The organism is Streptomyces sp. NPDC127114 (assembly GCF_042677525.1).
GTDB lineage: Bacteria > Actinomycetota > Actinomycetes > Streptomycetales > Streptomycetaceae > Streptomyces.
Genome location: NZ_JBHXTJ010000008.1, coordinates 1 through 56362 on the forward strand (window position 1 = coordinate 1; position 56362 = coordinate 56362).

At 73.0% G+C, this 56362-nt stretch carries 49 protein-coding genes and 3 tRNA genes (1 of these 52 cut by a window edge); 25 read left to right on the top strand and 27 right to left on the bottom strand.

Going from position 1 to position 56362, the window contains the following annotated elements; all coding sequences use genetic code 11:
• The 4 genes from ACFVGS_RS10600 to ACFVGS_RS10615 form a co-directional block, all read right to left on the bottom strand.
• A partial coding sequence (locus ACFVGS_RS10600) for an ABC transporter ATP-binding protein (RefSeq protein WP_385692199.1) occupies positions 1-1412 on the bottom strand: 1412 nt, incomplete at its 3' end.
• Positions 1412-3145: an ABC transporter ATP-binding protein gene (locus ACFVGS_RS10605; protein WP_384415644.1), complete on the bottom strand. Its 1734-nt coding sequence runs from the start codon at positions 3143-3145 to the stop codon at positions 1412-1414. The genes ACFVGS_RS10600 and ACFVGS_RS10605, both read right to left, overlap by 1 nt.
• A gap of 99 nt (positions 3146-3244) precedes the next feature.
• Positions 3245-4684, bottom strand: a complete 1440-nt coding sequence (locus ACFVGS_RS10610; RefSeq protein WP_384415646.1) for an FGGY family carbohydrate kinase — start codon at positions 4682-4684, stop codon at positions 3245-3247.
• A 21-nt stretch (positions 4685-4705) separates the two neighbouring features.
• Positions 4706-4990, bottom strand: coding sequence for a YtxH domain-containing protein (locus ACFVGS_RS10615; protein ID WP_384415649.1), 285 nt, complete (start codon positions 4988-4990; stop codon positions 4706-4708).
• A gap of 135 nt (positions 4991-5125) precedes the next feature.
• On the opposite strand from ACFVGS_RS10615, the gene ACFVGS_RS10620 reads away from it, so the two are divergent.
• The 5 genes from ACFVGS_RS10620 (at position 5126) to ACFVGS_RS10640 (ending at position 9393) form a co-directional block, all read left to right on the top strand.
• Positions 5126-5198: transfer RNA gene (locus ACFVGS_RS10620), tRNA-Asn, on the top strand.
• Between the two features lie 5 nt (positions 5199-5203).
• Positions 5204-5279 (top strand) — tRNA-Asn (locus ACFVGS_RS10625).
• Between the two features lie 163 nt (positions 5280-5442).
• Positions 5443-5519: transfer RNA gene (locus ACFVGS_RS10630), tRNA-Ile, on the top strand.
• Between the two features lie 971 nt (positions 5520-6490).
• On the top strand, positions 6491-6700 hold the full coding sequence (locus ACFVGS_RS10635; protein WP_384415652.1) for a hypothetical protein: 210 nt from the start codon (positions 6491-6493) through the stop codon (positions 6698-6700).
• A gap of 896 nt (positions 6701-7596) precedes the next feature.
• Positions 7597-9393 carry an LGFP repeat-containing protein gene (locus ACFVGS_RS10640; protein WP_384415655.1) on the top strand — a complete coding sequence of 599 codons (1797 nt, stop codon included), beginning with the start codon at positions 7597-7599 and terminating at the stop codon, positions 9391-9393.
• A gap of 457 nt (positions 9394-9850) precedes the next feature.
• Here the strand turns inward: ACFVGS_RS10640 and ACFVGS_RS10645 are convergent, their stop codons facing one another.
• The 3 genes from ACFVGS_RS10645 to ACFVGS_RS10655 all read right to left on the bottom strand — a co-directional run bounded on the left by ACFVGS_RS10645 (position 9851) and on the right by ACFVGS_RS10655 (position 12613).
• The gene (locus ACFVGS_RS10645) at positions 9851-11077 is read right to left on the bottom strand and encodes a DUF6236 family protein (protein WP_385692202.1); all 1227 of its coding nucleotides are present in this window, start codon (positions 11075-11077) and stop codon (positions 9851-9853) included.
• 97 nt (positions 11078-11174) lie between these two features.
• Positions 11175-11780 carry an HAD family hydrolase gene (locus ACFVGS_RS10650; protein ID WP_385692204.1) on the bottom strand — a complete coding sequence of 202 codons (606 nt, stop codon included), beginning with the start codon at positions 11778-11780 and terminating at the stop codon, positions 11175-11177.
• Positions 11781-11953: 173 nt separating this feature from the next.
• On the bottom strand, positions 11954-12613 hold the full coding sequence (locus ACFVGS_RS10655) for a response regulator transcription factor (protein WP_384415664.1): 660 nt from the start codon (positions 12611-12613) through the stop codon (positions 11954-11956).
• A 332-nt stretch (positions 12614-12945) separates the two neighbouring features.
• On the opposite strand from ACFVGS_RS10655, the gene ACFVGS_RS10660 reads away from it, so the two are divergent.
• From ACFVGS_RS10660 to ACFVGS_RS10680, 5 genes are all read left to right on the top strand, one after another.
• Complete coding sequence (locus ACFVGS_RS10660) at positions 12946-13269, top strand: hypothetical protein (RefSeq protein ID WP_384415668.1); 324 nt, start codon at positions 12946-12948, stop codon at positions 13267-13269.
• Between the two features lie 87 nt (positions 13270-13356).
• Positions 13357-13629, top strand: a complete 273-nt coding sequence (locus tag ACFVGS_RS10665; RefSeq protein ID WP_384415671.1) for a hypothetical protein — start codon at positions 13357-13359, stop codon at positions 13627-13629.
• Positions 13616-14488 (top strand): ABC transporter ATP-binding protein, encoded by an 873-nt coding sequence (locus ACFVGS_RS10670; RefSeq protein WP_385692206.1) that lies wholly within the window; start codon positions 13616-13618, stop codon positions 14486-14488. Before ACFVGS_RS10665 ends, ACFVGS_RS10670 begins: the two co-directional genes overlap by 14 nt.
• On the top strand, positions 14485-16083 hold the full coding sequence (locus ACFVGS_RS10675; protein WP_385692208.1) for a hypothetical protein: 1599 nt from the start codon (positions 14485-14487) through the stop codon (positions 16081-16083). The genes ACFVGS_RS10670 and ACFVGS_RS10675 overlap by 4 nt, the downstream gene beginning before the upstream one ends.
• Positions 16083-16586, top strand: a complete 504-nt coding sequence (locus ACFVGS_RS10680) for a hypothetical protein (RefSeq protein WP_385692210.1) — start codon at positions 16083-16085, stop codon at positions 16584-16586. Before ACFVGS_RS10675 ends, ACFVGS_RS10680 begins: the two co-directional genes overlap by 1 nt.
• A gap of 13 nt (positions 16587-16599) precedes the next feature.
• Here the strand turns inward: ACFVGS_RS10680 and ACFVGS_RS10685 are convergent, their stop codons facing one another.
• The 3 genes from ACFVGS_RS10685 to ACFVGS_RS10695 all read right to left on the bottom strand — a co-directional run bounded on the left by ACFVGS_RS10685 (position 16600) and on the right by ACFVGS_RS10695 (position 19859).
• Positions 16600-16962 (bottom strand): hypothetical protein, encoded by a 363-nt coding sequence (locus ACFVGS_RS10685; RefSeq protein WP_385692212.1) that lies wholly within the window; start codon positions 16960-16962, stop codon positions 16600-16602.
• Positions 16963-17096: 134 nt separating this feature from the next.
• Positions 17097-19151: a phosphocholine-specific phospholipase C gene (locus ACFVGS_RS10690; RefSeq protein ID WP_385692214.1), complete on the bottom strand. Its 2055-nt coding sequence runs from the start codon at positions 19149-19151 to the stop codon at positions 17097-17099.
• Between the two features lie 291 nt (positions 19152-19442).
• Entirely contained in the window at positions 19443-19859 is a 417-nt protein-coding gene (locus tag ACFVGS_RS10695) for an organic hydroperoxide resistance protein (protein ID WP_385692216.1), read from the bottom strand.
• A gap of 124 nt (positions 19860-19983) precedes the next feature.
• Here ACFVGS_RS10695 and ACFVGS_RS10700 point away from each other — a divergent pair, with 124 nt between their 5' ends.
• Positions 19984-20460, top strand: a complete 477-nt coding sequence (locus ACFVGS_RS10700; RefSeq protein ID WP_385692218.1) for a MarR family winged helix-turn-helix transcriptional regulator — start codon at positions 19984-19986, stop codon at positions 20458-20460.
• Between the two features lie 165 nt (positions 20461-20625).
• On the opposite strand, the gene ACFVGS_RS10705 is transcribed toward ACFVGS_RS10700, so the two are convergent.
• Positions 20626-21747: a nucleotide disphospho-sugar-binding domain-containing protein gene (locus tag ACFVGS_RS10705; protein WP_385692220.1), complete on the bottom strand. Its 1122-nt coding sequence runs from the start codon at positions 21745-21747 to the stop codon at positions 20626-20628.
• Between the two features lie 229 nt (positions 21748-21976).
• On the opposite strand from ACFVGS_RS10705, the gene ACFVGS_RS10710 reads away from it, so the two are divergent.
• The 3 genes from ACFVGS_RS10710 to ACFVGS_RS10720 all read left to right on the top strand — a co-directional run bounded on the left by ACFVGS_RS10710 (position 21977) and on the right by ACFVGS_RS10720 (position 24063).
• Positions 21977-22435 (top strand): GNAT family N-acetyltransferase, encoded by a 459-nt coding sequence (locus tag ACFVGS_RS10710; protein ID WP_384415698.1) that lies wholly within the window; start codon positions 21977-21979, stop codon positions 22433-22435.
• Positions 22432-23694, top strand: a complete 1263-nt coding sequence (locus ACFVGS_RS10715; RefSeq protein ID WP_384415701.1) for an MFS transporter — start codon at positions 22432-22434, stop codon at positions 23692-23694. The genes ACFVGS_RS10710 and ACFVGS_RS10715 overlap by 4 nt, the downstream gene beginning before the upstream one ends.
• Before the next feature lie 192 nt (positions 23695-23886).
• Positions 23887-24063, top strand: a complete 177-nt coding sequence (locus ACFVGS_RS10720) for a hypothetical protein (protein WP_385435744.1) — start codon at positions 23887-23889, stop codon at positions 24061-24063.
• 39 nt (positions 24064-24102) lie between these two features.
• Here ACFVGS_RS10720 and ACFVGS_RS10725 read toward each other — a convergent pair whose 3' ends face one another.
• The 6 genes from ACFVGS_RS10725 to ACFVGS_RS10750 form a co-directional block, all read right to left on the bottom strand.
• Positions 24103-25446 (bottom strand): carboxyl transferase domain-containing protein, encoded by a 1344-nt coding sequence (locus ACFVGS_RS10725; protein WP_385435743.1) that lies wholly within the window; start codon positions 25444-25446, stop codon positions 24103-24105.
• On the bottom strand, positions 25439-26905 hold the full coding sequence (locus tag ACFVGS_RS10730) for an acyl-CoA synthetase (protein ID WP_384415704.1): 1467 nt from the start codon (positions 26903-26905) through the stop codon (positions 25439-25441). The genes ACFVGS_RS10725 and ACFVGS_RS10730 overlap by 8 nt, the downstream gene beginning before the upstream one ends.
• Before the next feature lie 20 nt (positions 26906-26925).
• Entirely contained in the window at positions 26926-28173 is a 1248-nt protein-coding gene (locus tag ACFVGS_RS10735) for a nitrate/nitrite transporter (RefSeq protein WP_385692404.1), read from the bottom strand.
• 82 nt (positions 28174-28255) lie between these two features.
• Complete coding sequence (locus ACFVGS_RS10740; protein ID WP_384415720.1) at positions 28256-29788, bottom strand: GAF domain-containing protein; 1533 nt, start codon at positions 29786-29788, stop codon at positions 28256-28258.
• A gap of 44 nt (positions 29789-29832) precedes the next feature.
• Positions 29833-30891, bottom strand: coding sequence for a rod shape-determining protein (locus tag ACFVGS_RS10745; protein WP_384415707.1), 1059 nt, complete (start codon positions 30889-30891; stop codon positions 29833-29835).
• Positions 30892-31271: 380 nt separating this feature from the next.
• A complete protein-coding gene (locus tag ACFVGS_RS10750) occupies positions 31272-31931 on the bottom strand; it encodes a hypothetical protein (protein WP_384415710.1) in 660 nt (219 codons plus the stop codon).
• Between the two features lie 122 nt (positions 31932-32053).
• Between ACFVGS_RS10750 and ACFVGS_RS10755 the strand changes: the two genes are divergently transcribed.
• The gene (locus ACFVGS_RS10755; protein WP_385692224.1) at positions 32054-32935 is read left to right on the top strand and encodes a hypothetical protein; all 882 of its coding nucleotides are present in this window, start codon (positions 32054-32056) and stop codon (positions 32933-32935) included.
• Positions 32936-32954: 19 nt separating this feature from the next.
• Here ACFVGS_RS10755 and ACFVGS_RS10760 read toward each other — a convergent pair whose 3' ends face one another.
• Positions 32955-33401 carry a MarR family winged helix-turn-helix transcriptional regulator gene (locus tag ACFVGS_RS10760; protein ID WP_384417454.1) on the bottom strand — a complete coding sequence of 149 codons (447 nt, stop codon included), beginning with the start codon at positions 33399-33401 and terminating at the stop codon, positions 32955-32957.
• A 90-nt stretch (positions 33402-33491) separates the two neighbouring features.
• On the opposite strand from ACFVGS_RS10760, the gene ACFVGS_RS10765 reads away from it, so the two are divergent.
• The 3 genes from ACFVGS_RS10765 (at position 33492) to ACFVGS_RS10775 (ending at position 36009) form a co-directional block, all read left to right on the top strand.
• Positions 33492-34511 (top strand): NADP-dependent oxidoreductase, encoded by a 1020-nt coding sequence (locus tag ACFVGS_RS10765; protein ID WP_384417451.1) that lies wholly within the window; start codon positions 33492-33494, stop codon positions 34509-34511.
• 64 nt (positions 34512-34575) lie between these two features.
• On the top strand, positions 34576-34998 hold the full coding sequence (locus tag ACFVGS_RS10770) for an organic hydroperoxide resistance protein (RefSeq protein WP_384417448.1): 423 nt from the start codon (positions 34576-34578) through the stop codon (positions 34996-34998).
• Between the two features lie 123 nt (positions 34999-35121).
• Positions 35122-36009, top strand: coding sequence for an EI24 domain-containing protein (locus tag ACFVGS_RS10775; RefSeq protein ID WP_385692227.1), 888 nt, complete (start codon positions 35122-35124; stop codon positions 36007-36009).
• Here ACFVGS_RS10775 and ACFVGS_RS10780 read toward each other — a convergent pair.
• Both ACFVGS_RS10780 and ACFVGS_RS10785 read right to left on the bottom strand, forming a co-directional pair.
• A complete protein-coding gene (locus ACFVGS_RS10780) occupies positions 35972-36682 on the bottom strand; it encodes a response regulator (protein WP_384417442.1) in 711 nt (236 codons plus the stop codon). The two genes, ACFVGS_RS10775 and ACFVGS_RS10780, sit on opposite strands and share 38 nt — an antisense overlap.
• Positions 36679-38040, bottom strand: a complete 1362-nt coding sequence (locus ACFVGS_RS10785) for a sensor histidine kinase (protein ID WP_384417439.1) — start codon at positions 38038-38040, stop codon at positions 36679-36681. Before ACFVGS_RS10785 ends, ACFVGS_RS10780 begins: the two co-directional genes overlap by 4 nt.
• A 209-nt stretch (positions 38041-38249) precedes the next feature.
• On the opposite strand from ACFVGS_RS10785, the gene ACFVGS_RS10790 reads away from it, so the two are divergent.
• Both ACFVGS_RS10790 and ACFVGS_RS10795 read left to right on the top strand, forming a co-directional pair.
• A complete protein-coding gene (locus ACFVGS_RS10790) occupies positions 38250-39053 on the top strand; it encodes an ABC transporter ATP-binding protein (protein WP_385692229.1) in 804 nt (267 codons plus the stop codon).
• Positions 39050-41500, top strand: a complete 2451-nt coding sequence (locus tag ACFVGS_RS10795) for an FtsX-like permease family protein (RefSeq protein ID WP_384417434.1) — start codon at positions 39050-39052, stop codon at positions 41498-41500. The genes ACFVGS_RS10790 and ACFVGS_RS10795 overlap by 4 nt, the downstream gene beginning before the upstream one ends.
• A 214-nt stretch (positions 41501-41714) precedes the next feature.
• Here ACFVGS_RS10795 and ACFVGS_RS10800 read toward each other — a convergent pair whose 3' ends face one another.
• Entirely contained in the window at positions 41715-42674 is a 960-nt protein-coding gene (locus tag ACFVGS_RS10800; protein ID WP_384417431.1) for a LysR substrate-binding domain-containing protein, read from the bottom strand.
• Between the two features lie 145 nt (positions 42675-42819).
• Here ACFVGS_RS10800 and ACFVGS_RS10805 point away from each other — a divergent pair, with 145 nt between their 5' ends.
• Positions 42820-45012, top strand: a complete 2193-nt coding sequence (locus tag ACFVGS_RS10805) for a M4 family metallopeptidase (protein WP_385692232.1) — start codon at positions 42820-42822, stop codon at positions 45010-45012.
• A 108-nt stretch (positions 45013-45120) separates the two neighbouring features.
• Here the strand turns inward: ACFVGS_RS10805 and ACFVGS_RS10810 are convergent, their stop codons facing one another.
• Together ACFVGS_RS10810 and ACFVGS_RS10815 are read right to left on the bottom strand one after the other, a co-directional pair.
• Positions 45121-45834, bottom strand: coding sequence for a carbon-nitrogen hydrolase family protein (locus tag ACFVGS_RS10810; protein ID WP_385692234.1), 714 nt, complete (start codon positions 45832-45834; stop codon positions 45121-45123).
• 32 nt (positions 45835-45866) lie between these two features.
• The gene (locus ACFVGS_RS10815; protein ID WP_385692236.1) at positions 45867-46784 is read right to left on the bottom strand and encodes a LysR family transcriptional regulator; all 918 of its coding nucleotides are present in this window, start codon (positions 46782-46784) and stop codon (positions 45867-45869) included.
• Positions 46785-46843: 59 nt separating this feature from the next.
• On the opposite strand from ACFVGS_RS10815, the gene ACFVGS_RS10820 reads away from it, so the two are divergent.
• Positions 46844-47728, top strand: a complete 885-nt coding sequence (locus ACFVGS_RS10820) for an NAD(P)-dependent oxidoreductase (protein ID WP_385692238.1) — start codon at positions 46844-46846, stop codon at positions 47726-47728.
• 236 nt (positions 47729-47964) lie between these two features.
• The gene (locus ACFVGS_RS10825; protein WP_384417416.1) at positions 47965-49176 is read left to right on the top strand and encodes a serine hydrolase domain-containing protein; all 1212 of its coding nucleotides are present in this window, start codon (positions 47965-47967) and stop codon (positions 49174-49176) included.
• Here the strand turns inward: ACFVGS_RS10825 and ACFVGS_RS10830 are convergent.
• Complete coding sequence (locus ACFVGS_RS10830) at positions 49163-50422, bottom strand: pyroglutamyl peptidase (RefSeq protein ID WP_385692240.1); 1260 nt, start codon at positions 50420-50422, stop codon at positions 49163-49165. The genes ACFVGS_RS10825 and ACFVGS_RS10830 overlap by 14 nt on opposite strands.
• Before the next feature lie 87 nt (positions 50423-50509).
• Positions 50510-51088 (bottom strand): TetR/AcrR family transcriptional regulator, encoded by a 579-nt coding sequence (locus ACFVGS_RS10835; RefSeq protein ID WP_384417410.1) that lies wholly within the window; start codon positions 51086-51088, stop codon positions 50510-50512.
• 154 nt (positions 51089-51242) lie between these two features.
• On the opposite strand from ACFVGS_RS10835, the gene ACFVGS_RS10840 reads away from it, so the two are divergent.
• Positions 51243-53690, top strand: coding sequence for a beta-glucosidase (locus tag ACFVGS_RS10840; RefSeq protein WP_385692242.1), 2448 nt, complete (start codon positions 51243-51245; stop codon positions 53688-53690).
• 74 nt (positions 53691-53764) lie between these two features.
• Here the strand turns inward: ACFVGS_RS10840 and ACFVGS_RS10845 are convergent, their stop codons facing one another.
• Positions 53765-54640, bottom strand: coding sequence for an SGNH/GDSL hydrolase family protein (locus ACFVGS_RS10845; RefSeq protein WP_385692244.1), 876 nt, complete (start codon positions 54638-54640; stop codon positions 53765-53767).
• Between the two features lie 262 nt (positions 54641-54902).
• Here ACFVGS_RS10845 and ACFVGS_RS10850 point away from each other — a divergent pair, with 262 nt between their 5' ends.
• Complete coding sequence (locus tag ACFVGS_RS10850) at positions 54903-55397, top strand: DUF3145 domain-containing protein (protein ID WP_384417401.1); 495 nt, start codon at positions 54903-54905, stop codon at positions 55395-55397.
• 199 nt (positions 55398-55596) lie between these two features.
• On the opposite strand, the gene fabF is transcribed toward ACFVGS_RS10850, so the two are convergent.
• Positions 55597-56362: the 3' portion of a beta-ketoacyl-ACP synthase II gene (fabF, locus tag ACFVGS_RS10855; protein WP_384417399.1), read on the bottom strand. It continues 497 nt past the right edge of the window; 766 of the gene's 1263 nt are visible here — the last part of the coding sequence; the start codon falls outside the window, past its right edge; its stop codon occupies positions 55597-55599.

The window sequence follows — 56362 nt, forward strand, 5'->3', positions numbered from 1 at the left end:
GTGCGCAGGTCCTCGCGGGTCATCTTGGCGATGTCGACGCCGTCGAGGGTGATGCGGCCGCCGGTGACCTCGTAGAACCGCATGAGGAGGTTGACGAGGGTGGTCTTGCCGGCGCCGGTCGGGCCGACGATCGCGACGGTGTGGCCCGGCTCGACCGCGAGCGACAGGTCCTCGATCAGCGGCTTGTCCTCCTCGTACCGGAAGGAGACGCCCTCCAGCGCCACCCGGCCCTTCAGCTCGGTCGGCCTCTCGCTCACCGGCGCGTCCGGCTCCTGCTCCTCCGCGTCGAGCAGCTCGAAGATCCGCTCGGCGGAGGCGACGCCCGACTGCACCAGGTTCGCCATCGACGCGACCTGCGTCAGCGGCATCGAGAACTGCCGCGAGTACTGGATGAAGGCCTGCACGTCACCGATGGACAGGCTGCCGCTCGCCACCCGCAGACCACCGACCACGGCCACGAGCACGTAGTTCAGGTTCGACACGAACAGCATCACCGGCTGCATGACGCCGCTGTTGAACTGGGCCTTGAAACCGGCCTCGTACAGCGCCTCGTTCTGCTCGTGGAAGTCCTGCGCGGACTCCCGCTGCCGCCCGAAGACCTTCACCAGCGTGTGGCCGGTGTACATCTCCTCGATGTGCGCGTTCAGCTTGCCCGTGGACTTCCACTGCTGCACGAAGTGCGGCTGCGAGCGCTTGCCGATCCGCGTCGCCACGACCACCGACAGAGGTACCGTGACCAGCGCCACCAGGGCGAGCAGCGGCGAGATCCAGAACATCATCGCGAGCACGCCGACGATCGTGAGCAGCGAGTTGATCAGCTGGCCCATCGACTGCTGGAGGGTCTGCGAGATGTTGTCGATGTCGTTCGTCGCCCGCGACAGCACCTCGCCGCGCTTGGCCTTGTCGAAGTACGACAGCGGCAGCCGCGCGAGCTTCGCCTGGACCTCCTCGCGCATCCGGTAGACCGTCCGGTTGATCACCTTGATCGACATGCGGGTCGAGACCAGCATCAGCAGGCCCGCGAGCACGTACACGCCGAGCGCCAGGCCGAGCACCTCGCCGACCGCCGAGAAGTCGATGCCCTTGCCCGGGGTGAAGTCCACCCCGGACAGCATGTCCGCCATCCCGCCGTCGCCCTTGGCGCGCAGCCCTTCCAGGGCCTGCTCCTTGGTGGTGCCCTCCGGCAGCCGCCGGCCGACCACGCCCGCGAAGACCAGGTCGGTGGCCTTGCCCAGGATCTTCGGCCCGACCACCGAGGCCGCCACCGACAGCACGCCGGCGACCAGCATCACCCACAGCGCGCCGCGCTCCGGCGCCAGCTGCTTCAGCAGCCGCTTGCCCGAGCCCTTGAAATCCATCGACCTCGAGTCCGGCCCGCCGCCGGCCATCATCCGTCCGCCAGGACCGGCCATCAGGCAGCCTCCGCCTCGGTCAGCTGGGAGAGCACGATCTCCCGGTACGTCTCGTTGTCCGCCATCAGCTCGTGGTGCCGGCCGGTGCCGACGACCCGGCCCTCGTCGAGGACCACGATCCGGTCGGCGTCCCTGATCGTCGACACCCGCTGGGCGACGATGACCACCGTCGCGTCGGCCGTCTCCTCCGCGAGCGCGGCCCGCAGCAGGGCGTCCGTCTCGTAGTCGAGGGCGGAGAAGGAGTCGTCGAAGAGGTAGATCTCCGGCTTCTGCACCAGCGTGCGGGCGATCGCGAGACGCTGCCGCTGACCACCGGACACGTTCGTGCCGCCCTGGGCGACGGGCGCGTTGAGCCCGCCCTCCAGCTTGCTGACGAAGTCCTTGGCCTGGGCCACCTCCAGGGCGTGCCACAGCTCCTCGTCGGTCGCGTCCGGCTTCCCGTACCGCAGGTTCGTCGCGACCGTCCCGGAGAACAGGTACGGCTTCTGCGGCACGAGTCCGACCGTCCGCGCGATCAGCTCCGTGTCGAGCTTCCGCACGTCCACGCCGTCGACCAGGACCTCTCCGCCGGTCACGTCGAACAGCCGCGGCACCAGGCCGAGCAGTGTCGACTTGCCGGAGCCCGTCGAACCGATGATCGCGGTGGTCTCGCCCGGCCGGGCGACCAGCTCGACGTCCCGCAGCACCGACTCCTCCGCGCCCGGGTACCGGAAGTCCGCGCTCCTGACCTCCAGATGCCCGCGCCGCTCCAGGGTGCGCACCGGCTCGGCCGGCGGCACCACGCTGGAGTCGGTGGCGAGCACCTCCTCGATGCGCTCGGCGCACACCTCGGCCCGCGGCACCATCATGAACATGAAGGTGGCCATCATCACGGCCATCACGATCTGCATCAGATACGCGAGGAAGGCCGTGAGCGCGCCGATCTCCATGGCGCCGCTGTCGATGCGGTGCGCGCCGAACCAGACGACGGCGATCGACGACACGTTCACGACCGTCATCACGGTCGGGAACATCAGCGCCATCAGCCGCCCGGTGGACATCGAGACGTCCGTCAGCTCGGTGTTCGACCCCTTGAACCGCTCGCGCTCGTAGCCGTCGCGCACGAAGGCGCGGATCACCCGGTTGCCGGTGATCTGCTCGCGCAGCACCCGGTTCACCGTGTCGAGCCGCTCCTGCATGGTCCGGAACAGCGGCCGCATCTTCCGCACGATCAGCGAGACCGCGATGCCGAGCACCGGCACCACCGCGATCAGCACCGCCGACAGCGGCACGTCCTGGCCCAGCGCCATCACGATGCCGCCGACGCACATGATCGGCGCGGAGACCATCAGGGTGAACGCCATCAGGGTCAGCATCTGCACCTGCTGCACGTCGTTGGTCGTGCGGGTGATCAGCGACGGCGCGCCGAACTGCCCGACCTCCCGGGCGGAGAAGGACTGCACCCGGTCGAAGACCGCGGCCCGCACGTCCCGCCCGAGAGCGGCGGCGGTCCGCGCGCCGTAGTACACGGCCCCGATGTTGCACACGACCTGGAGCAGGGACACGCCGATCATCAGCGCGCCGAACCGCAGGATGTAGCCGGTGTCCCCGTTCACGACACCGTTGTCGATGATGTCGGCGTTCAGGGTGGGCAGGTAGAGGGTGGCGCTGGTCTGCAGGAGCTGCAGCAGCACCAGCAGGGCGATGGGTCTGCTGTACGGCCGGAGGAAGGTTCGGAGGAGTCTTATGAGCACGGGTTCTACTATCGCCCGCGCCCCCGAGGCGTTACGACTCGTTTTGACGCGGGGCGGCGAGCCCTGGCGAAGTCTTTACGAAACGGGTCCGGATCGGAATCAGGCGCTGAACGCGCCCGGGTGGATCTGCTCCCGCGTCGCCGTGTACTGCTGCCGTACGGCCTGCCCGACGGCGAGCTCCTCGCCGGCCTCGAAGACCTGGGCCGCGGCGCCCTGCCAGGCCGGCGGGGCCGCCGGGGACAGGGTGCCCCGGGAGACCCCGAGGGCCCACGCGGCCTGCCGGGCGGCACCGAGCGCCGCGTAGTCGGCCGGCTGGGGCACGACGACCTGGGCACCGAACAGCGCGGGCGCCATGGCCTGTACGGCGGGCAGCCCGGCGGCCGCGCCGAGCAGGAACACCCGGCGCACCTCGACGCCCCGTCCGCGCAGCACGTCCATGGCGTCGGCGAGCGAGCACAGCATGCCCTCGAAGGAGGCCCGGGCCAGGTGCTCGGGCTTCATCGACTCGCGGCGCAGTCCGGCGAGGGTGCCGGCGGTGTGCGGCAGATGCGGCGTCCGCTCGCCCTCCAGATAGGGCAGCAGCACGAGGCCGGAGGCGCCGGGCGTCGAGGTGAGCGCGAGCGCGGACAGCTCGTCCAGCGACTCGGCCCCCAGCATCTCGGCGGTCCCGCGCAGCGCCCGTACGGCGTTCGACGTGTGCACGACCGGCAGGTGCATGCCGGTGGCGTCGGCGAAGGAGGTGATCATGCCGTGCGGGTCGGCCAGGGCCTCGTGGTGGACGGCCATGACGGATCCCGAGGCGCCCAGGGAGACGACGGCGTCCCCGACGCCGAGCCCGAGGCCGAGGGCGGCGGCCATCGTCTCGCCGGTACCGGCGGAGATCAGCAGCCCCTCGGGCGTGGTGCCGGCGGCCTCGGCGGGCCCCAGCACCTCGGGAAGCGCGGCCTGGTGCCCGAGCGCGAGCTCGACCAGGTCGGGCCGGTAGGCCCCGTCGCGCGCGGACCAGTACCCGGTGCCGGAGGCGGCGCCGCGGTCGGTGGTGCGGCGCGCGGGACGGCCGAGGAGCTGCCAGACCAGCCAGTCGTGCGGCTGGAGGACCGCGGCGACGCGCTGGGCGTGCTCGGGCTCGTTGCGGGCGAGCCAGCGCAGCTTGGCGACGGCGAGACCGGCGGCCGGCACGGTTCCGACGGCCTCGGTCCAGGCCTGCCGCCCGCCAAGACCCTCGACGAGGTCGGCGGCGGCGACCTGTGCCCGCTTGTCGTTCCCGACCATCGCGGGCCGGACGAGCCCGCCCTGCGCGTCGAGGGGCACGAGCCCGTGCCCCTGCGCGGAGACACCGATCGCCTGCACGCCTTCGAGCAGCCCGCCGGTCGCGGCCTCACCGAGGGACAGCAGCCAGGCCTGGGGGTCGACGTCCGCGGCCTTGGGCTCCAGGGGATGCGGGGCATGCCCCTGACGCAGCACGGCGCCCGTCTCGCTGTCGCAGACGACGATGCGCGTGGAGTCGGAAGAACTGTCCAGACCGGCGACTATCCCCATGGCACATGATTCTGCCGTACGTCAGGTGTTGCTGGTGCCCCAGTCATCGTCCTCGTACTGCGCGGCCTGGCCGTTGTGACTCACCCGCGCCCGGATCTTCTGCGCCTGCTCACCGGCGGCGTGGAACGCCTTCCCGGCCGCCTGCCGCCCGGTCTGCGCGGCGGACTCGGCCGCGTTGCGCACCGCCGGGTTCTCGGCGACCTGCTTGGCCGACTTCTTCATCCGCTCGTACGCCTCTCGCCCGGCCCGTGTCCCGATCACGAAACCGAGGCCCAGTCCGGCGACGAACACCAGCTTGTACCGCACGCTGCGATCCTTCCTGGAGCGCCCTGGGGATACCGATTGGCGGAGCACCCCCCTGCTTGCGCTAATCTATGTCTCGCAGCGAGCGCCCGCCCCCCGGCAAGGCCGGAGGTGGGACCGTTCGTCGCAACGCAGCAATCCCCTGTAGCTCAATTGGCAGAGCAGCCGGCTGTTAACCGGCAGGTTACTGGTTCGAGTCCAGTCGGGGGAGCGCGATCCCCTGTAGCTCAATTGGCAGAGCATTCGGCTGTTAACCGGAGGGTTGCTGGTTCGAGTCCAGCCGGGGGAGCCACCAGGAGAAGGACCCTTCGGGGTCCTTTTTCGTTCCCCGGGGAACCACCTGCCCGGCCCCGGAGTCCTCTAGATCGAGCATGGCCGCCCATCCGGAGCAGGAGATCGTATGAGCGGCTATGCTGCGGCAGACGGCGCGCACACTTGTACGTGCCGTGGTGTTCGGGGCGGTAGCTCAGCCGGTTAGAGCAGCGGACTCATAATCCGTCGGCCGTGGGTTCGAGTCCCACCCGCCCCACCACTGCGAGGCACGGCAGAATCGATCTGACCAGGCATTTCGCCTGGGCAGGTGGATTCTGCCGCGCTCGCGTACAGTCACCGGTCCCGGGTTTCCCCATGTTTGGACAGAGTGTTTGGACGAGGGTGGACCGACACGCCCAAGTCACCCGGATGCGCCCCGGCGGGCCTGCGGTCGGTCGTACGGAGCGCACCAGGGCTGTGGCCGGGCCGTGCATGACTTTCCCGGTTCGGGGTGTGGTCCTTGCGGCCCGCATCGGCGGCCGTTGAAGCGTCCGCATGACCAAAGCGCGTGATGGCTCAGCCTCCGCCATCGGTTCGCCCTCTGTGCCGGTGCCGCCGCATGGCCGACAACGGCCACGGGTTCCGCAGGATGTGCCCCCTCGACGTCGTGACGCTCGTCCCGCCCGGCAACTGGCTGCTCCGTGCCGGGAGGTCCTGAGCGGCCTGCTCGGCTTCCGGATCGCGGGTGCCTGCGCGCTCTTCGCGGACGCCCTGCCGGCCGCGACAACCAGGAACCGCAGCGCGCACTCCACGACGTTCCGCAGAACGCCTTCGGGTTCCTCGCCGGCACGGCGGGAGCCGTCGTCGCGGTGGCGTCCAAGACCCAGTCGGCGACCATGGCAGTGCCCTTTGTGGTTCTCCTCGCGCTCGCCCGCGTCCCGCTGGGTCGGCGGCGGGCCGGATGGCGGGGCCGGGCCACACCGCGCTGGCCGCGGTGGTGATCATCGGCGCGGACGTGGGCGAGATCGCGGCGCAGCTCGGGCAGTTCCGGAGGATCAACCCACGGAGATGGTCGTCGTCGGCCTCCTTGCTCACAGCGACGATGCCCGTGGGGCCGCCGGCGACCTGGGGCTTCCGGCGGACTTCGCGTACGAGGGCAGGAGCTGGTGAGCGGAGAACCCTCCCCAGACCGATCCGCGGTGGGCCGAGTACGGGGAACGGATGACGTAATCCTTCCTTGTCACCCCTCCGATGGTGACTGCCCCAGTCGCGTACGACGCCCTCGACGACTTCGGTACGGCCCGCCCGGACCATCTCGGCTCCCATCCCGCCGAGGCCGGGCTGCCTCCGGGTGGGCATGAGTCCCGCCTCGCCCTGTTCAGCGCGCTGATGCGCGACACCGGCGGCGGGATGGTGGCGCTGGTCACCGTCCTGGGTGCCGTGGTGGCGTCGCACGGGTGACCACCGGCGCCGTGCGTTCGTGACGACGCTGCTGTGTGCGGCGGCGCTGACCTGGACGCAGTTCCTGACGGCGGTCTACGCCGTCCTGGCCAGCGGGCTCACTGTGGTCATGGTCGTCGCGGTGCCGGCGGCCGGGGCGGGAAGCGAGGCCTGTGCGCTGCTCGGCCGTGGTGGAGGGGGCGACGGGCTCGCACCGGAGCGCGGCGCCCCGGTAGCGGGCCCTCTCGTGGTCTGGAGACGTGGCTGGGCGCGCGGCGGGGCGATCTCCGTGATACGCCGCGTCTTGGCCCACGCCACGTGCCCCCGCAGGTGGCGGCCCAAAGCGCGCCAGGTCGCGAGCGAGTAGCCCAGACGTACGCCGAGTAGGCGAAGCCCCAGACGGCGCTGCGTCAGAAACCAGGACCGGGATCGCCCCTTGCCCAGTACAGCGGGCCCCACATGCCGAACTGGACGATTGCCAGCAGGAGATAGCCGAGCAACACCCCCCACCGGCTCGTCCCTCCCACCGATCAGGGATCCGTCGGACCGGCCGATCCAATGACTCACGGCGACGACCAGCAGCATGGGACGGGCCATGCTGACGAGGGGGGACGTGGTCGAGCCGTGTTCACGGCTCCTACCCGCGCTTTCCGGCCGATGCGCCAAGGGGCAGGAGAAGCGTCGTACTGCGGTTGCGAGTCCGCCGGTATCACCTGCCCGAACGTCGTATGCGCGTGGCGCACGTTCTAGCCGGAACTTCTCGTGAACAGAGCCAGTCCCAGGACGCTAGATCGACATGCAGGATCTCCGGGATGGCGAGACGGTGGTACCGGTATCTGTTCTGCGTCATTGGACCGCGACTGGCTTCACACGACTGTTGCCTGCTGGAAGTCCGGTTTCACACCCTGGAGTCCGCGATGCCGCAAGGAAAGATCGAGCCCGCGAGCATGCACCGCGTGGCCGAGCCGGGACAGACTGTGGTTCAGGACTTCGTCGTCGCCCCGGACGCCGTCCCCAACGGCACGATGGCAGGGTCGGTCGTCGGTGGCGACTCGTTCATTCGCTTCCGAAATCTTGTCTGCTTCCGCAAGGAGTTCCATCCGCTCAGCGACGAGGAGATCGAGCAACTGCCGCCAGCTCTCCGGGAGAAGGCGCGAAAGGAAGGCCTGGACTTTGTCGAGTACGCGGAGTTCGGGCGGGTTGGCTCGGGCGAGGCCCTTGATGTCCAGGCCGGAACATTGGTCAAGGGAGAAGTCGAGTTCATCGCGCCGGCGATGGATCCGCCTGACTCGGCGAACGCGGTTCTTGTGGTGGAAGCAACAGGCTGGGAGCAGCCGGTCAGAATTCCTCTGCTTCTGGTCGTAGGCGGCCTTCGCGTGGACCTTCCCACGGAGCCGATTCAGGTCCATCGGGGCGCTGTGGAGCAAGTAGCCGTACACGTCACGCTACCGTCCGGCAGCCCCGCATCCGACATCAAGCTTGAAGTCGTGCATCCGGACGTTCGGGCCCTGCGGATCGTGAGCGTGCCCGCCGGCGGATTGGCCGCGACGACGCTTGATCTGACCGTTGCCGCGGACACTCCGCTGGGCGATCTCCCCATCGACCTCTCGATCAGCGGCTTCGAACCACTGCGCCCAACGAACCGCCCTCTGCTGTTGGCCGTCAAGCCGCCTGCCGCGATGACGCGCGCCATGGAGCAGATCCAGCGGAAGGCGGCCGTCCTTGGCGAGGGACCCCCCGGCCCGAGGTTCCCCGCGTCCGACGTTCAAGAGGTAGGCGACGGCGGCTACGTCCAGCACTACTCCACCGGCGACGTCTACTGGCATCCACAGACCGGCGCCCAATGGGTCTACGGGGCCATCCTCGCCAAGTACGTGACGAGGGGCGGGCCGAGCGGTCCGCTCGGCTTCCCGGTCACCGACGAGACCGCGACACCCGATCAGCTAGGCCGCTTCAACCGCTTCGAAAAGGGCTCCATCTACTACTCGCCGCAGACCGGGGCCCACGACATCCGTGGCCCCGTCCGGGACCACTGGGAGAGGCTCGGGTCGGAGACGTCCTACCTTGGCTACCCCACGACCGACCAGACCGGCGAGCAACTGGACTTCGAACACGGCACCATCACCTTCAAGGACGGCAAGGCGCCCTTTGACGCTGCCGACAGCAGGGAGATCAAGACCGGGGTCATCCACGTGGACGATGCCGCCGCGAACGGCTTCGCCGAGCTGCTGATCAGCAGCAACGGTGCCTTCCGCTTCAACGGGAGCATGCGGTCCACCGGAGCATTGAGTTACGACGTCGCCATCGTCACCACGCTCACTGCCGGCGGCCAGACGCTTGTCTTCGCGGAGGAAGGCGACGTCGAGGGCACGTTCGTGCTCGGCGGCAACCGTGCGCACACCTGGCACCACGAAGGGGTGGACACGCGCATCAAGGATAATTTCGACTTGTGGCGCACCGCGCGTGCCGAGACCACGCTCACAGTCGACTTCGGGGCGGGGGATCTGCTGGCGGTGGTCGCAACGATCGTCGGAAGCATCGTCGTAACCCGTCTGATCATCGTGGCCGGCGCGCTGGCTGCCCTCTTCGCCTCCAAGAACGTCAAAGGCTGCGGATTCGTCAAGCAGAAGCGGTTCGACCACCACACGGGAGAGACGACCGAAGAGGGCATGTACATGTGGGTGCCCATTGACGAAACCTGTCCAGAGAACTGACTGCACGGGGGGCGAAGCCTCTGGGCGTTGGAACGGGAATCCGCCGCACGTGAGTCCGAAGTCCCTTGCTGAGCTGGTGTGACCGCCGCGCACCACCGTGAACGCGTCTGGATGGAACGGGGTTTGGACGACGTTTGGACGGCGTTTGGACGCATGGACAGGAAAGGGCTGACCAAGGTCGGGAAAGAGGGAGAACCCTCACCTCATCTGACCAGGCAAAACGTCACTCATGGGCGTCAAAACGCAAGGGCCGCCAAGATCCCCAAAGGACTCATAATCCGTCGGCCGTGGGTTCGAGTCCCACCCGCCCCACCGCAGCCCGCGTCCGCAGGAAGGTTTTACCTGCGGGGGCGGGCTTCTTCGTACTCCACGGTCCACGGTGCACCGGGGGTGACGGGCATCACGGCAGCGACACGCGGGGGCTCACCCGGATGGAGCGATCCGCGGTGCGAGTCGCTCAGATCGACGTTCCCGCGATGCGGCCGAAGCCCCGGGTCACCCGTCGGTGGAGCCGCCGGGGCTGGAGGTCTCTTTCCACGCGCAGCAGGTACGCCGTCGGCGACGTGCGCAGTTGGGCGTCGCGGGCGCGGGCCGTGCTGTGGCGAAGGGCTGCCAGGCCGAGGACCGCGCCGCTCGCCGTGACCAGCGGCTGTCCGGCCGGCAGGCCGCCGAGGACGAGCGCGGTGGCGGTGCCCAGTTCGAACTTCGTGTTCATGGCGCCGAACGCGGTGGTGATCCCCAGGAAGTTCATGGCTTTCCGCAGCTCCGCCAGCGGGGTCGCGAAGGACTGGGCGACGGCAAGGTCCACGTACTGCCGAAGGGCGTCCGGGTCGTCGATCGACCCCAGGGACTCGCGGAGGTCCTTCGCGACGGTGCCGACCGCGCCGGTGAACGCGTCGAACTCCGCGCGGTGTCGCGTACGTAATCGGACGATCTTCTCCACGGGCACGGCGTCCAGGTCCTCCGGGACGACGAGGCGCAGCGACAACAGACCGACGGCCTGTTCCAGGCTCTCGGCCGGGGCCGGCGCCGGGGCGGCGTGGTCCCCCAGGTCCAGCAGCGCTCGCGCGAGGAGCCGGGAGTCCCACCCGTGGACCGCGTGGGAGACCGGCTGGTCGGTCACGGGGGTGAAGCGTGTGCGGCGGGCCAGCTCGTCGGTGAGCACGCACTTGTACACCCAGGCCAGCCGGGGACTCATGGCGAGCCAGGGAACGCCGTACCGGTACGGCGGACGGGTGCGTACGGTCGCGAAGGACAGGCGGTGCTCGATCAGTGCTTCTCGCAGCTCCGGGGCCACCTCCTCCTCATGGAGCGCGGCGAGAACGTGCCGCCGCTGGACGGTGCGAGCGAGGATCCCGTCCGCCGGTGCGCTCGCCTCGGCCATGACCCGGTCGCCGTGCGCCCTGTGGGTCTCGCCGATGCCGTGCACGGCGCGGAGTGCCTCGCCGTGCTCCCGTAACAGGTCGAGGAAGAGCGGGGCCACCGCCTCGGCGGCGGCGTGCGGGGACGTGGCCTGAAGGAAGCCGCCGAGCCCGTCGTCCAGGGCGGCGACGGTGTCCGAGTCCGCGACCGGGTATCCGTCCGGCACGACCCGCGCGAGCTTCGGCCAGTACAGGGCCGTCAGCTTGAGCCAGCGTTCGTCGCGGCAGTGGATGTACGGGTAGTACAGGCCGATCCGGTGCATGATCGCTCCCCAGGACGAAGGCTCTCCGGCTTCACCGCCGGCCCCGCGCCGGCGACGTACGCAGTCGGGCGTCGCGGGGTTCACCGTACAAGTACGGTCACTGCTGCAGCAGTTCGTCCAGCGTGGTGCGCAGCTCCGCGGCGCCCGTGAAGTGGATCGCGGTGAGTCCCACGGCGCGGGCGCCGGCGACGTTGGCGGGCTTGTCGTCGATGAAGACGGCCTCGTCGGGGGAGCAGTCCATGAGCTCCAGGGCCCGGTGGTAGGCGGCCGAATCGGGCTTGGCGGCCATCAGGCGGCCGGAGAACAGCAGGGCGTCGAAGCGGGAGGCGACCTCGGGGAGCACCTCTGGGAGGGCCTCCATGACCAGCAGGTCGTTGTTGGTCAGCAGGGCCGTGCGGTACGGCGGGCGGAGCCCGTCCACCAGCGCCAGCATCCGCGGGTCGGGCTCGAAGGCGCTGCACCAGACCTGGTGGAGGGCGGCCATGTCGCCCGGGTAGCCCAGCTCCTCCCGCAGGGTGTGGTGGATCTCCGTGGGCGTGGCCAGGCCGTGGTCCCACCGCTCGACGAGACCGGAGTCGTAGAGCGTGCTCTCCGCCTGCTCCGGGCTGACCCCGCACGCCGCCGCGAGGGCGGCCAGGCGCCGCCGCGGGCGGAACCCGCAGACGACGTCTCCGAGGTCGAAGAGGATCACCTTTGGCCGCATGGGCCGACGATAGACGGTCCCGGCGCTGTTTCACGGCTGTGTGGTGGTACGTCGTGTCGACCGGAGCGGAAGCCGCTCGCCGTGCCGCCCTTGATCTCCAGGGCGTACGCGCCGGCCCGCTTGCGCGGGAGGGGCGCCCGGGTGTGCGGCCCGGGCGGCCCTCCCGCGGGTGGTCAGCCGGCCGGGGCGTACACGGCCGGCGCCGGGGGCAGGTCGATGCCGTGGGCGAAGAGAGCGGCACGGACCCTGTTGTCGACGCCGATCTTGCAATAGATATTGCTGACATACGCCTTCACCGTCGAGGCCGTGAGCCCCAGCCGGTCGCTGATCTCCACGTTTGTCAGGCCCCCGCCGATCAGCGCCAGAATTTCGCGCTCACGCAGGGTCAGAAACGCGGGCACCGGCTTCTCCTTTCGGCCCGGTTTCGGGCCCCGCATGAACGAGCACCACAGCATCGCCAGCGGCAGCACCGCCGCGCCCGCGGCCATGGCGTGCACGGCGTGGGACAGCGCCCGAGGGTCCACCTCCTCGGGGAAGAAACCCGAGACGCCGGGCGGCAGCGGCTGGGGCCGCTGCGCCATGTTGTCCGGGTCCCCGATCAACGCGACCGGCGCGCAGCGCAGTTCCCGTCCTCCCAGGACGGTGAGCAGCCGGTCCAGTTCGGGCAGCCCGGCGGCGGCGAGAACGCTCGTCCGCGGCCGGTCCCGCACGGCGGCGATACCCGCTTCGGCGGACGAGCACATGGTGACGGCGAATTCCCCTTTTTCGGTCAATGCCTGTTCAAGGCCCCTGCGAATCCATGGATGGTGATGAATGACGGTGACGTGGTCCATGGTCAATCCCCCTGAGTACTGCATCAAGCCGTGGTCGGGAGAGAACTTACCTCACGTAATCAGCCACGCCCCAGAGCAAGTTGGGCGGGAATCGGGCCCGGAACAGATGTGGTCCAGACCTGATAACTCGGAATCGTCCCGTGCGGTGTCCTATCGACCGGCTTGTCCGGTGCACCAACCAAAGGAGGCGAGCGATCGGCAGTGTGCACGGGCGTCGCGAACGGCCAGGATCGAACCGTCCCGGAGGCATTGCCGCCGGGGGAGTGCCCGCCCCGCTCCAATCGGGGCGGGCACCTGCTCGATCGTATCGATCCCATCGAAAGGAACGACAGGTGCTCACTGCCCTGCGCGAGACGCCGCTGCGTCTTGCCACCCAGGCCCAGATCCTCGCCACCAGCGCCCCGCAGGCCCTGGCCCAGCACGCCTCCATGGCGCTGGCCAAGGCCAAGGGCACCGAGGACGAGCCGCGCTTCCTCGCGCACCGCGTCTGGCAGATCGTGCTGATCATCGCCATCGCCGTCGTCCTGGTCGCCGGCGTCGTGTCCTACGCCCTGGTCGCGTACCAGTGCGTCAGCCGCGGCTACGACCGCGTCAAGTGGAGCGGCCCGAACGGCTGGCGCGTCTGGGAGTTCAAGATCATCTGCGAGAAGTACTAAGCAGGTGCCGGCCCGCCCCACGTACCCCGCGTGGGGCGGGCCGCCCGTCATTCGTCATTCCTCGGCACACAACCTCTTGGACCCAGCGTGAAGAAGATCGTCAAGTCCGCCCTCCTGGCGCTCCTCGGCGGGGCCGGTCTGAGCCTGGCCGCCCTGGTGCTGTCCATGATGTACGCGATGTCCCGGGACGGATCGGTCAGCGTGCCCGGCCTCATCGAGTACGTGCAGACGGACGCCCAGCTGAGCCTGCAGCCCTCCGCGTACTTCCCGCTCGTCATCGCCGCGCTGGCCGCCGCCTGCTTCCCCGTCGCGTACCTCGCGCTGTCCAGGAAGCGGGGTGCCGACCGTGCCACCCGCTGACCCCGTCCTCTCCGGGAGCGTTTCCGAGGAGGCCGCGGAGGTCTCCGAGGTGCGCTCCGAGACGGACTTCGAGAGTGTCCCCGCTGCCGACGTCCCGCTGGCCCTCGACGGTCTGAGCAAGCGGTTCGGCGGCCGCCACGCCCTCCGCGACGTGACCGTGACCATGCCCCCCGGCGCCGTGTGCGGACTGGTCGGCGCCAACGGAGCCGGCAAGTCCACTCTGCTGCGCTGCGTCATCGGACTGACCGAACCGAGCGCCGGCGACGGCTGGGTCTTCGGGGAGAAGCTCGGCACCGACCAGGCGAAGCGCCTGGTGTCGTACGCGCCCGACGAACTGCCCATGCCCGACATGCTCACCGGACACGAGTACCTGGGCCTGATCGCCGGCCTCGAGGACCGCCCTCGGGAGCTGGTCCGCGACGCCGAGCGGCTGGCCGCGATCTTCGGCATCGACGGCGCCCTCACCAAGCTCGTCGGCTCGTACAGCCACGGCATGAAGCGACGTCTGCAGTTCTCCGGCGCCTTCAGCAGCGACGCCCCGCTGCTCATCCTCGACGAGCCCTTCTCGGGCCTCGACGTCGAGGGCTCCGTGCTCCTGCGGCTCGCCCTGCGCACCTGGACGCGGTCCGGACGGTCCGCGCTGGTGACCATCCACGACCTGCACACGGCCGAGCGCGAATGCGACTTCATCATGGTGCTCTCCGACGGCCGGCTCGTCGCCGAGGGAACTCCGCGTTCCATCAGCGAGGCGGCCGGGACGGCCTCGCTCGAAGCCGCGGTGCTGCGGCTCAGCGGACTCGAGAACGTCTCCGAGACCGCGGACGACGTCTTCGCCGAGCTCCTGGGGCCGGGCTCATGACGGCCCTGGCTCCCGTCGGCACGCGCGAGGCCGACCCGGCGTCCTCGCGGCGCTCGGACCGGCGATTCCCCAGGCCCTGGGACCGGCCCTCGAACCGGCGGTCCCTCCGGCCCTCCCTCGCCATCGCCGGGGCGACCGCGCGGTCCCTGCGCAACACCGTGCGCCAGATGCTGCGGCGCTCCCCGGTCATCACCTCGGCCGTCCTGCTGGCCCTGATCGTCTTCGGGCTCGCCATGGTCGCCTTCCAGGTCCAGGCGCTGGCCCCGCTGGTCCACGAGCAGACCCTCACGGCGCTCCAGGACCGTCAGCTGAAGGAGGTCAACCGGGCGGCGCTCGCCGGCATGGCGGCCGCGGCCTCGGGGGCCACGCTGATCCTGGACATCCTCGGGCTCCAGCCCGCGGGCGTGCGCGTCCTCGCCGTCTCCAAGGGAGTCGGCCGCTGGAACCGGGCACTGGGCGAGCTGATCCCGCCGTACGTCACGGCGATGACGGTCGCCTCCTTCCTGGTCGGCCCCGTCACCGTGCTGTCCCTCACCCGGGTGCAGGCCACCGGCGGCACCGGCTTCTGGCTCGCGCTGGGCGTGGCCCTGCTGTTCACGGCGCTCACCGCGCTGGTCGCCACCGTCACCACGCTCGCCGTCCAGGCCCTGACCGCGCTGGTCATGCGGTCCTCGAACGACGCCCTCGGCGTGAAGTCCGTCAGCGCCTCGCTCTGCGGAATCCTCCTCATCACCGGCGTCGGCCTGGTCCTCGCCGGCCGCACGTCGGGCCTGTACGTCCTGTGCCCGCCGCTGGCGGTGACCGGAGGAGTGCCCGAGACCCCGTCCGGTGTCCTGGCGGCGGTGCTCGCCTCCCTCGTCTGGGGCCTGCTCTGCGCGTACGTCCTCTCCTTCGCCGGTACGACCGCCCGCAACAGCGAGAGCGGCGCCCCGTGGCAGCTGCGCTTCATCCGGCTGCCGGGAGGCGGCGCCCAGACGGAGGCGCGCCGGCTGCTGCGCGACCCCCTCTACATCTCCGCCACGTCCGTCTCCCTCGCCGCCGCGGCGGCCGTCGCCGTCCTGTACCACGTCGGCTATCTCCAGGACGCCACGGCCTCGCTGCTCCTGCTCGCCCTCTGCGGGATCTCCTCCCTGATCACCGGCCTGGCCCCGTTCCGGCTCGCCGGCAACGCCTGGATCCACGCCATCCACCCCCGCGGCTTCGCCCGCTGGGGCCGGCAGAACGCCTTCGGGGCGGTCGCCGCCGGTCTGCTCACCGTCATCGCCGTACGCGTCGTCAGCCTGGTGCCCTTCGAGGCGGGACGGGACGTGGTGATCGTCTCCATGGCGCTCGCCGGAAGCGCGCTGAGCGTCCTGTACGGCCTCGCCACGGTGACCGCCGACTTCGCGGAGAAGCGGGTAACGCTGCTGGTCAGCGGACTGCTGAGCGGAGCGACCCTGGGCGTGCTGTTCTGGCTGGCCTCCTCGGTCGACGCGCTGTCGACCGCCGCGGCGACCGCGGCCTTCTGGCTGCTCGTGTCGGCGGCGGCCCTGTGCGCCGTCCAGCAGGTGATGCGGGTCAAGGACCGTGACTTCGCACGGACGGCGGAGCGGTGATGCTGCTGCGCCTGGCGCTGGTCGCCGTCGTCCACGGACGCAGGCCCCTGGCCTGGCTGGCCCTGGCGACCGGGCTGATGCTGGCGCTCGTCTGGCCGGCGGGCTGGCCGATCCGGCTCCTGGTGCTCGCGGGCTTCGTCGCCGTCCCGCTGAGCGTCGTCCTGCACGAGTACGGCCACGCGCGGACGGCGCTGCTCCTCGGGGCGCGCGAGCTGCGGGCCGAGTGGCAGGACGGTTCCATGGCGGTGTCGCACGAGGACCTGGGCGCGGCGCGGAACCTGGTGGTGGCCGTGGGCGGGCCCGCGGTCTCGGGACTGGCCGGCGGGGGCGTGCTCGCCGTCGGCCTGACGTACGGATGGCATCCCCTCGCCCTGCTCGGCGCGATCGTCGCCTTCCCCGCCAGCACCCTGATCCCGCCCGGCCACGACGGTCGCACGCTCTGGCGCCAGGCCCGGGAGTGGCGCACGACCGGGCGGTCACGCGACCGGGAGCCCGCCGTCTGAGGGGCGCCGGGGCTCAGGAGGCGCCCAGGAGGCCGACGAAGAGGATCAGGTCGGCGACCACCGCCAGCGGGGCCGTGACCGCGAACAGGGCCCGGCGGGAGGTGTAGCGGGTACGGCGGGGCAGGGACCAGGCGGCGATCAGCAGAGCCAGAGGAACGAGCAGGCCGACCAGGAAGACGGGGAACGCCACGTCGAAGGCGGCGTCGAAGCGGTCGGCCTCCGCCTTGCCGCAGGAGTCGCAGGACATGGGTGAGAAGATTGCGAAGACGAAGGCGAAGAAGCCGACGGGCAGGGTGAGCAGGGTCGAGAACAGCGGGGCGATCCAGGTGCCGGAGGCACGGGTCTCGGAGGCGGTGCCGGGGGCGTTCGTCTGCATGGGGACAGTTCAGCCCGCACCGGGCCGGGGCGGATGAGTACCCGGACTCACCCCGCCCCGGCCGCTGTGCTCAGGACGTCAGGACGTCAGGACGTCGGTACGTCACGACGCCCGTACGTCCGTACGTCACGGCCTCAGTACGTCAGGATCGCCGGGTCCGTCACGCCCGGCGCCCCCGTTTCCACGTGGCCCGCGAGGCGGCGGAGGTAGTCCGCGTTCGACGCGGCCGTGATCGTCACGTCGTACCAGCGGGCGGAGGCCGAGAGGGCGACCGTGTGCGTGGTCGTCGCGCCCTGCGGGACCGGGACGGTCGCGGGCGTGCCGCCGTAGGCGTTGGTGATCGTCACCGTCGTGGACGCGCCCGCGTTGGTGAAGGTCAGGTCCAGCGCGCCCGTCGTCGCGTTGTGGCGGGCCTTGACCTCCGGGACCGCCGTCTTGCCGGGGGAGCGGAAGCGGCGGAGGAAGCCGTTGGGGCCGTGGACCGTGAGGTCGGTGAGGCCCTTGCTGTACTTGGTGTTCCAGGTGTCCGAGAGGGACTTGGCGGCTTCGGTCGTGTAGGTCCACGGCGCGTCCGTGCGGTTCGCGGACGTGATGTAGAACTGCGCGCCGGCCGTCGGGCCGCCGCTGAAGGTGAGGCGGAAGGTGCCGGCGGTCGTGTCGGCGGCGCCGTCGACGTAGGGGGCGTAGGCGAGCGGACGGGTGGGCTTGGAGCCCGGCTCCTGGCGGGGCATGGTGCCGACGGCCGGCGCGGTCGCCAGGAAGTCCGGGTGGCGGTTACGGTCCGGCGGGTAGTACGCGTCGGTCGGGGGCAGCGCGGCCGGCTGGGTCTGCGTGCGCGTGAAGTCGAAGGCCGAGGTCAGGTCGCCGCACACGGCCCGGCGCCACGGCGAGATCTGCGGCTCGCGGACGCCGAAGCGGTTCTCCATGAAGCGGATGATCGACGTGTGGTCGAAGGTCTCGGAGCAGGTGTAGCCGCCGGTGGACCAGGGCGAGACGACGATCATGGGGACGCGCGGGCCGAGGCCGTACGGGCCGGCGACGTAGCCGGTCTTGCCCGGGAAGTAGTCGAGCGTGGTCGGGGTGGTGGAGAGGCCCTGGGACGCCGAGCCCGGGGCGTACGGCGGGACCACGTGGTCGAAGAAGCCGTCGTTCTCGTCGTACGTGATGAACAGGGCGGTACGGGCCCACACGTCCGGGTTCGAGGTCAGCGCGTCCAGGACCTGCGCGATGTACCAGGCGCCGAAGTTGGAGGGCCAGTTGGCGTGCTCCGAGAAGGCCTCGGGCGCGGCGATCCAGGAGATCTGGGGCAGCGCGCCGGCCTGTACGTCCGCGCGCAGGCGGTCGAAGTAGCCCTCGCCGTTCTTGTTGTCCGTGCCCGTGCGCGCCTTGTCGTAGAGCGGGTTGCCGGGCTGGGCGTTGCGGTAGGTGTTGAAGTAGAGGAGCGAGTTGTCGCCGTAGTTGCCGCGGAAGGCGTCGTTGATCCAGCCCCACGAGCCAGCGGCGTTCAGGCCGTCGCCGATGTCCTGGTAGATCTTCCAGGAGATCCCGGCCGCCTCCAGGCGCTCGGGGTAGGTCTTCCAGCCGTAGCCCGCCTCGGCGTTGTTGAGGACGGGGCCGCCGCCCGTGCCGTCGTTGCCGGTGTGACCGGTCCACATGTAGTAGCGGTTCGGGTCGGTCGCGCCGATGAACGAGCAGTGGTACGCGTCGCAGATGGTGAAGGCGTCCGCGAGGGCGTAGTGGAAGGGGATGTCCTCACGGGTGAGGTACGCCATGGTGGCCTTGGTCTTGGCGGGGATCCACTGGTCGTACCTGCCGCCGTTGTAGGCCTTCTGGCCGCCCGCCCAGTCGTGGTTGAGGCCCTGGAGGTACTCCATGCCGAGGTTGTCGCTGGTGGGCCGGAAGGGGAGGGTGACCTTGTTGCCGTCCGACTGGTTCCAGACCGACTTGCCGCTGGGCAGCGTGACCGGGCGCGGGTCGCCGAAGCCCCGTACGCCCTTCATCGCGCCGAAATAGTGGTCGAAGGAACGATTCTCCTGCATCAGGACCACGATGTGCTCGATGTCCTGGATCGTACCGGTCGTGCCCTGCGCCGGTATGGACGCGGCGCGGGCGATGCTGTTCGACAGCATGCTGAACGCGGCGGTGCCGCCCGCCAGTTGCAGGAACCGGCGGCGATTGAGGTCGGCCATGGGGGAGTTTCCTCCGGGATGCGAGCGGACGGGTGGGTGCGGGTGCGGAGCCGGCGGGGCCGGTGGCGAGCGCCCCAAGGAGAGCGCTCGTGAACCACCGCCCGGCGGCCGTCCCATGACTGCCCGTCGTACGCGAGGCGAATCCCCGGTGCTCGAACGTGAAAATCCACCATGGGTGAACGTGAATACTCACAAGCGAACGCCCCTCCCTGGACGGATCCCGGGAGGGGCGGACGATTGTCAACAGAAGTCCACTGCTGTCGTGGGTCGTTGACGAGGGTTGCCCGGCGGTTACTCGACGACGAGCTCGACCTTGATGTTGCCGCGGGTCGCCTTCGAGTACGGGCAGAAGGCGTGGGTCTTCTCCAGGAGGGCCCGGCCCGCCTCGCCCTGGAGGTGGTCCGGGAACTCGGCGCGCATCACGACCGCGAGGCCGAAGCCGCCGTCGGCCGCGTCCTTGCCGATGGAGACCTCGGCGGTGACGGAGGCCTCGGAGACGTCGATCTTCTCCTGGCGGGCCACCACGCCCATGGCGCTCGCGAAGCAGGCCGCGTAGCCGGCGGCGAACAGCTGCTCCGGGTTGGTGCCCTGGCCGTTGCCGCCGAGGGCCACCGGGTGGGCGAGGGGGAGGTCGATGTGGCCGTCGGAGCTGACGGCGCGGCCCTCGCGGCCGTTGGCGGTGGCGACTGCGGTGTAGATCGCGTCCATGTTTTCTTCCGTTCCTCTCCGAGGGGGCGGGCTGGCTGGGTGCTGCCGTGCTTCATTTGTAGCGCGCCATTAAATTGCGCACAACTTAATTGGGTGTGATGCGCGTCTCCCGTACCCTGGACCCATGGACCGACCCACCGACCCCGGCGAGGACTTCCTCCGGCTGGACAATCAGATCTGCTTCTCCCTGCACGCCGCCACCCGCGCCTTCAACGGCGTCTACCGCGGCGCGCTCAAGGAGCTCGGCCTCACCTACCCGCAGTACCTGGTGATGCTGGTCCTGTGGGAGCACGGCGAGCTGCCCGTCAAGGGCATCGGCGAGCGGCTCCGGCTCGACTCCGGCACCCTGTCGCCGCTGCTCAAGCGCCTGGAGGCGGCCGGCTACGTCGAGCGCCGGCGCAGCCCCGAGGACGAGCGGTCCGTCACCGTCCGCGTCACCGGCGACGGCGCGGCGCTCCGGGAGAAGGCCCTCGGCGTGCCGCGCGGGATCGCCGCCGCGACGGGGCTCGACCTGGCCGAGATCCAGGAGCTGCGGGACCGGCTGCACGCCCTTGCCGCCCGCCTCGACGCGGTCGAACCCGGCGCTCTGGACTGCCGCTGACGCCGGACCGGCGTCGAGGGAGATGTCGCGGGACCGGTGACGGAAAGTGGCCGGAACTCACCCGCATGCGATGCCTGCCCGATGCCGGTGGCGGCGGATGGCAGACATCCGCCACCGGCGGCCGGCCCCGCCCGGCCCTCGCCCGGCCCCCGGCCCGGGGCCGCCCTAGGGGGCGGCCAGGGCCTCCAGGGCCGGGACCGTTTCCGCCGGAGTGGGCAGGGCGGCGTTCTCCGCCCGCAGGCGGGCGGCGGCCTCACGCAGCGCGGGTTCGGTGATGAGGCGGGTGAGGAGTGCGGTGTCGACACCGTCGGCGGTGGAGCGCAGGGCGGCGCCGGTCGCGGTGAGGGCGTCGGCGTTGGTGAAGTGGTCGGCGCCCTGGGGCAGGAGCAGCTGGGGCAGGCCGGCCTGGAGCGCGGTGAGCATCGTGCCGGAACCGCCGTGGTGGATCAGCGCGTCGGAGGTCGTCAGCAGCTCGGCGAGCGGGACCCAGGGCAGCGGGCGGACGTTGTCCGGAAGGGTGCCCAGCGGGGTGAGGTCGGCGTCGCCGACGGCGAGCAGGAACTCGGCGTCCACCGACGCGGCGGCCTCCATCAGCCGGATGATGGCGTTGACGCCGTCCATTTCGGTGAGCACGGTGCCCAGGGTGACGACGATGCGCGGCCGGGAGCCGCGGCGCAGCAGCTCGGCGGGGACGGTGCCGCCGCCGTTGTACGGGAGGTAGCGCATCCGCAGGCTCCCCGGGTCGCCGCCGAGCGAGGTGGGGATGATGTCCAGCGCCGTGGCCGCGGCGGGGCCGGGCACACCGTGCGTCTCGTACGCCTCGGTGAAGTGGCCGGCGAGCCGGCGGACCATGTCGAGGCCGGAGGTGACCCCGAAGTTCTGGATCACCGACGGGATCTTGAGCTTGGCCGCGACCAGCGGGGCGGCGGCCTGGAAGGAGTCGTGGACCAGGAGGTCGGCGCCCCAGCCGTCGGCGGCCTCCAGGAGGCCGTCGGTCGTCGGGCGGGAGACGAACGCGAAGGCGCGGGCCGCCCTGTCGAGGATCTGATCCGAGGTCAGCTCGGGTGTGACGTAACGCGCCTCCTCGCCCATGGCCTCCTGGAACACCTCCCGGATGTCGCGGCCGTCCCCGATCTCGACGATCGGGAAACCGGCCTCGCGGAGTCGGTCCAGCGGCCGCGAGCTCGCGAACAGCACCTCGTGGCCGACCGCGCGCAGCGCCTGCGCGGTCGGGATCATCGGGAAGAGGTGGCCGGCCGCGGCCGGTCCGGTGAAGAGTATGCGCACGGTTTCTCCTTGCCATGGTCTGCCGGACGAGGGCGGGTCGTACCCGATCGCCCCCTGTCCGGCGAACCCGCGCGAGGTCGTCGTGTGTTCCGGCGGGGATCGATTATCGGACGTCCCGCATCCCGGGCATTCCCGGCATTTGCGCATCCTCGCGCGCATCGCCGGCCGAGGCCGCGCCCGAGCCGAAATTGTAAGGAGCTCCGACCTGAAGCGCTCCTATACTCGGGTCATGCCCGACATCACCCTGCGGCGCGCCACCGCCGCCGACGCCAAGCGGCTCACCCGGCTCGTCCGCACGTCCTCCGCCTACGCGGGCGAGTACGCGTCCATGGTCGACGGCTACCAGGTGGGCGGCTCGTACATCGAGCACCACCCCGTCCACGTGGCCGTCGACGCCGACGGTCACGTGCTCGGCTTCTACGCCCTCCTCCTCGACGAGGCCGAGCTCGACCTCGCCTTCGTCGCCGACCGCGCCCAGGGTCTCGGCATCGGCCGGATGCTCATCGAGCACATGATCGGCGAGGGCCGCGCCGCCGGTCTCGACGCGATACGGGTGGTCGCCCACCCGCCCGCCGAGGAGTTCTACCTCCGCACCGGCGCCCGCCGCACCGGGACCGTCCAGCCCACCGGACGCATCCACTGGGCCCGCCCGGAACTGCGCTACGACCTCACGGCCGACGCCGCGTGAGCGCCCCCGCCGCCTCCGACACCGAGCCCGTGAAGCGCCGGCTCCTCGCCGACATCACCCCGCTCCGCACCTCCGCCGACTACCGCCGCCTCTGGTTCGGCAACACCGTCACCTGGATCGGGCAGGGCATGACGACCCTGGCCATCTCCCTCCAGGTCTACGACATCACCCGCTCGCCGTTCGCCGTCGGGCTCGTCGGACTCTTCACCCTCGTCCCGCTGGTCGTCTTCGGCCTGTACGGCGGGGCCATCGCCGACACCGTCGACCGCCGCAAGCTCGGCCTGGCCAGCTCCACCGGTCTCGCCGTGCTGTCCGCCGCCCTGGCCGTCGCCGCGTTCGCCGGATTCCACCGGGTCTGGTTCCTCTACGGGATCGTCGCCCTGCAGGCGGTCTGCGCCGCGCTCAACTCGCCCGCCCGCAGCTCGATGATCCCCCGCCTGCTGCCCGCCGAGCAGCTGCGCGCCGCCAACGCGCTCAACTCCATGACCACCACCTTCGGCACGCTCGTCGGACCCAGCCTCGGCGGCGTCGTCGTCGGCCTGGCCGGCTACCAGACCGCGTACCTCATCGACGCGATCGCCTTCTCCGCCTCCCTCTACGCGATGTGGCGGCTGCCGTCGATGCTGCCGGAACGCACCGGCACCAAGCGCGCCTCCGTCCTCGACGGGCTGCGCTTCCTCGCCACCCGCCCCAATCTGCGCATGACGTTCTTCTCCGACTTCTGCGCGATGATCCTGGCCCACCCGCGGGCCCTGTTCCCGGCCGTCGCCGTGCTCTGGTACGGCGGTGACGCCAAGACCACCGGACTCCTGGTCGCCGCACCGGCGTTCGGCGCGCTGCTCGGCGGGGTGCTCTCCGGCTGGCAGGGCCGGATCCGCCACCACGGGCAGGCGATCCTGCTCTCCGTCGCCACGTGGGGCACCGCGATCGCCCTCTTCGGCCTCACCCGGAACCTCTGGCTGGGGCTGCTGCTGCTCGCCCTCGCCGGCTACTCCGACACCGTCTCGATGATCTTCCGGAACACGATGATGCAGGTCGCTGCCCCCGACGAGATGCGCGGCCGGCTCCAGGGCGTGTTCATCGTGGTCGTCGTGGGCGGACCGCGGCTCGGCGACTTCCTGGCGGGCTCGGTGGCCGACCTCACCTCGCCGGCCGTCGCCATCACCGGCGGCGGACTCGCCTGCGTCCTCGCGATCGGCCTGCTCTCCCTCTACGGGAAGGGATTCCGCCGGTACGACGCCCACAACCCGACCGCCTGAGCCGGCGGCCGGGTGCGAGCGACGACCGCGGCGGCTCCGTCGTCCAGGAGATCATCCGAGCGGTGGGCGTGAACGGACGGACGCTCCCGCCGAACGGGTCATCCTGACTCCCGCCCGCGCGTGCGCACTTGCTGCCGTCCCATGCCGAGGTCAGGCTCCGACATGAGCAACCCCGCTCGTCAGGAGGTTTTCATGCGCAAGCTCATCGCCACGGCAGCCCTGGCCGCCGCTGTCGTCCTCACCGGCTCCGGCACGGCACTCGCCCATGGCTGGGAGGGCACCGACAGCGACGCCCCGAGCGTGACCGTGGTGGACCACACGGTCGTCGTCTGCGGCGACTTCAGCCTCTGCCAGGGCGACGGCTCCTGAGCCACGCACCGCGCGATCAGGGGAGGCCCCCTCGGCCGGTCAGGCCGAGGGGGCCTCCTCGTGCCCGACGACGCCCCGCACCACCCCGAGGTCCACGAGGTCCTGGGGGCGCAGGCGGAGCCGGTCGGCGGTGGCCGGGACCTCCGAGGGCGGGCGCTTGAGGATCTGGGCGGCGAGTTCGGGCGCGATGACGGAGAAGTAGGCGTCCGGTGTCACCCAGGTGTTGCCGGGTGCGGCGAGGGCGAGGGCTCCGCCCGAGCCGCCCTCGCCGACGAGCAGCGAGGTGACGGGGGTGCGGGCCTCGGCGATGGCCGTGAAGGCCTCCGCGATGGCCGGTCCCGCGCCCGCCCGCTCGGCCTCGGCGTCGTTGGCCGCGCCGGGCGTGTCGATCAGTGTCAGGACCGGGATCCCGAGCCGGTCCGCGAGCCGCACCAGGCGCGCCACGGTCCGGAACCCGGCGGGCCGGGTCGCCCCGCCGAGCTGCGCGGCGTACGCCACCACCCGCCCGTCGTGCACACCGAACCCGCACTCCACCCCGGCGTCCACGCCACCGGCCCGGTCCCCGCCGACCGCCGCCCGCACCTCGAAGTACGCGTCCAGATAGGCCCCGGCCCGGGGTCGCCGCCCGTCCCTCGCCTGCCGTACGGCGTCCCACCCGCTGCCGGGCAGCCGCAGGCCGCCGAGGGCGCGGGGCGGGGGAGCGGGACGGTCGGAGGAGGGGCCGGGGGTCAGCAGGCGCAGCCACAGCGACAGCACCTCGCGCAGGCGGTCCGGCGGGACGAGCGCGTCCACGTGACCGTGGCGGAGCTGGTCCTCCGCCGTGTAGGCGGCGGGGTCGGCGTGCGCCGGGCGGACCCGGGAGCCCGCGAAGGCGACCTGCGCGGCCGGCAGGGCCAGGACGACGTCGGCGCCGGCGCCGACCGTGGCCCAGCCGCCGCCGGTGGACGGGTCGCGCAGCACCGTCAGGTGCGGCACGCCCGCGGCGCGCAGGCGGACCGCGGCGGCGGCGACGCGCTGGAGCTGGGTGAGGGCGATCATGCCCTCCTGCATGCGGCTGCCGCCGGTCGCGACCAGCGAGACCAGCGGCAGCCGCCGTGCGGCGGCCTCCGCGTACGCGGCGACCAGCCGGTCGCCGGCCGCGCGTCCCAGCGAGCCGCCGAGGAAGCCGAACTCGAAGACGGCCAGGACGCACGGCCGCCCTCCTACGGTCGCCGTCCCGTACAGGACCGACTCGTCCTCGCCGGTGCGTTCGGCGGACCGGGCCCGGGAGGCGTCGTAGTCCGGCCAGCCGAGCGGGTCGAGCCGGCCCGGCGGCGCGGCCACCGCCTCGAAGTCGTCCGTCACCAGGGCGACCGCCTCCCGGGCGGTGAGCCGCTCAGGCACGGCCGGCCCCGGGCAGCGCCTTCTTCAGGACCTTGCCCATGTCGTTGCGGGGCAGCGCCGCGAGGAAGCGGACCTCGCGGGGGCGCTTGTGCGGGGCGAGGAGCGAGGCGACGTGGTCCGCGAGCTCGGCGGACTCCGGCGGGTCGGCCGGGTCGGCCGGCACCACCCACGCGACGATCCGCTCGCCCAGGTCCGGGTCGGCCTCGCCGGTGACGGCGGCCTCACGGACCCCGGGGTGGTCGAGCAGGGCGTTCTCGATCTCACCGGCGCCGATCTTGTAGCCGCCGCTCTTGATGAGGTCGGTCGCCTTGCGGCCCACGATCCGTACGTGGCCGTCGGGTTCCCGTACCGCCATGTCGCCGGTGCGGAACCAGCCGTCCTCGGTGAAGGCGGCCGCCGTGGCGTCCGGACGGTTGAGGTACGCGGTGAACAGGTTCGGGCCCCGCACCTGGATCTCGCCGACCGTCTCGCCGTCGTACGCCGCCGCGCCGAGGACCGAGCCGTCCTCCTCCGCGAGCCGCAGCTCGACGCCGCCGAGCGGCAGGCCGACCGAGCCGGGGCGCGGGCCGGAGCCGGGGTCGGCGCCCACGGAACACAGCATCAGCGTCTCGGTCATGCCGTAGCGCTCGACGACCGTCCGGCCGGTCGCCGCCCGGATCCGCTCGTGGTCGTGCACGGGGAGCGCCGCCGAGCCGGAGACCAGCAGCCGGGCCTCCGTCAGGGACCGGGCGAGCGCCGGGTCGTGGGGGAGTGCCTCAGCGAGCCGGTGGTACATGGTCGGCACGCCGAAGAGCATGGTGCCGCCGCCGTCCCCCAGCTCCTTCGCGACGCCCTCGACGGAGAAGCCGCCCAGGTGCCGCAGCTCGCCGCCGCGCCGCAGCGGGCCGAGGACGCCCAGGACGAGGCCGTGGACGTGGAACAGCGGCAGCCCGTGCACGAGGACGTCCCGGTCCGTCCAGGCCCAGGTGTCGGCGAGCGCGTCGAGGGAGGCGGCGATCGCGCGGCGGGAGAGGACGACGCCCTTGGGCGGGCCGGTCGTCCCGGAGGTGTAGACGATCAGGGCGGGGGTCTCCGGGTCGCGCGGCTCGTCCGCGAGGGGCCCGGCCGCGCGGATGTCCACGTCGGTCCGGGGCAGCGCGGCGAGCCCCGCCGGAAGCTCGTCCCCGGCGCCCGCGAGGATGACACCGGGCTCGCTGTCGCCGAGGATGTGCGCCAGTTCGCGTTCCCCGACGCGGGGGTTGAGCGGGACCGCCGGTACGCCCGCGAGCAGCGCGGCGACGACGGCGACGGCGGTCTCCGCCGTAGGGGTGGCCCAGACGGCGACCCGCCCGGCGGCCGGCAGCCGGGGGGCCAGGGCTCCGGCGGCGCGCGCCAGTTCCTCGTACGTCAGGGTGTCGGCGCCGAAGCGCAGGGCGGGCCGGTCGGATCGGGCCTTCAGGGCCGGGAACAGGGCGCTCATGGGCGCATTCTGCCCATCCGTCAGGTGGGGCGTGCTGCGACCTTGCTCACTTCGGGGGCGGGCGTGTCGGCCTCCGGCCGGACGTTCCGCATCCGTCCGTACGCGTACACGCAGCCCGCGAGCGCCAGGTCGGACAGGAGCATGAAGCCGATCGAGTACGAGTCCTTGGCGCTGTAGATCGCGCCCATGACCAGCGGCGGGACGAAGCCGCCGAGGCCGCCCGTCGCGCCGACGATGCCGGTGACGCTGCCGACCCGCGCCTGCGGGGTGACCTGGGAGACCAGGGCGAAGACCGAACCGCTCGCGGTGCCGAGGCCGGCGGCCATGACGAGCAGGGCGGTCGTGCCGCCCGGGTTCAGCGGCGGGTCGAAGGCCTGGACGACGGCGAACAGAGCGACGACGCCGAGCGCGACGGCGGTCACCACGGCCGGGTGGATCCGGTCCGAGAGCCAGCCGCCGACCGGCCGGAAGACGACGGTCACCAGGGCGAATCCGGCGGCCTTGGTGCCCGCGTCGGTCGGGTCCAGCCCGTACCAGGTCTTCAGGTACGTCGGCAGGTAGACGCCGAAGGCGACGATGCCGCCGAAGCCGATCGCGTACAGCGCGGACAGCTCCCAGGTGACCCGCAGCCGCCCGGCCCGGCCGAGGCGGTGGGCGAGGGACGCGGACGGGACGGGCCGGTCGGGGCGGTCGGTGATGAGCACGGCGGCGAACACGGCGTACGCGGCGAGGGCGATCGCCACCACGACGAACGGCAGGTTCTCGCCGTGCATGGCGATGCGCGGAGTGAAGTAGCCGGAGAGCGCCACACCGCCCATGCCCATGCCGAAGACGCCGAGCGCGAAGCCGCGCCTGGCGGGCGGGAACCAGGAGTTGACGAGCGGGATGCCGATGGCGAACGTCGTGCCGCCGAGGCCGAGCAGGAAGGCCACGACGAGCATCAGCCCGTAGCTGTCCTTGACGACGATCAGGAGCAGTACGGGCACGATGGTGAGGGCCGACACGGCGGGGAACATCAGCTTGGCGCCGTACCGGTCCGTGAGCGCGCCGGCCGGGATGCGGCCCAGCGAGCCGACGAGCACCGGGACGGCGACGAGCAGCGACTGCTGGAACGAGCTGAGCGAGAGCCGGTCCCCGTACCAGCTGCCGAGCGGGGCGATCAGGTCCCATGCCCAGAAGGTGAGCGTGAAGCCGACGGTGGCCAGGAGGAGATTGCGGTAGGCGGCCGTGGGGATCTTCGTCTCCGGGGCGGCGGGCTTCGCTTCGATGTCCACGTCCCCAGTCAAGATCGGGGGCGGCGCGGTTGCGCGCGGGACTACTCCGTACGGGAGGGCGGCTCGGGGCCTCGGCTCAGGGCCAGGTCACCGTCGCCGGCGGGGTGCCGTCGTCCTCGACGCGCAGTCGCAGGCCCGTGTCGTCGGCGGTCACCTCCACCGTCACCGCGCCGATGCCGGGGCGACGGTGGGCCGAGGCGAGCGCGCCGCGCAGGGCGGCGAGCAGCCGGTCGGCCGAGGCCTCGTCGGCGAGGGTGTCGACGGCGCCGGAGAAGTGCACGGACGGCTGGAAGCCGAGCAGCGCCGCCGCCCCGCCGGTCTCGCGCAGCACCCGGCCGCGGAAGGAGGCCGGGGCGTCGGCGGGTGGCTGCTGGAGCGCGAAGATGGTCGTACGGACCTCCTGGATCGTGGAGTCCAGTTCGTCGACGGCCCGGCCGAGCAGCGTGTCGACCTCCCGCACCGCCGCCCGGCGCCGGGTCGACTCCAGCATCATCTCGGTGGCGAAGAGGCGTTGGACGACCAGGTCGTGCAGGTCGCGGGCGATCCGGTCGCGGTCCTCGTAGACGGCGAGCTGCTCGCGGTCGTGCTGGGCGTCGGCGAGGACCAGGGCGAGCGCGGCCTGCGAGGCGAACTGGGAGGCGAGCAGCCGGTCGACCGCGGTGTACGGGCGGTCGCCGCGCCGCCGCGGCAGCGCGAGGGTACCGATGAGCTTGCCGCCGCTCTGCAGCGGCAGCATCATCGAGGGCCCGAAGCGGCTGCGTACGTGGGTGGTCATCCGGGGATCCGTCGCCGAGTCCTCGACGAACACCGGCTCGCCGCCGAGCAGCTGGACCAGGACGGGGGAGCCGGGCGCGATCGTGGTGCCGACGAGGTCGCCCGGGTCGTCGGGCGTGGAGGCGGCGACGATCTCCATGCCGCCCTCCTCGGTGGGCTGGAGCACCACGCCGGCCGAGGCGTCGGCCAGCAGCCGGGCCCGCTCGGCGACGGTCGTCAGGGCGTCCTGGGCGGGCCTGCCGGTGAGGAGCGCGGTGGTCACGGCGGCGGCCCCCTCGATCCAGCGCTCGCGCTGGCGGGCCGTCTCGTAGAGGCGGGCGTTGCCGATGGCGATGCCGGCCTGGGAGGCGAGGACGCGGAGGAGGGCCAGGTCCTCCTCGGTGAAGGGGCCGGCGTGTTTGTCGGTGAGGTAGAGGTTGCCGAACACCTCGGTGTGGACGCGGATGGGCACGCCGAGGAAGGAGCGCATCGCGGGGTGGCCTTCGGGCACGCCGGAGGAGCGCGGGTCGGCGGTCAGGTCGTCGAGCCGGAGCGGCTGCGGGTCCTGGACGAGGACGCCGAGGAGTCCGGTGTGGCCGTCGGGGAGGCGGCCGATCCGGGCCCGCTGCTCGTCGGTCATGCCGGAGGTGAACAGCTCGGTGATCCGGCGGCGCTCGGGGTCGACGACCCCGAGCGCACCGTAGCGGGCGCCGGTCAGCGCGGTGGCGGTCTCCACGAGGTGCTGGAGGGTGGCCCGCAGTTCGAGCTCGCTGCCGACGGCGAGGACGGCCTCCAGGAGCATGGGCAGACGGGGCTCCGGGCCGTCGTCGCCCGTCCCGTCGCCCGCCTCGTCCATGATCGGCACGGGTCCATTGTCGTACGAAACGCCCGGCTTCGTGGTCAGTCCTCCTCGGCTCGGGCGTCCTCGGCCAGCGGGTCGAGCACGAGCGGCTGGATCCGGCCCTCCAGCATCGCGCCGAGGCCGAGCACGGCGCACACGTCGGGCCGCTCGGCGATGTGCACGGGCATGCCGGTCGCCTCGCGCAGCATCTGGTCGAGGCCGGGGAGGAGGGCGCTGCCGCCGACCATCATGATGCCGCGGTCGGCGAGGTCGGCCACGAGGTCGGGCGGGCAGTCGCGGAGCACCTTGCCGATGCCGTCGAGGACGGCGGTGAGCGGGGTCTGGATGGCCTCGCGTACGGCGGCGGTGTCGACGGTCACCGAGCGGGCGAGGCCGGTGGCCACGTCACGGCCGTGGATCTCGGTGAAGGTGGGGCCCTGGACCGTCAGGCCGTTGCCGTGCAGCGCCACTTGCAGGGGCCGCACCGACTGGCTGGGCAGCATCAGCTCGTGCTGGTGGCGCAGGTGCTGGATGACGGCGTGGTCGATGGCGTCGCCGCCGACGGGCATGCGCTCGGCGGTGACGATCGCGCCGAGCGAGAGGACGGCGACCTGGGTGGTGGCCGCGCCGCACACCATGATCATGGTGGCGGTCGGCTGCTCGACCGGGAGTCCGCAGCCCACGGCCGCCGCGATCAGGGTGTCGACCAGCTCCACCCGGCGGGCGCCGAGGCCGACGAGGGTCTCGACGGCAGCGCGCTGGGCGAGCGGGTCGCTGTCGTGCGGGGTGCAGGCGGCGGCGCGCAGCCGGGGCTTGCGGCGCAGCTGGCGGCGGAGCTTGTCACCGAGGAGGTGACGGAGCATCCGCTGGGCCATCTCGATGTCGACGACGGTGCCGCCGGACACCGGGCGGACCACCCGGATGTAGTCGGGGGTGCGGCCGGTCATCTTCTCGGCGAGCGCGCCGACGGCGATGAGCGCGCCGGTGCGGGTGTTGACGGCGGCGACGGACGGCTCGTCGACGACGAGTCCGGCGCCCTTGACGAAGACGCGGGTGCGGGCGGCGCCCAGGTCGACGGCGACATGGCAGCGGCGCAGCTGCTCAAGGCTGACGGTCACGGCGGTCCTCCGGAGTGCGGTGCTGGCACGGGTGAGGCGGCGCGCGGGGCGCGGTCCTTGTTCGCATCGTCCTGCCGCACCGCACGGGGCGCGCGCTGAGCTGAGCCGCCCGGGGGTGACCGTCCGCTGACGGAACGTCAGGCCTGGGGCAGGGCTTCACGCGGGGTGGAGCGTGCGCGACGGACGAGGACGGGGCGGCCGTGCGGGGCGCCGGAGGCCGCTGACCAGCCGATCTGTCAGGGCGGCGGCGGGCCGGGGCGGTCGGGGCGGTGAAACGGTCGGCCCGGCAGGCAGGTGAGCGGCGGGTCCGTCAGGCCGGTGGCCGGTCGGCCGCAGGCCGGTGAACCGTCGGTCCGGCAGACAGCTGAGCGGTCGGCCCGTCAGGTCGGTTCCGGCGTTCCGCCGCCTCCCCGCGTGTTCAGCGGCGGAACGGTGCGCTGGAGCAGGCCCCAGGCGAACTCCGCCGCCGCGCGTTCGCCGTCGGGCAGGGTGAAGTCGAGGCGGGCGAGGGCCGGGCCCACGCCCTCGCGGGGTTCGACGTCGCGGAAGGCCCGCCAGACCTCGTCGATCGTGCAGTGCCAGGGGCGCAGGTCCTCGGCGGTGCGCAGCCGCGGTGCGGGCGCACCGGGTGCGCGGGTCAGGGTGCGGGACCAGACGGCGCGGCCCGGCCCGACGAGCACGGTGAACCGCAGGTCAGGCCAGAGCGGCAGCGGCCACAGCCACGCCTCGCTCCCGCCGCGCACCGCGTGCCGGGCCTCCGGCTCGCCGAGGGCCTGCCGGTAGCGGTCGAGCTCGCCCCGGCCGCCATGAAGGGAAGGGGCCGCGCGAAGCGCGTCAGGCAGGGTGGCGGCGGGTGACGGGCGGGCGTGTGCCCACGCCTGCCAGCGTTTGTTGGCCTCGCGCATCTCGGTGCGGCCCGCGCCGAGTTCGCGCAGGGCCTCGTCGACAAGACCGGCCTGATGGTCCGCCATCCGGCGGAGCAGGACGAGCTGGAACTCGTACGGTCCGAAGGGGGCGGAAATCCGGGCGGCAGGGGTCATGCGCCCATCCTGCCCGAAGGGGGAGAATCGCGGCGGCACGCCGACGACCTGCGGTTTCCTCACAGGATCCTCACGTTCGCGTCTATCAGTGGAGTCCCCGGGCCGCATAGCCTGCGGGCGCCATGGACTACTGCCACCAGTGCCGACGGCATCTCAACGGCGCCCTGGCCTGTGCGGGCTGCGGGACCCCCGCCGAGGAGCTGCGGTACTTCGCTCCCCCCACGTCCTTCCGGCCGCCCGCGGCGGCACCGGCACCGGCACCTGCACCGGAACCGACGGACACCCCGTCGTCCGCCGTGCCGGAGTCCGGTCCGGACCTCGGTCCGGAGTTCAGTTACGAACTGGACCCGCTCGAGCCGCCCCGCCCGGCCGAGGGGCGCGCCGCCGCGCGCCGCCGCGCCAAGGGCGGCGGCAGGAGCGCCGTCGCCGCCGGCCGCGGCGGGCGCCGGGCGCGCTCGCGGCGCGGCCGTACGGTCCTGCTCACCACCCTCGGCTTCGTGCTCGCGGCCGGTTCGCTGAGCATGGCCAAGCTGGCCCTCGAACCTCCGCAGGACGGCGGCCCCGCCACCGCCGTCGAGCAGGAGGAGGCCGTCGAGGTGCCCCTCGACCCGGAGCAGCCGACGCCCTCCGAGAGCGGTCGCCCCGACGGCCCGGGGCCGGTCGAGTCCGGCACGGCGCGCCCGACGACCACGCCCCACCCGGCACGCGGCTCCGGCCGCGACGGCGGCACGGGCGAGGGCACGGGAACCGGAACGGGTACGGGTACGGGAAGCGGTTCCGGTACGGGCCCGGGCTCCGGGTCCGGCGACGGCGCGGGCGACGGGCCGGGACCCTCGCCGCGGGCGACGACCGGCGCCCCCACGGCTCCCTCCGGCACGCCCGGCGGCACGGCCACGCCCACGGCGAGCGGTTCGGTGCCGGGGCCCTCGTCCACCGCGCCGGCACCCACCACGACGCCCAGCCCGGAACCGACGTGCAACTGGTTCCTCTGGTGGTGCGTCTAGGGGCTGTCCGGGGCGGGCGCTACGCGCCGGCCGGTGCCGTCGGCTCGCCCAGCATGCGCTTCAGCAGGTCGCGCAGCAGCGTGCGCTCCACCTCGGTGAGCTCGCCCAGCGGCTCCCGGGCGAAATGCAGGGCGTCGCGCAGACGGCGGGCCGTCTCGCGGCCCTCGTCGGTGGGCGCGGCCACCTTGACCCGGCGGTCGGCCGGGTCGGGTCTGCGCTCCACCAGGCCGCGGGATTCCAGCCGGTCGATGATCCCGGTGACGTTCGAGGGCTCGCACTTGAGCTGCTCGGCGATCTTCCGCATGGGCGTGGGCTCCAGGGCGAGCAGCCCGAGGACCCGGGCCTGCGCCCCGGTGAGGGCGTGCGCGGCCGCGGCCTGCTCGTACTCCTCGTGGTAGCGGGCCACGACCGAGCCGATGAGTTCCACGACCTCGCGGGTCAGGGGGTCCGTGCGTGAGGTGGGCATGGGCACCATCGTACTCCGATACTTGACAACCTGAAATATCCAGGCGCATGGTTGTTTCAGCTAGTGAAACTTTCTCAGGAGGCACCGCAGATGTCCGTACTCCCCGCGTCCAGCCGTGAGTGGCACCTCGTCGCCCGCCCGCACGGCTGGCCCGTCCCCGCGGACTTCGCGCTCCGCGAGACGCCGGTCGCCGAGCCGGCCGAGGGCCGCATCCTCGTGCGCAACCTGCACTTCTCGGTGGACCCGTACATGCGCGGCCGGATGAACGACGTGAAGTCGTACATACCGCCCTTCCAGCTGGACCACCCCATGGACGGCGGCGCGGTCGGCGAGGTCGTCGCCTCCAACGCCGAGGGCTTCGCCGTCGGCGACCACGTGCTGCACGGTCTCGGCTGGCGGGAGTACGCGGACGTGCCCGCCCGGCACGCCACCAAGGTCGACCCGGAGCTCGCCCCGCTCTCCACCTACCTCGGCGTGCTCGGCATGCCGGGCCTCACCGCCTACGCCGGTCTCTTCGAGGTCGCCTCCTTCAAGGAGGGCGACGCCGTGTTCGTCTCCGGCGCGGCCGGTGCGGTCGGCAGCCAGGTCGGCCAGATGGCCCGGCTCAAGGGCGCCTCCCGGGTCATCGGCTCGGCCGGCTCGGACGAGAAGGTGAAGTGGCTGGTCGAGGAGCTCGGCTTCGACGCCGCCTTCAACTACAAGAACGGCCCGGTCAAGGACCAGCTGCGCGAGGCCGCCCCGGACGGCATCGACGTCTACTTCGACAACGTCGGCGGCGACCACCTGGAGGCCGCCATCTCCTCGCTCAACGTGCACGGCCGCGCCACCATCTGCGGCATGATCGCCCAGTACAACGACACGGAGCCGGTCCCCGGCCCGCGCAACATGGCCATGATCATCGGCAAGCGCCTGCGCCTCCAGGGCATCCTCGTCGGCGACCACTACGGGCTGCAGCAGCAGTTCGTCCAGGAGGTCGGCGGCTGGCTGCGCTCCGGCGAGCTGAAGTACGGCGAGACCTTCGTCGAGGGCATCGAGAACGGCGTGGACGCCTTCCTCGGTCTGCTCCGCGGCGACAACACCGGAAAGATGATCGTTTCCGCGACCCGTTAGTCTTCCCTCAGCCGTCGCGATCGTGGGCGCGAGTCGCGGCGAACCGCAGAAGGAAGACAACAGCATGTCGATCACGCACTCCGACGTCCTGTACACCGCCGTCGCCACCGCCGAGAACGGTCGCGACGGCCGGGTCGCCACCGACGACGGTCAGCTCGACGTCGTCGTCAACCCGCCCAAGGCCATGGGCGGCTCCGGCGCCGGCACCAACCCCGAGCAGCTCTTCGCCGCCGGCTACAGCGCCTGCTTCCAGGGCGCGCTCGGCGTCGTGGCCCGCAACGAGAACGCCGACATCTCCGGCTCGACGGTCACCGCCGAGGTCGGCATCGGCAAGAACGACGAGGGCTTCGGCATCATCGTCAAGATCTCGGCGACCATCCCGAACGTGGACGCCGAGACCGCCAAGGGCCTGATCGAGAAGGCCCACCAGGTCTGCCCGTACTCCAAGGCGACCCGCGGCAACATCACGGTCGAGCTGGCCGTCTGAGTTAGACGTCGCGGGCTTCGGCCCGCAGACTGAAGAGGGGCCGTACCCTGACCGACCAGGGTGCGGTCCTTCGCCGTACCGGCCCTTCGCCGTACCGGCCGTGCCACCACTAGGGTGATCGCCATGCGTGATTTCGGGGTGGGCTTCGGTTATCTGCTGCGCGGCCAGAAGTGGGTCGCCGGCCACGGACGCTGGTTCGGTTTCGGGCTGCTGCCCGGTCTCGTCACCTTCGTCCTCTACACGGGCGCGCTCGTCGGCCTCTTCTACGGCGCCGACGACCTGACGTCCTGGGCGACGCCCTTCGCCGACGACTGGGGCTCGCCCTGGCAGGGCCTGCTCCGCGGCACCCTGACCTTCCTGGTCTTCGCGCTCGGACTGTTCCTCGCCGTGATCACCTTCACCGCCGTCACCCTCCTCATCGGGCAGCCCTTCTACGAATCGCTCTCCGAGGCCGTCGACCGCAGCGAGAGCGGCGAGGCCCCCGAGTCCGGGCTGCCGCTCTGGCGCGAACTCTGGATCTCCGCCCGCGACAGCATCCGGGTCCTGCTGCGCGTCGCGTTCTACGGCATCCTGCTCTTCGCGGCCGGCTTCATCCCCGTCGTCGGCCAGACCGTGGTCCCCGCGATCGGCTTCGCCGTCTCCGGCTTCTTCCTCACCGAGGAGCTCACGGCGGTCGCGCTCCAGCGCCGCCGCGTCGAGTTCAAGCAGCGACTCACCCTGCTGCGCGGCCGCCGCATGGCCGCCCTCGGCTTCGGCGTCCCGCTCACCCTCGCCTTCCTCGTCCCCTTCGTCGCCGTCCTGCTGATGCCGGGCGCGGTCGCCGGCGCCACCCTGATGGCCCGCGAGCTGAACGGCGAGACGGCGGAGCCGGACGAGGACGCCCCCACGCACGCGCACACCGCCGAGCACGAGCACGGCGGCGCGGGCCAGGGCCCGGCGCGGGGCCCGGGTCCGGCCGCGCCGGCCGGACACCTCACTCCCGCCGCCCCGAAGCCGTACCGCCCGGCGTGACCAGACCGGTCTCGTAGGCGGCGATCACCGCCTGCGCGCGGTCGCGCAGCCCCAGCTTGCCCAGGACACGGGCGACGTGCGTCTTCACCGTGGCCTCGCTCAGGACGAAGTGGGCGGCGAGCTCGGCGTTGCTGTGCCCACGGGCCAGTGCCTCCAGGACCTGCCGCTCGCGCGGCGTCAGCACCGACAGGTCCGGGTGCGGGGGAGTGGCGGGCCCGCCCGGAGCGGCGGGCGCCGCGAACCGCTCGACCAGCCGGCGGGTGATCGCCGGCGCGAGCAGCGCGTCGCCCTCGCGCACGAGCCGCACCGCCGCCGCCAGGTGCTCCGGCGTGACGTCCTTCAGGAGGAAGCCGCTCGCTCCCGCGCGCAGCGCGGCGTACACGTACTCGTCGAGGTCGTAGGTGGTCAGGATGATCACCCGGGGGTACGGCTCCGAGGCGTCGGCGGTGCGCTCCCCGAGCAGCCGGCGGGTGGCCTCCAGACCGTCCACGCGCGGCATCCGGACGTCCATCAGGACCACGTCGGGCCGGGTGCGGCGGACCGCGGCCACGGCCTCCTCGCCGTCCGCGGCCTCGGCGACGACGTCGATGCCGTCGGCGGTCAGGATCATCCGGAATCCCGTGCGCACCAGCGCCTGGTCGTCGACGATCACCACCCGGGGTGCCTCGGTCATGCGTCCTCCCGCCCGATTCCCGGCGCCGGTCCGCCGCCGGCCCGCGCGGGCGGCCCGGCCGACGGGATCACCGCACGGACCTCGTAGCCACCGCCCGGGCGCCGGCCCGCGTGCAGCGTACCGCCGTAGACCGCGAGCCGTTCCCGCAGTCCGATCAGGCCGCGGCCGCCGCCCGGGGCCGCACCGGCGCGCGGCCGGCCGCCCGAGTCCACGACCTCCACGCGCAGCTCCTCGGGCGCGTGCTCCACGGTCACCGCGACCCGCGCGCCCTCCGCGTGCCGGACCGCGTTCGTCAGCGCCTCCTGCACCACCCGGTAGACCGCGAGCCCCACCCCCGCCGGAGTCCCCGCCCCCGCGTCGCCCCGCACCGTCAGCTCCACCGGCGTGCCGGTGGCGCGCACCCGCTCCACCAGGTCCGCGAGCCGTTCCGGACCGGGCTGCGGCGCCAGGTCCGGATCGGCCAGGTCCGAGGGGCCCGGGACGGCCGGGCCCGCGCCCGGCGGATCGTCGGTCATGGTGAGCAGACCCATCACGTGCCGCAGTTCGGACATCGCGGCCCGCCCGGCCGTCTCCACCGCCAGCATCGCCTCCCGCGCCTGCTCGGGCGCCGTGTCGAGGACCTTGCGCGCCGCGCCGGCCTGGATCGTCATCATGCTCACGTTGTGGGTGACGACGTCGTGCAGCTCCCGGGCGATCCGGGCCCGCTCGCCCGCCACCGCCCGCCGCAGCGCCTCCTCCCGCTCCTCGCGCAGGGCCCGGGCCCGCCGTCGCCAGACGTCCACGACCCGCGCGGCGAGCGCCAGCGGGACCAGCACGAGCAGCGGCACGAGCCCCTGGTCCACGTCGGCCACCAGACCGCACACCGGGTACAGCACGACCCCGGCGAGCAGCAGGGCCACGGCGGCCTTCCGGTGCGGGCTGTACACGGCCGCGGCGTACCCGGCGGCGAGCCCGGACGCGAACATGACCGTCGTCGCGTCCGGAGCCGGCTCGCCCCAGCGGTGCACCGCCAGCGTCGCCGCCGTCACCACCCCGTACACGGCGAGCGGGCAGCGGCGCCGCAGCACCAGGGGCAGCGCGGTCAGCAGCACCAGCAGCCATTCCCACGCCTCGGCGGGCGGGAGGATGTGCTCGACCGCGGCCACCGGGTTCGTCACCGAGCCGACACCGGGCGGATCCGGCAGCGCGGGCGGGGCCGGCGGCCGGACGGGAGCCGGGTGCGGCATCCCGTCGGCGAGGACCTTCACGTACGAACGGTTGAGGTTGCCCACGACCGTGCCGACGGCCAGGCCCGCGGCGAGCAGGCCGTCCGCGACCCAGGACCGGCGAGCCTCCACCACTGCCTTCATCCAGCGCATCGGCCCAGTCTGCCAAGGCCCCGGCGGGCTCCGGATCGGCCGCCGGGCGCAGACGCACGGGCCCCCGGGTGTACATCGCGCGGATGACGCGGCCCGGGATCCGCCGCGCACGGTACGGATCTTCGCCGCCCGGGCCGACGCGCTCCCGCCGGGCCCGGACCTAGCGTTCCCGGCGTTCCCGACGATTCCCACCGGCACCGGAGAAGCGCATGACCGCCGAGACAGACCACCCCGGCCGGCCCGGCCGCCCCGACGGCCCCGTCCAGGCCCTGATCGAGCTGAGAGGAGTCGGCAAGACGTACGAGGCCGGGCGCACCGGCACCCGTCGCCGTGATGGCGCCGCCGGACCGCGCCCCGGCGGCGACGGCGGCACCGCCGGGGCCGTGCTCGACGACCTGACGCTCCTGGTGGCGCCCGGAGAGGCGCTCGCCGTCCTCGGCCCGTCGGGCAGCGGGAAGTCGACGCTGCTCAACCTGGTCGCCGGACTCGACCGGCCGAGCACCGGCACCGTGACCGTCGCCGGACAGCGCGTCGACACGATGAGCGAGGCGGCCGCCGCCCGCTACCGGCGCGCGCACATCGGCATGGTCTTCCAGTTCTTCCACCTCCTGGACGACCTGACCGTGCGCGACAACGTGCTGCTGCCCGCCCAGCTGGCCGGCGTGCCGCGGGCCGAGGCCGCGGACCGCGCGGCGGAACTCCTCTCGTACCTCGGCGTCGACCGGCACGCCGACGCCCACCCGGGCCGGCTGTCCGGCGGCGAGCGCCAGCGGGTCGCCGTCGCCCGGGCGTTGATGAACCGGCCGCCGCTGCTGCTCGCCGACGAGCCGACCGGCGCCCTGGACTCGGCCTCCGGCGCCGACGTCCGCGCCCTCCTGCGCGAACTGCACGCGGACGGGCAGACGATCGTCCTGGTCACCCACGACCTGGCGCTCGCCGAGTCCTGCGCGACCCGGACGATCGAGCTCGTGGACGGGCGGATCGCCCGGGACGCGCGGGCGGTGACCCGGTGAACGGGGCGCTCGGCAAGGTCGTCCGCGCGGGCGTGGGACGGCGCAAGGCACAGACCGCCGTCATGGTGCTCACCACGCTGCTCTCGGTGGCGGCCGCGGTGCTCGCCCTCGGCCTCCTGGTCGTCTCCCAGGCACCCTTCGACCGGGCCTTCGCCCGGCAGAACGGCGCCCATCTGACCGCCCGCTTCGACGGCGCGACGGTGACACCGCAGCAGGCGGCGGTCACCGCCCGCGCGACGGGCGTCACCGCCGCGGCGGGCCCCTTCCCGGTCGTGTCCGTCCGCCTCCACCCGACGGACGGCGCGCCGACGCCGCCCGGATTCGAACCCCCGCCGCTGACCGTGGCCGGGCGTGCGGCACCCGAAGCGCCGGTCGACCGGGTCGAACTCGTGGACGGCCGCTGGGCGGCCGGGCCCGGCGAGATCGTCCTCGCCTCGGGCTCCCTGCCGCTCGGCATCAGGACCGGGAGCGTCCTCGCGGCCGGCCGGGGAGCCGGCGCGGAGCGCCTCACCGTGGTCGGCGTCGCCGATTCCGTCGGCGACAGCGCCCAGGCGTGGGTGACTCCCGCCCAGGTGACCGCGCTCGCGGCGCAGGATCCGGCCTCGGGCGCGCGGGACGGCCGGGCCGGCGAGCGGTCGGGGCACGGCGCCGGCGCCCGGGCGAAGAAGCCCGACCTGCAGATGCTGTACCGGCTCGGGGACGCCCCGGACGCCGTCGCCGTCGAGGCGGGGCGGGCGGCGGTCGCCGCCGTCGTCGCGCCGCACGCGCCGTCCGGCGGGCAGTCGTACCTCGACGTGCGGCAGGCGGCGACGGAGGACACGGCGGCGTTCATCCCGTTCGTCACCGCCTTCGCCGTCCTCGGACTCGCGCTGTCCGTCCTCGTGATCGGGATCGTGGTCAGCGGTGCCGTGGGCGCGGCGACCCGCCGGATCGGCATCCTGAAGGCCCTCGGCCTCACGCCCGCCCAGGTCGGCCGGGCCTACGTCGCCCAGGCCCTGATCCCGGCCGCGGTGGGCTCCGCGCTCGGCGTCGCCCTCGGCAACGCGCTGGCCGTGCCGCTCATGGCGCGGGTCGCGGAGGCGTACGGCACCGCCTCGGTGACCGTCCCGGTGTGGGTGGACCTCGCGGTGCCGGCCGGTGCCCTGCTGGTGGTGGCCGCCGCCGCGCTCGCCCCCGCCCTGCGCGCCGCCCGGCTGCGGGCCGCCGACGCCGTCCGCCAGGGCACGGCGGGAGGCACCGGCAGGGCCGCCGGTGGCGCGACGACCCGACGGGTGGCCGCCCTCCTGGGCCGGCTGCGGCTGCCGCCCGCCGTGGTCCTCGGCCTCACGAGCCCGCTCGCCCGCCCGGCCCGCGCGGCCGCGACGGGCGCGGGCGTGGCCTTCGGGACCCTCGCGGTGACCCTCGCCGTCGGGCTCGGCGGCACGCTGGGCGCGGTCCAGGCCGAGGGCTCCCCCGACCGCGGCGGCGACGTGACCGTACGCACGGTCGGCCCGACCGCCGGCCCGGAGGCGGCACCGCCGAAGCCCGCCGACCCCGCGGCGGTGGCGGAGGTGCTCCGCTCGGTGGCGGGCACCGGCGCCTTCTACCGGAGGACGACGACCACGGTGGGCGCGGCCGGACTCACCGGCGGCACGCCGCTCGTCGTGTACACGGGAGACACCTCCGTCGCCCCGCACACCATGGTCGCGGGCCGCTGGTTCGGCGGACCCGGCGAGGCGGTCGCCGCCACCCGGTTCCTGCGGGCCGCCGGTCTGGGCGTCGGCGACACCGTGACGCTCTCCGAACAGGGCCGGACGGTGCGGCTGAGGATCGTCGGGGAGATCTTCGACCTCGGCGGCAAGGGCATGACCCTGCGGACCGACGCGGCGTCCGTGACGGCCCTCGGGGCCCGCTACCTGCCGAGCGCCTTCTCCGTCGTCCTCGCGCCGGGCACCGACGAGGAGGACTACCTCGCCCGCCTGAACACCCGCCTGGCACCCCTCGGTGCGACGGCCGAGCCCACCGACACCGGCCACTCCTCCACGATCCTGGCCATGCGCGCCCTGATCGTGATGCTCACCGTCCTCACCGTCACCGTCGCCGCCCTCGGCGTCCTGAACACCGTGGTGCTCGACACCCGGGACCGCGTCCGCGACCTCGGCGTCCTCAAGTCCCTCGGCATGACCCCGGGGCAGACGGTGACCCAGGTCCTCACCTCGGTCGCGACGGTCGGCCTGCTCGCGGGCGCGGTGGGCGTGCCGCTCGGCACGGTGCTGCACCGCGCGGTGATGCCGGCGATGGGCCGGGCCGTCGGTACGACGATCCCGCCGGCGCACCTGGACGTGTACGGCGCACCTGTGCTCGCGGCGCTCGCCCTCGCCGGAGTGCTCATCGCGACGGCGGGCGCCCTGCTCCCGGCCGGCTGGGCGGCCCGCACGGACACGGCGCGCGCCCTGCGCACGGAGTGACGTGGGGTGGGACCGGCGGTGGTCGCCGGCAGAGTCGGGGGTGACGCCTGGTCAGGCAGGCCGTGCCGGGCGGAAGTCGGCGGACGCGCGCCTCACAGGGCCACGGCGATCCCGTCCACATCCCCGGGGACCGGAGAGCGCCTCCACGGTCGCGGCATCCCGGAGCGGTGCGACGCCCCGATGCGGGGGGGGGGGGGGGCACCGGCCCGCCCGTTCAGTCCAGGACCGGGTGCAGCTCCGGGCGGGCCTCCCACCACGTCCGGTGGAAGGCGTTGGTGGGCACGTTGTCCAGGTACGCGAGCCCCGCCGCCCGGTACAGGTGCGCGGCCCGCCGCCCGGAGACGGCGGCCCGGTTCCACGCGAGCCGGATGCGGCCGGTGAGCGGGTCGCCGGCCAGCGGGCGCAGCACGGTGCCCTCGGCGGGCGGCGCCGTCGGCTGGCTCACCGAGATCGCCCGGCCCGCCGCGATCAGGTCGTAGTGCATCTTCCGGTCGGCGATCCGGTAGCGCAGCGTCGGGGTGAAGCCGGCCTTCCGGCAGGCGCCGACCAGCGCCTCCGGGCCGCCGTCGTCGTCCTCCACCATGGTCATCCAGGTCTCGCCCGCGAGCTCCGCGAGGTCGATCCGCTCGCGCCCGGCCAGCGGGTGCGCCGCCGACATGCGGACGCAGAACGGTTCCTTCGGTACGAGGGTGCGGGCCGCCACGCCCTCGGGCAGCGGGACCTCGTGGTCGCCGACCTCCCCGTACACGATCGCGTCGTACTGTCCGGCACCGAGCATCCGGCTGAGCGTGGTCACCGAGTGCTCGATGCCGATCTCGACGTCCAGACCCGCGAGTTCCTCCTCGAGGCGACCGATCAGCCGGTCCATCAGGACCAGCAGGATGCAGCCGAGCCGCAGCGTCGGGTGGGGTGCGGCGGCGCGGGCGCCGGCCGCCAGGGCGTCCATCTCGCCGAGCACGCGGCGGGCCCTGGACAGCACGAACTCGCCCAGCGGCGTGGGATCGACGCCGTGCCTGCCGCGGACGAACAGCTCCCCGCCCGCGGCCCGCTCGATGCGCCGCAGCTGCGCGGAGAGGGCCGGCTGGGACACGCCGAGGCGGGCCGCCGCACGGCCCAGACTGCCCGCTTCCGCAATCCGGCAGACGGCTTCGAGATGTCTCAACTCCAGCTGCATTTCAGCAGGGTAAGCAGCGCGTCGGGGCGGAGGGCCGGGTTCGGCATAACGCGGGTCTTATGCCGGGTGGGATGTCCCCGACTTGCCATGTCCACGCACATACTCGGCGCGTCCCACCGTCTCCCCCCACCCGAACGGAGCAGACGTGCACCCCACCAGACTCACCGCGGCCCTGGCGGCGCTCGCGCTGACGGCGAGCCTCGCCGGCACCCTCGCGGGCACCGCTGCCGCGGCCACCGACGGACCGTCCCAGCCCGTACCGCCCGGGCACGGCAGGTCCCTCGCGCTCGCCGCCGCCGACAAGGCCGCCGACAGCGGACTCGACGGGCTGCGCCACGGCACCGACGAGGAACTCGTCCGCACCGCCGTCACCCCGTGGACCGGCGGCCTCTACTACGCCGCCTACGAGCGCACCTACAAGGGCCTCCCGGTCACCGGCGGCGACGCCGTCGTCCTCTCCGACAGCGCCGGCAAGGTCCGTCACGTCGCCGCCGCGCCCGCCCCGGCCATCAGGCTGTCCACCGAGGCCGCCGTCGGCGAGGCCGCCGCCCTCGCCACCGCCCGCGCGCAGCTCGCGGACGTCGAGAGCGCGAGCACGCCCGAACTGACCGTGCTGCTCAAGGGGAACAAGCCCGTCCTCACCTGGCACACCCTGGTCGTCGGCCGCACCGCCCAGGACCTGCCGAGCTCCCTCGACACCTACGTCGACGCCCGCACCGGCAAGGTCACCCAGGTCACCGACAAGGTCAGGCACGCCGAGGGCCGCGGCTACCACAACGGCAACGTCACCATCGACACCGCCGCGAGCTCGATGACCGACCCCAACCGCTCCGGCTTCCGGTGCGGCGGCCAGAACGGCAGCGCCTACACCGGCACGCCGCCCTGGGGCAACGGCACCGCCAACGACCTCGTGACCGCCTGCGTCGACATCATGTACGCGGCCCAGCGCGAGTCCGACATGCTCAAGCAGTGGTTCGGCTACAACGGCATCAACGGCCAGGGCGGCATGGTCCCGGCCCGCGCCGGCCTCGGCGAGGTCAACGCGTACTACGACGGCACCAAGACCACGTACGGCCGCAACCAGAACGGCACCAACCAGCTCACCGGCATCGACGTCGTCGCCCACGAGTACGGTCACGAGATCTTCGACCGGACCCCGGGCAGCGCCGGCTCGTCCAACGAGAACGGCGGCATGAACGAGTCCACCGGCGACATATTCGGCGCGCTCACCGAGCACTTCGCCGCCAACCCCAACGACACCCCGGACTACACGGTCGGCGAGAAGCTGAACTTCCTGGGCGACAACAAGCCGATCCGCTACATGTACAACCCCTCGCTCGCCGGCGACCCCAACTGCTACCCGCAGCTGAACTCCGGCACCGAGGTGCACGCGGCGGCCGGCCCGCAGAACCACTGGTTCTACCTGCTGGCCGAGGGCTCCAACCCGGGCGGCGGCAAGCCGTCGAGCCCGATCTGTTCCGGCGGCCCGTCCTCCGTGACCGGCATCGGCGTGCAGAAGGCCGGCAAGATCTTCATGGGCGCGCTGCTGATGAAGACCTCCTCCTGGAACCACCTCGCCGCCCGCAAGGCGACCCTGGCCACCGCCAAGAACACCTACGGCAGCGCCGAGTGCAACGCCGTGAAGACGGCCTGGAACGCGATCGGCGTCCCCGCCCAGTCCGGTGAGACCGACTGCGGCGGCACCACCACGCCGGACTTCTCGCTCGCCCTGAACCCGGCCTCGGGCTCCGTCCAGGCGGGCTCCTCGGTCACCTCCACGGTGAACACGACCACCACCGGCGGCAGCGCGCAGACCGTGCAGCTCTCCGCGAGCGGCGCGCCGAGCGGCGTCACCGTCTCCTTCAGCCCCTCCTCGGTGACCTCGGGCGGCTCCTCGACGATGACCGTCCAGGTCGCGGCCGGCACCGCGAACGGCACCTACCCGATCACCGTCACCGGCAAGGGCTCCGCCACCCACACCGTCACCTACCAGCTGACGGTCGGCACGGACACCCCGCCGCCCACCGGCTGCGCGAACACGGAGTACACCTACGAGGGTTCGCTGAGCAGCGGCCAGGCCGAGGCCCAGCCGGACGGCTCGTACTACTACTCGGCGACCTCCGGCACCCACGTGGGCTGCCTGCGCGGTCCGGCCGGCACCGACTTCGACCTCTACCTGCAGAAGTGGAACGGCTCCGGCTGGGCGGACGTGGCGGTCGGCGGCACGGCGAGCGCCGACGAGGACATCACCTACAACGGCACCGCGGGCTACTACCGCTACGTGGTGCACGCCTACAGCGGCTCCGGCGCCTACACGCTGGGTCTGAGCGCCCCGTAGGGGACGTCCTGACCGCCTCGTAGGGGAGTTCTGAGCGCCCCGTGACAGGGGCGGGGGGAGAGCCGTCACGGGCAGGGGGTTCCGTGACGGCTCGGCCCTCCTCGGGCCTCAGCCGACGTCGGCGAGGACGAAGCCCGGCTTGTCCGGGCCCGCGTCCGCGATTCGCCCGCCGTCCGGGCCCCAGGCGCCGGCCATGCCGCCGGCCACACCGTCCTCGTTGGGCCCGATGGCGTTGCCCAGGACGACGTACAGGCCGAAGTCGCGGGCCCGCACCGGATAGACCGCCGTGAACGAGTCGTTGTCGGCGCCGAGCACCGAACTGGCCAGGTAGACCGAGCACTTGTCGGCGGCGGCCCGCTCGGCGAGGTCCGGGAAGCGGTTGTCGTAACAGGTGGCGAGCGCGAACCGGACCCCGTCGAGCTCGAAGCGCCCGTCGGTGGTGCCCGGCGCGAAGGCCTCGGCCTCCACCCCGTACAGATGCCTCTTGTCGTAGCGGGCGAGCAGCGAGCCGTCCGGGCCGATCACGAAGGACGTGATCCCGGGGCGGCCGGCGGGCCGGTGGCCGGGGCCGTTGACCACGACCGCGGTGCCCGCCTCGCGGCACGCCTGCCGCAGCGGCTCCAGGCGCGGGTCGTCCTCGGTGAGCACCAGCTCGGGAGTGCGGCGGATCAGGCTCGGCTCGTAGCCGGTGAGGCAGAGCTCGGCGAAGACCACGAGCCGGGCCCCTTCGGCCCCGGCGGCGCGGACCAGACCGGTGATGACACGGACGTTGGCGGCGACGTCCCCGGCGACCGGGGCGAACTGCGAGGCGGCGACGATCATGGCCGCCATCATCCCGTGTCTCCTGGTAAGGATCAATACCGCGTAGTGGGTGTTAGCTCCTGTGCGGTCTCGTGCAGCAGCCCCAGGAACGCCGTCGCCGCCACCGTCGGCACCGGCGGGGTCGCGGCGCAGATCCTGCGGTACGGCACGTCGTCCGGGTGGATCGTCACCAGCGTCACGTCCGGCCGCACGGACGCCGCCGCGAGCGCCGGTACGAGCGTGACGCCGAGCCCGGCCGCGACCGCGCCCAGCTTGGCGATCCAGTCGTGCGCGATCAGCCCGGTGCGCGGGCGCAGTCCGGCCGTGACGGCCGGCCGGAACAGCGTGTCCTCCAGCCGCTCGTTGCCGACGATCCACTCCTCGTCGGCCAGCTCGGCGAGCCGCACGTCGCGCCGTCCCGCGTACGGATGCCCGCGTTCGAGGGCCACCAGCATCGGCTCGTCCAGGAGGTGATGGAGCGTCACGCCCTCCGGAGCGGGGCCGTCGGCGGCCGGGCTGACCACGGCCAGGTCCTCCTCGCCGGCCGAGACGAGCCCCAGGTGCTTCACCGACGGGCCCTCGACCCTGGTCACCACGACGCCCGGATGGCGCACCCGGAAGGCGGCCTGCGTGCGCGGGACGAGCGCCGCGCCCGCGCTGGAGAAGGCACCGAGCCGCAGCAGCCCGCCGTCCAGGGTGCGCAGCGCCGCCAGCTCGGCCCGGGCGCGGGCGAGCCGGTCCCGCACCGCCTCCGCGTGCGGCAGCAGCACCCGTCCCGCCTCGCTGAGCCGCACACCGCGCGGCAGCCGCTCGAACAGCGCCGCGCCGGTCTCCTCCTCCAGGGCCTGGATCTGCCGGGACACCGCGGACTGGGTGTAGCCGAGGGCACGGGCGGCGGCGGTGAAGGAACCCGCGCGGGCGACGGCGAGGAAGACCTCGTACAGGCTCTGCGAGCCATGCGGAGTGGGCATGGCAGCCATGCTAGACATTCGCTTGTCGCATGGAAGGGTCGCGCTTTAGCGTCGAGGGCATGCAGAACGAGAACGCGAACGAGAAGCAGCGACCCGAGGGCGAGCAGGGCGAGCCCGAGCACGAGCGGCACGGGCGCCAGACCCTGCCCAAGATCGCCTTCCTCGGCCTCGGCAACATGGGCCTGCCCATGGCCCGCCGCCTCCTCGACGCCGGCCACCCGCTCACCGTCTGGAACCGCACGCCCGGCAAGGCCGACGCGCTCGTCGCCGACGGCGCCGTGCGCGCCGCCGACCCGGCCGAGGCCGTCGCCGACGCCGACGTCGTCATCACCATGCTGGCCGACCCGGCCGCCGCGCTCGCCGTCGCCGACACCATGATCCCGGCGCTGCGCCCCGGCACCCAGTGGATCGACACCTCCACCATCGGCCCGGACACCGTGGCCGAGCTCGCCGCCCGGCTGCCCGAGGGCGTCACCCTGGTCGACGCGCCCGTCATGGGCAGCGTCGACCGGGCCGCCACCGGCGAGCTGCTCATCTTCGCGGGCGGCGACACCGCCCCGGTCGCGGGCGTCCTCGACCGGCTCGGCACCGTCACGCCGTGCGGCGGCCCCGGCACCGGCGCCGCCCTGAAGCTCGTCCTCATCAACGCCGTCATCGGCGGGGTCGCGCTGATCGGTGAGGCCCTGACCCTCGCGGACTCCCTCGGCCTGCCCCGCGACCTGGCCCTGCGCACCCTCGGAGCGGGCCCGCTGGCCGGTGCCGTCGGCCGCGCCACGGCGACCGGCGTCCACTTCCCGGTCGCGCTCGCCGCCAAGGACGTGGCCCTGGCGACCGGCGCCACCGCGGCGAAGCTGCCGGTCCTGGAGGCCGTGCACGCCGCCCTGACCGCCGACCCGTCCCTCGCGGGCGAGGACCTGGCGGCGATCGTACGCCGGACCGCCTAGGAGCCGGGGCCGCAGGAAACAGAGGCGCACGGAACCGAGGCGCACGCAGCAGAGGCGCACGCGGCGGGCGCGCGGCGGCGCCGAACGAGTGGACTCGCCGGGGCGCGGACCGGGCGGTGAGCGGTCCGCGCCCGACCCGGTGCTGATGTGGCCGTCCGAGGTCGAGTCCGACTACGAGTGCGAGCCCGGGGCGGCAACCGGTCCGGGCCCGTGACCTGGAAGAGGCGCCCCCCACCATGCGACGTACCCCGCACCGGCTGCTCGCCGCGACGCTGCTCGCCGCCGCCGTCCTCGCTCCGCTGGCGACGGTCCCCCTCACGCCCGTCCACGCCGCACCCGCCCCGCGCGCGGGCACGGGCCCGCACCACGGCGACGACTGCCCGCCCGGCGGCCTCGGCCCGCAGCTGACCGCCCGGCTCGACAAGACCGTCGAGGACGTCCGCAAGCAGGCCGGCATCCCCGGCCTCGTCGTCGGCGTGTGGATGCCCGGCAAGGGCTGCTACGTCCGGGCGACCGGCGTCGCCGACAAGGCCACCGGCCGGCCGATGTTCACCGACACCTACGTCCGGATCGGCAGCGAGACGAAGACCTTCACGGTCACCGCGCTGCTCCAGCTCGTCGACGACGGCAAGGTGAAGCTGGACGACCCGATCGACACGTACGTCCGCGGCGTCCCGAACGGCGACAGGATCACGCTGCGCCACCTCGCCGAGATGCGCAGCGGGCTGTTCCCGTACACCTCCGACCCCGACTTCATCCACGACCTCCTGAGCGAGCCGAAGCGCGCCTTCAACCCGTGGGAGGTGCTCTCCTACGGCTACCGGCACGCCAACACCTTCGAGCCCGGCGCGACGTTCGAGTACTGCAACTCCAACCTGGTCCTGCTCGGCCTGGTGGTCGAGAAGGTGACCGGCCGGCGGCTCGCCGACGTCATCCACGACCGCGTGGTCCGGCCGGGCGGCCTGCGCCACAGCTTCCTGCCGAAGGGCGCCGAGTTCCCCGAGCCGCACGCGCGCGGCTACAGCGACCAGACGCTCACCGGGGCCGTCGCGGACACCACGGACTGGAACCCCAGCTGGGCCTGGGCGGCCGGCGGGATGATCTCGAACCTCGAGGACCTGCGCCGCTGGGCCCCGGTCCTCGCCACCGGAAAGCTGCTGAGCCCCGAGACGCAGGCCCAGCGGCTCAAGACGCTCCCCACCGGCTTCCCCGGCACCGGCTACGGCCTCGGCATCCTGAACACCAACGGCTGGATCGGGCACAACGGCTCCCTGCCGGGCTACGAGACCGTGACCGTCTACCTGCCCTCGCAGAAGGCGACGCTGGTCCTCATCCTCAACACGGACTCCCTCGTCGACGGCCAGGAGCCCTCGACCCTCGTCGCCCGCGCGGTCACGTCGGTGATCACCCCGAAGAACGTCTACGCGGGCGGGATCACCCCGCGCTAGGGGGTGTCTCGTACCCCGCCGCCACGGCGACGATCGCCCGCACCTGGGCGATGATGTCGAGCCTGTTCCGTACGAACTCGGCATCGGTGACCGCGCCCGTCGCCGGGTCGGTGTTCCCCGCGCCGAACTGGAGCACCGGCGTGTGCACGTGCCCGCCGGGCAGCCGCGTCAGACCGAGGCGGTCGCGCAGCAGCGTGGCGCGGTAGGCGATCTCGTTGGAGAGGTAGTTCCCGCCGCCGCCCGCCCGGGCGACGGAGCCGGCGGTCGGCCCGCCGGGCCGCACCACGGGGGTGCCCGACCCGGCCGGAAGCTCGGTCACCGAGGTGTTGTCGTACACGGGGAAGCGCCCGGTCGGCGCCGCCGTGATCGCCGTGTACGGCAGGGTCGTCGACGTCCACTGGGGCTGCGTCGCCGGATCGGCCACCGGCACCGTCTCCGTACGGGACAGGTTCTCGTTGTCCGGGAAGCCGCCGCGCCAGGCCCCGTTGGTCCGCTCGATGTCGAAGCGGCCCGGCCGGCCCTGGCTCACCGTGGTGAACAGGTCCACCTCCGGCAGGTGCGGGCGCAGGGTCCGTTCGACCGAGCCGTCCGCGAAGTCCTGCCAGCGCACCGGGAAGACGGCCGTCTCGACCTGGGCGAGGGAGCCGTCGGCGGTGCGCAGCCAGGTGCCGTCGAGGGCGAGCGCGGTGGCCCCGGAGGGGTTGCTGATCCGGGTGTCCCGGTCGAGCGTGAACGGGTCGAAGCCGGTCAGCAGGATGCGCTTCACGCCCTTCCCGGACGGGTAGCGGATCGCGTCCTGGCCGCGTGAGGAGCGCTCCAGCCGGTCGAGTAGCCGAGCCCGGCCCTCTTCGGTCATCCCGAAGGTCGGCTGCCAGGCGCGCAGTTCGCGGGTGAGTGCCAGGCGGGTCCAGTACAGCGGACGGTCGTCGTCCCGGCTCAGGTCGCCGCCGGCCGGCCCTCGGCCCTGAGCCCGGTCCACCGCCCGCCGCCAGAGCCCGGTTCCGTACCGTGCGACCGTCCGCTCGGCCTCGGCGAAGGAGCCGGCCTTCGCGAGGGAGGCGGTGAACTCCGGTGCCAGGGAGGCGAATCCGCTGCGCCGCAGGATCTCCTGGGGTGCGGCCCGGTCGAGCCGGGCCTCTTCGACGGTGACGGCGGGGGAGGGAGCGTCCGCGCCGACGGCCGGGGCGGCGGGCGCCACGGCGGCCAGGGTCAGGGCGAGGGTGAGGGCGGTGCGTATCGGGGGCACGGGGGTCCTTCCGTACGACGGTGACGGGCCGGGTGTCCGTCCCGGTGACAGGCCGCCGGAAGTATCCCGCCCCACCCGCAACTCCCGCTACGGCGCCCTCACATGCCCTTCCTTCAGGAGCGCGAGGAAGTCCCGGAACGATGCCGGCATGTCCACCGCGCCCGGGTCGAGCAGCCACTGGAACTGCAGGCCGTCCATCACGGCCGTGAGCAGCGGCGCGACCCGCTCCGGGCTGAGGCCGCCGGGCAGTTCGTCGCCGAACTCGGCGCGCAGCACGTCCGCCATGTTCTCCCGCACCTGCGTGTAGCGCTCGGTGAAGAAGGTCCGGGCCGGGTGGTCCTCGGTGACGCTCTCGCCGAGCAGGGCGGAGAAGGTCTGCACGATGCCCGGGCGCATCGCGTTGTACTCGACCAGCGACTCCATGAGGTCGAGCCGCCAGCGCTCGCGGTCCCGGGCGCCGCTGGTGTCCCAGCGGTCGCGCTCCTCCAGGACGGCGACGAGCAGTGCCTCCTTGGTGGGGAAGTAGTGCAGGAGGCCCTGCTGGGTCAGCCCGACCCGCTCGGCGACGGCGCCGAGGGACGCGCCCCGGTAGCCGCGCTCGGCGATCACCTCGAGGGCGGCGCGGACGATCTCCGCCTTGCGCTCCTCGCTCCTGGACCGAGCCATGGCCTCGCCCTTTCCGTCGTGACGTGTCTGCGTACGCCGCTGTCGACAGGACCGTACGCCATTCCGTGGATAACGAAATGCTAACGTAACCTACCGATCTACAGGTAGGCGGGTCACCATGGCCGCACAAGGCTCATCACGAGGAGGTACGGCCATGGCGGAGACGACCGCTGACACCGCGGACACCGTGCGCGAGGCAGCCGTCGAGGCGGCCCTGGGCAAGCTCGACCTGGACGCCAAGACGCGGCTGCTCGCCGGCCAGGACATGTGGTCGCTGCCCGCCCTGCCCGAGATCGGCCTGGCCTCGCTGGTCATGTCCGACGGCCCCATCGGCGTCCGCGGCGTCCGCTGGACCGCCGACGACCCGTCGATCGCCCTGCCGTCCCCGACCGCGCTCGCCGCCTCCTGGGACCCGGACCTCGCCCGCCGGGCCGGCCGGCTGCTGGCCCAGGAGGCCCGCCGCAAGGGCGTCCACGTCCTCCTCGCGCCCACCGTCAACCTCCACCGCACCCCGCTCGGCGGCCGCCACTTCGAGGCGTACAGCGAGGACCCCTACCTCACCGGCGCCATCGGCACCGGCTACGTCCAGGGCGTCCAGGACGGCGGCGTCGGCACCACCGTCAAGCACTTCGTCGGCAACGACGCCGAGACCGACCGCTTCACCGTCGACAACCGGATCGCGCCGCGCCCGCTGCGCGAGCTCTACCTGGCCCCCTTCGAGGCCATCGTCAGGAACGCCCGCCCCTGGGGCATCATGACCGCCTACAACCAGGTCAACGGCACGACCATGACCGAGCACCGGTACCTCGTGAACGAGGTGCTGCGCGGCGAGTGGGGCTTCGACGGCTACAACGTCTCCGACTGGATGGCCGCCCGCTCCACCAAGGGCGACATCGACGGCGGCCTCGACGTCGCCATGCCCGGCCCGCAGACCGTCTACGGCGAGGCGCTCGCCGCCGCCGTACGGGCCGGCGAGGTCGACGAGTCCGCCGTCGACACCGCCGTGCGCAACGTGCTCCGGCTCGCCGCCCGCGTCGGCGCGCTCGACGGCGCCCCGGCCGTCGTCACCGAGGTTCCCGAGGCCGTCGACGGAAACGCCCTCGCCCGCGAGACGGCCCGCCGCGGCTTCGTCCTCGTACGGAACGAGGGCCGGGCCCTTCCGCTCGCCGCAGGTACCACCGTCGCCCTGTCCGGCGCCGCCGCCCGCGACGCCCGGGTCCTCGGCGGCGGCTCCGCCCAGGTCTTCCCCGACCACGTCGTCTCCCCGCTCGACGGCCTCACCGCCGCCCTCCCCGACGGGGCGCTCTCGTACGCGGTCGGTGCCGACCCCAGCGACGAACTCGCCCCCGCCGACCGCGGTTTCACCCTCCGCGCGGTCTGCCGCGACGCCGCCGGGAACGTCCTCGGCGAGGGCAGCCTGCCCAACGGCCAGGTCCAGTGGATCGGCGACGACCTCCCGGCCGGCGTCACCCACGAGAACCTCGCCTCCATCGAGGTCGTCGGCACCTTCACCCCGCGCGAGAGCGGCGAGCACTCCTTCGGCACCCGCGGCCTCGGCGCGTACACCCTCACGGTCGCCGGGCGCACCCTCTTCGCCGGCGTGCAGGCCATGGGCCCCGAGACCGACCCCTTCGAGGCCTTCTTCGGCTCGCCGGTCGAGCGCGGCAAGGTCGCCCTCACGGCCGGCGAGACCGTCGAGGTGTCCCTGCTGCACACCCTGGACAAGGAGTTCGCGGCCCCGCTCCCGGCCGTCATGTTCTCCTTCGTCCACCTCGGGCCGCGCCGCGACCCCGACGAACTGATCGCCGAAGCCGTCGCCGCCGCCCGCGCCGCCGACACCGCCGTCGTGGTCGTCGCCACCACCGAGCGCGTCGAGTCCGAGGGCTTCGACCGCAAGGACCTCGCCCTGCCCGGCCGCCAGGACGACCTGGTCCGCGCCGTCGCCGCCGCCAACCCGAACACCGTGGTCGTCGTCAACGCCGGCTCCCCGGTCGAGATGCCCTGGCGCGAGGACGTCGCCGCGGTCCTGATCGGCTGGTTCCCCGGGCAGGAGGGCGGCGCCGCGCTCGCCGACGTCCTCACCGGCGCCGAGGAGCCCGGCGGGCGCCTGCCCACCACCTGGCCCGTCGCCCTCGCCGACGCCCCGGTCACCGAGGTCACCCCGGTCGACGGCGCACTCCACTACGCCGAGGGCCTGTTCATCGGCTACCGCGCCTGGGACAGGGCCGGCGCCGTCCCCGCGTACCCCTTCGGCCACGGCCTCGGCTACACCACCTGGACCTACGAGTCCCTCGTCGTCACCCCGGAGTCCGCGACCGTCCGCCTCACCAACACCGGCGGGCGCACCGGCCGCGAGGTCGTCCAGATCTACCTCGCGCCCACCGAGGACCGGGCCGAGCGCCCGGCCCGCTGGCTGGCGGGCTTCGCGAGCGTCGAGGCCGGCGCCGGCGAGACCGTCGAGATCACCATCGAACTGCCGCGCCGCGCCTTCGAGATCTGGGACGAGCAGCGCAACGGCTGGACCGTCGTCCCCGGGGCATACGAGGTCCTGGCCGCCCACTCCCTGGCGGACGCCCGCCTGACCGCGGCGCTGGAGATCTGACGGCGCCCGCCGCCAAGAGCCGCCCCGGAGCGGAACCTGACAACCGCTCCGGGGCCCGCGGGCATCCCGCCGCTCTACTTCCTGCTGATCTCCCGGTACGCGATCTCCGCCAGCCTGGCCTGGCCGTTCCTGCTCGGATGGAAGAAGTCCCACGGGCTCAGCTGGTCCTGACCGAAGGCGAACCCGAAGACCGCGCCACCGTCGTAGCGGCAACGGGCGTCCTTCGCGCACACCTCGCGCAGCACCTCGTTGTACGCCACCACCCGGTCGCGGACCCGGGTCCGGCGCTCCTCGGCCGCGGCCCCGAGATCCTCGGCGTCCGCCAGCATCGAGCCGCAGATGCCCAGTTTCCACACCTGACGGCCCATCGGGCTGACCCGGCCGGTCTCCCACAGTCGCCTCAGGTCGGGCACGCTCGACACGTACACCTGCGCCTTCGGCGCACCGGCCCGCAGCCGGGCGAGCGCCGTCGTGAACGAGGCGCGGAAGTCCTCCACCGGCGTCATCTCCGTCACCCGGTCCCGGCAGGCGTCGTTCGCACCCATCATCACCGTCACCAGCTCCGGGCGTTCGGCCGCCGCCGCGGCCATCTGGTCCGGCAGGTCCGCCATCCGGGCCCCGCTGCGGGCCAGGTTCCAGCTGCGGCCGGCCACCTTCTCCGGCCCGAGCAGCCGCAGCGCGAGGCTGTTGACCGCCGCGTCCGTGCCGGTCGCCCAGGACACCTCGGGGCAGTCCGCGAGGACCGTACAGGCGTCGAAGGCGCGGGTGACGGAGTCGCCGACGGCGGCGAGCGAACCGGGCGAGGCGTTCCAGACGGGCGTCGGCGCCGGCCGCGGCTTCGGGGCGGCCGCCTCGACCCGGCCGCCGCCCGAGCAGCCCGCCAGGCCCGCGGTCGCGCACAGCAGCGCGACCGCCGCGGCGGCAGCTCGGAAACGTCGTCGCCCGCGCATCCCGGCGGCCCCTCCTCGGCGTCCTCGCGAGTGAAAGCTTCGTGTCCACCCGCCCCCGACCGACCGTACGTCACCCCGACGCGGGCGCGGCACGGTAGCTTTTCCCCCGTCGAACCAGAGGCGCCCCTGCCGATCGGCTCCGGTAAATTACATCACGTCACATGCTGTCCCCTTTTTGGGGGTTTGCGAAGCTCATTCTTCGTGATGTTGTTTACTGAGGCCGCTGGGAAAAGGCGAACCTCGTCCCACACTGGAGGTCCCGGTGACGACACGTGGAGTCCTGTACGTTCACTCCGCACCGCGCGCGCTCTGCCCGCACGTCGAATGGGCGGTCGCGGGCGTGCTCGGTGCGAGGGTCCAGCTCGACTGGATCCGTCAGCCCGCGTCCCCGGGCACCTGGAGAGCCGAGTTCTCCTGGCAGGGCGAGACCGGCACCGCCTCCAAACTCGCCTCCGCGCTGCGCGGCTGGCAGATGCTCCGCTTCGAGGTGACCGCCGAGCCCTGCGCCACCGCGGAGGGCGAGCGCTACAGCGCCACGCCCGACCTCGGCATCTTCCACGCCGTCACCGGCATCCACGGCGACATCCTGATCCCCGAGGACCGGCTGCGCGCCGCCCTGGCCCGCGCCGCGCAGGGCGAGACGGTCCTGGAGGCCGAGATCGCGAAGCTGCTCGGCAAACCCTGGGACGACGAACTGGAGCCCTTCCGCTACGCGGGCGAGGGCGCACCCGTCCGCTGGCTCCACCAGGTGGTCTGACTCCTCGCCCCGCACGGCGCCGAGGGCGCCAACGGACTTTGGCGCGCCCCTCGCACCGCATGGCGCCGGGGGCGCCCTACGCGCTTCGGCGCGCCGCGCCGGCCTCCGGCCGACGGCGGCGGGGCGCGGCGGGCGACGACACGTGTGAGGCCCCTGCCGGGACGTTCCGGCAGGGGCCTCACAGATGTATGACGACGGATCAGACCGAGCGGAAGGCCAGCACCACGTTGTGGCCGCCGAAGCCGAACGAGTTGTTGATCGCGGCGATCGTGCCCTGCGGCAGCTCGCGCGGCTCGTTGCGGACGATGTCGGCGTCGACCTCCGGGTCGAGGTCGTCGACGTTGATGGTCGGCGGGGCCACCCGGTGGTGCAGGGCGAGGACCGTGGCGACGGTCTCGATGCCGCCCGCGCCACCCAGGAGGTGACCGGTCATCGACTTGGTCGCGGAGATCGCGACATGGCCGAGGTCGTCGCCCAGGACCTTCCGCAGCGCCTTGATCTCGGCGACGTCGCCCTGCGGCGTCGACGTGGCGTGCGCGTTGAGGTGGACGACCTCGGAGGGCTTCAGGTCCGAGGCGTCGAGCAGGTTCTGCAGCGCCTCCGCGATGCCACGGCCGGTCGGCTCGGGCTGCGCGATGTGGTGGCTGTCGGCCGACAGGCCCTGGCCCAGCGCCTCGCAGTAGATCCGCGCGCCGCGCGCCTTCGCGTGCTCCTCGGACTCGAGCACGATCACGCCCGCGCCCTCGCCCAGGACGAAGCCGTCACGGGCCTTGTCGTAGGGGCGGGAGGCCTTCTCGGGCTCGTCGTTGCTCTTGGACATCGCCATCATGTTGGCGAAGGCCGCGATCGGCAGCGGGTGGATCGCCGCCTCGGTGCCGCCGGCGACGACCACGTCGGCACGGCCGGTGCGGATCATCTCGATGGCGTAGCCGATGGCCTCGGCGCCCGACGCGCACGCGGACACG

Coding starts and splice junctions, on each gene's coding strand:
- ACFVGS_RS10610 (WP_384415646.1), bottom strand. CDS start 4,684: ATGGGGATAGTCGCCGGTCTGGACAGTTCTTCCGACTCCACGCGCATC.
- ACFVGS_RS10635 (WP_384415652.1), top strand. CDS start 6,491: ATGGTGACTGCCCCAGTCGCGTACGACGCCCTCGACGACTTCGGTACG.
- ACFVGS_RS10640 (WP_384415655.1), top strand. CDS start 7,597: ATGCCGCAAGGAAAGATCGAGCCCGCGAGCATGCACCGCGTGGCCGAG.
- ACFVGS_RS10645 (WP_385692202.1), bottom strand. CDS start 11,077: ATGCACCGGATCGGCCTGTACTACCCGTACATCCACTGCCGCGACGAA.
- ACFVGS_RS10650 (WP_385692204.1), bottom strand. CDS start 11,780: ATGCGGCCAAAGGTGATCCTCTTCGACCTCGGAGACGTCGTCTGCGGG.
- ACFVGS_RS10655 (WP_384415664.1), bottom strand. CDS start 12,613: ATGGACCACGTCACCGTCATTCATCACCATCCATGGATTCGCAGGGGC.
- ACFVGS_RS10675 (WP_385692208.1), top strand. CDS start 14,485: ATGACGGCCCTGGCTCCCGTCGGCACGCGCGAGGCCGACCCGGCGTCC.
- ACFVGS_RS10680 (WP_385692210.1), top strand. CDS start 16,083: ATGCTGCTGCGCCTGGCGCTGGTCGCCGTCGTCCACGGACGCAGGCCC.
- ACFVGS_RS10685 (WP_385692212.1), bottom strand. CDS start 16,962: ATGCAGACGAACGCCCCCGGCACCGCCTCCGAGACCCGTGCCTCCGGC.
- ACFVGS_RS10690 (WP_385692214.1), bottom strand. CDS start 19,151: ATGGCCGACCTCAATCGCCGCCGGTTCCTGCAACTGGCGGGCGGCACC.
- ACFVGS_RS10695 (WP_385692216.1), bottom strand. CDS start 19,859: ATGGACGCGATCTACACCGCAGTCGCCACCGCCAACGGCCGCGAGGGC.
- ACFVGS_RS10700 (WP_385692218.1), top strand. CDS start 19,984: ATGGACCGACCCACCGACCCCGGCGAGGACTTCCTCCGGCTGGACAAT.
- ACFVGS_RS10710 (WP_384415698.1), top strand. CDS start 21,977: ATGCCCGACATCACCCTGCGGCGCGCCACCGCCGCCGACGCCAAGCGG.
- ACFVGS_RS10720 (WP_385435744.1), top strand. CDS start 23,887: ATGCGCAAGCTCATCGCCACGGCAGCCCTGGCCGCCGCTGTCGTCCTC.
- ACFVGS_RS10730 (WP_384415704.1), bottom strand. CDS start 26,905: ATGAGCGCCCTGTTCCCGGCCCTGAAGGCCCGATCCGACCGGCCCGCC.
- ACFVGS_RS10740 (WP_384415720.1), bottom strand. CDS start 29,788: ATGGACGAGGCGGGCGACGGGACGGGCGACGACGGCCCGGAGCCCCGT.
- ACFVGS_RS10750 (WP_384415710.1), bottom strand. CDS start 31,931: ATGACCCCTGCCGCCCGGATTTCCGCCCCCTTCGGACCGTACGAGTTC.
- ACFVGS_RS10755 (WP_385692224.1), top strand. CDS start 32,054: ATGGACTACTGCCACCAGTGCCGACGGCATCTCAACGGCGCCCTGGCC.
- ACFVGS_RS10760 (WP_384417454.1), bottom strand. CDS start 33,401: ATGCCCACCTCACGCACGGACCCCCTGACCCGCGAGGTCGTGGAACTC.
- ACFVGS_RS10765 (WP_384417451.1), top strand. CDS start 33,492: ATGTCCGTACTCCCCGCGTCCAGCCGTGAGTGGCACCTCGTCGCCCGC.
- ACFVGS_RS10770 (WP_384417448.1), top strand. CDS start 34,576: ATGTCGATCACGCACTCCGACGTCCTGTACACCGCCGTCGCCACCGCC.
- ACFVGS_RS10775 (WP_385692227.1), top strand. CDS start 35,122: ATGCGTGATTTCGGGGTGGGCTTCGGTTATCTGCTGCGCGGCCAGAAG.
- ACFVGS_RS10780 (WP_384417442.1), bottom strand. CDS start 36,682: ATGACCGAGGCACCCCGGGTGGTGATCGTCGACGACCAGGCGCTGGTG.
- ACFVGS_RS10785 (WP_384417439.1), bottom strand. CDS start 38,040: ATGCGCTGGATGAAGGCAGTGGTGGAGGCTCGCCGGTCCTGGGTCGCG.
- ACFVGS_RS10790 (WP_385692229.1), top strand. CDS start 38,250: ATGACCGCCGAGACAGACCACCCCGGCCGGCCCGGCCGCCCCGACGGC.
- ACFVGS_RS10800 (WP_384417431.1), bottom strand. CDS start 42,674: ATGCAGCTGGAGTTGAGACATCTCGAAGCCGTCTGCCGGATTGCGGAA.
- ACFVGS_RS10810 (WP_385692234.1), bottom strand. CDS start 45,834: ATGATCGTCGCCGCCTCGCAGTTCGCCCCGGTCGCCGGGGACGTCGCC.
- ACFVGS_RS10815 (WP_385692236.1), bottom strand. CDS start 46,784: ATGCCCACTCCGCATGGCTCGCAGAGCCTGTACGAGGTCTTCCTCGCC.
- ACFVGS_RS10820 (WP_385692238.1), top strand. CDS start 46,844: ATGCAGAACGAGAACGCGAACGAGAAGCAGCGACCCGAGGGCGAGCAG.
- ACFVGS_RS10825 (WP_384417416.1), top strand. CDS start 47,965: ATGCGACGTACCCCGCACCGGCTGCTCGCCGCGACGCTGCTCGCCGCC.
- ACFVGS_RS10835 (WP_384417410.1), bottom strand. CDS start 51,088: ATGGCTCGGTCCAGGAGCGAGGAGCGCAAGGCGGAGATCGTCCGCGCC.
- ACFVGS_RS10840 (WP_385692242.1), top strand. CDS start 51,243: ATGGCGGAGACGACCGCTGACACCGCGGACACCGTGCGCGAGGCAGCC.
- ACFVGS_RS10845 (WP_385692244.1), bottom strand. CDS start 54,640: ATGCGCGGGCGACGACGTTTCCGAGCTGCCGCCGCGGCGGTCGCGCTG.